This is a genomic window from Photobacterium marinum, from assembly GCF_000331515.1.
In the GTDB taxonomy this organism is placed as follows: domain Bacteria; phylum Pseudomonadota; class Gammaproteobacteria; order Enterobacterales; family Vibrionaceae; genus Photobacterium; species Photobacterium marinum.
Genome location: NZ_AMZO01000037.1, coordinates 1 through 46744, shown reverse-complemented (window position 1 = coordinate 46744; position 46744 = coordinate 1). Strand labels below are relative to the sequence as shown.

The following is a 46744-nucleotide window of genomic DNA, read 5'->3' as shown; positions in this document are numbered from 1 at the left end:
GAAAGTCGCGCCCGTTCTTTTTCTATATCCCCAAAATACATCAATCCGGCATATGATGCGGCGGAACATAAAACTGCATTGGCCTAAATCCTTTCATCACCACATGCCCCTGATAAGAGTCATGACCATCAGCGGAAAACTCAAACAGGTACACAGTGTGCCACTGCCATCGACCTTCACGGTCTTTGAGCTTGTGTTCGCCTCTGGCAATCGCCAGTAATTGCAGGTTCAGGGTGTCACAGCGTTGTTCTATGAACTTCTGGGCAAACTCAGTTTGACGGCGTTGTTGCCAGAACAAGTAGCCCAGTAACGCAAGGGCTAGAATGCCCAGTAAGTTATCCATCTCTTACCTCTTTTCAGCAGGAGTTAAGCCTGCCCACGGGCGTGTTGCTGCAGTTTGGCAATGGCGGTAACCAGTGCTGGATTGGCTTCACTGTGCAGGATTTGCAGCATGATGCCACGCAGAACTGGTAGCATCACCAGGTCGGCAAACAGTTGATTGAACAGGCTCTGATCTTCTGTTTCTGCCAGGCGTAGCAGGAATAGGCTGGCGTTCTCAATGTCGGTCAGGCCATTCCAGCAGCGCCCGGCGATCGCAACCAGAATTTCAGGGTGGCACAGTGCCGGTTCTGACAGCAGTTTTTTCAGTTGTCGGTTCAGTAGCTGATTGTCGCTGCCTGAAAGGGCACGGATCAGTGCGGAAATCAAAAACAGATCCGGTTCTGCTTTTTGGCATTCTTGCTCAAGGATTTCGGCGATGCGTTCACCAAGCGTTTCAGGCAGTTCACAATGTTCCAGGCAGCCCAGCAGGGCGTAGAGCGGAGTCATCGGCAGATTGCTCAACGACTTACGCAGCAGGGTTGTGTTATTTTCCTGCTTCATTCGGGCACAAACATCAGCCAGGCCTTGCAGGCCAATGCTTTGCCATTTGTCCCAGCCGAGAGCACCGGTCAGGTAATGCTGTGCATGTTCATAGTATTGGCTGGCAGGGAGGGATAATTGCTGGCGAAGCTGGGCGTGGAAAATCGCCATTTTGTCGTCGTTTGGCTTGAAGGTATAAGGGTTAGCGGCAAGCTTCTCCTGCTCTTCTTCGGTCGGGGCACTATTGAGGGTGGCACCCATCGCTTCTATGACATACTTGATAAAGTCACCGACAGCGGCCTGTTTCAGCAGCCCCCGCTCGTCCAGTGGTAAGCGCAGGAACCAGATCCATGGTGCATTACCTTGTTGCCAGAAGGAAATCGACAAGTGGGCGTGCTGCTGTAGCGGCCATGGATAGGGTTGACGGTTATCTTCAACCGCTTTGAATTGGTTGATGTCGATTTCGCACACGCGGCGGCCAAGATCAAAAATTTTATACTGGCAACCAGCGTTATCCAGCAGTTCGGTCAGGGTATGAAATTTATCCATGGACATGATGCTTACTCTTAAATGATTCCCCTGATTATATGGACTCCGTGCTTAAGATGGTATCCTTGCGCGCTTTATTGCTGGTATTGATAAACCTTGTAGGGAGAAAAACGATGGACAAATACCATCAGACCCAACAACTGCTGGAGCAGCTAGAAGCAACCATGCGTGAAGCCGGTTTGTGGGAAAACACCTCTCCGGAGCCAGCTGCGTTGGCCAGTACCGAGCCGTTTGCGGTCGATACCCTGACGTGTGCCCAGTGGTTGCAGTGGATCTTTATCCCACGTATGACTCAGTTGGTGCTGATGCAGGCTCCGCTACCAGTGCAGTTTGCGATTTCTCCTTATGTTGAAGAAGCGATGAAAGAGCTACCGGGCAGGGCGTCAGTGCTGGCCGTTACCCTTAAGTTAGATGATCTGTTTAGAGCCGAATAAGCCATGGAATTAGAAATCCTTTATCAAGACCAGTACCTGGTTGCTGTTAATAAGCCGGCGGGTATGTTGGTGCACCGTTCATGGCTGGATCGCCACGAAACTCAGTTTGTAATGCAGACGCTGCGTGATCAGATCGGCCAGCATGTTTTTCCGCTTCACCGTCTGGATCGCCCGACATCCGGTGTTTTGCTGTTTGCGCTGTCGAGCGAAGTGGCTTCACAAATGATGCCGAAATTTGCCGGTCGTGACGTGAAGAAAACCTACCACGCCGTGGTACGTGGCTGGATTAAAGAAGCTGCAGTGCTTGATTATCCGCTGAAAGAAGAGCTGGATAAGATCGCAGATAAACATGCCGATCAGGATAAAGAAGCCCAGCCGGCAGTGACGGCGTATGCACCTTTGGCGAAAGTAGAGACTGATATTGCCGTTGGCCGCTACGCAACCAGCCGTTACACCCTGGTGGAAATGAAGCCGGAAACGGGTCGCAAGCACCAGTTGCGTCGTCATATGCACCATCTCAGCCACCATATTATCGGTGACGTGAACCATGGCGACGGTCGTCATAACCGCAGCTTCAGGGATAATTATGATTGTCGCCGTCTGATGTTGCATGCTTCCCGCTTAGAGCTGGAGCATCCTATCACTGGTGAACAGCTGGATATCCGGGCTGGTACGGATGAGGCATGGAATCGGGTTATGACTGCTTTTGATTGGCCTCTGTCTATGATGGCTCCGCAAGACTAGTTCTGTTCGTCGGTCTGGTTCTTCCTATGGCTACAGCATAATAGCGATCTCGCTAGGCGTTTGTTTTATTTGCATCTTGCCAGGTATGCGACCACAGTAAGAAGAAACGGTTATCAGTAATTGCGAGGCAGGAAGCTATGGCAGCAGGGAAAAAGATAGGTGTTTTTGTCGGTACTGTGTACGGCGGCGCAGAGGAAGTGGCTGAAGCCGCAGTAGAGAAGTTGGTGGCGAGCGGGCATGATGCCCAACTTTACCCTGAACCGCAGTTTGATGATTTTATCCGGTATTGGGAAGATGTGGTGCTGGTGGTGACATCAACCACCGGAGAAGGGGAGATCCCGGATAATCTTATGCCGCTTTATCTGGCCCTGAATGAGCAGTTTCCTCTGATGCCCGAACTCAATTATGGTGTGATTGCATTGGGCGATTTGAGTTACGGCGAAGAACGCTTTTGCGGTGGGGGGCGTCAGGTCGATGAACTGTTGCAACAGCTTCAGGCCAAGCCATTGATTCCTATTTTGCGGGTTGATGCCTGTGTGAATTTTGATGCGCTGGAAGTCGCTATGCCTTGGCTGGACGAATTTGTCAGCCGACTGGGATAACTTGCTTGCTCCCTCGACTATCTCGCACTCCTGGTCCACTGTGGTGGTTTTCAGGAGTGCGATTTATATTTAGTAACGTCAGTTCTCTGTCAGTTGTTTTCTTCTAACACCCGCTATTTCAGTTTTTCCAAATCAGCTTCGATTTCGGCAATCTTATGGGTGACGACCTGTTCCAGATGGCGCAGATCATTGAGGATTTTTTTCTTCACATCGACTTCGGTGTGTTTTCTTTGAGTTAACTGATCAAGTTCGTCGATGATAAAGGTAAGGTTGCGGTTGATCTCTGTGATCTCTTTGTATTCCCGGTTGCCGCTGTTAACAACCACGGATTTGTGGTGGCGAGGGAATTTGAATTTGACGCTTTTGGCAAAGAGTTCGCCTTTCTGGCGGGCAAAGTAGATCTTGAGGATGTCATTAGCTGCTTCTTGACGCAGGCTGTAACGATCAATGGTTTCCGGGTGTTCGATACCGATACCGGTGAGGTGTGGGTACATAGGGACCTCATTATGCTGGCTGCTTTTGCTATTAATGTAGCAACTCAAAATGGTAACGTCCCTCTGTGGCACTTGAATTGTGGGCAAGATCGAGCTTCTCCCCCGAGCTGTTTTTATTGCTTAGGGAGAGAAGTTTCACCTTCTATCTAGGCTGATTATCTGGCCGCATCCAGTCGTTCTATTAAGGCAGTTTTAAGTTGTTGTTGCTGCTCATCGGTCAGCTGGCTGCCTTCTTCGTTAACCAGGATGAAGAAGTCTTCAGCCCGCTCGCCAATAGTGGTAATTTTGGCCGCTTGCAAGCTGATGTTCTGGCGGGCAAAGACCGAGCCGACTCTCGCCAGCAGTCCCGGCATATCTAGTGCAACCAGTTCCATCATGGTTTTCTTGCCAGTTTTGGTCGGTAGGAAATCAACCCGGGTTTTGACATTGAAATGCAGCAGTTTGCGCGGTGGCCGCTTTTTCTTACGCTCAGACTTCATTTGGGTCAGGGCTTTAATTAGTGCGCGGCGGACACTGTTATGTCGGCCTTCGTTCAGGGCTTTGCCGCTAGGGTCGAGCACCATGAAGGTATCCAGCGCATAGCCGTCTTTACTGGTCATGATTTGGGCATCATGGACACTGAGGTTTTTCTTGTCGAGCTCGGATACCACAATCGCAAACAGTTTGGTTTTATCCTGGCAGTAGACGAAGACTTCGGTACCACCGCGGGTTGGCTTTTTGCTCAGGAGGATCAGCGGCATTTCCGGATCGTCATTAGTCAGGATCGCTTCGGCATGCCAGGCGATTTGTTTGTGGGTATGACGCAGAAAGTAGTCGGCCTTGAAGCGCTGCCACAGTACATCAATTTCCCGTTGGGTAAAATTGTGACTGCGAAGGATCGCCGAGGCCATTTGCTGATTGTGGCGGATCCGCTCGCGAACATCAGGCGGATTTTCCAGGCCGCGGCGCAGGGCTTTTTGAGTCGAGTAGTATAGTTCGGCTAGCAGGGTTCGCTTCCAGCTGTTCCAAAGCTCCTGGTTGGTGGCGCAGATATCAGCCACGGTCAGGCAAATCAGGTGATCCAGTCGCTCTTCATCTCTTACTTCTTTGGCAAATTCAGCTACGACTTCAGGATCATAAATATCCCGGCGCTGCGCTGTTACCGACATCAGCAGGTGCTGGTTGACCAGCCATTTAACTAGATTGGCTTCAGGGCGGGATAGTCCGTGCTGAATGCAGAAATCGTAAGCCTCGGTAGCACCGAGTTCGGAATGGTCGCCGCCGCGGCCCTTGGCAATGTCATGGAAAATAGCAGCCAGGATCAACAGTTCTTTTTTTGCGAGCCGTGGATAGATCTCGCAGCAAATCGGATGGCGCTGGCGGTTTTCGGGATCACTGAATTTCTTGAGGTTTTTCAACAGACGAATGCTGTGCTCATCCACGGTATAGACGTGGAACAGGTCAAACTGCATCTGGCCGACAATTTGACTCCATTGCGGCAGATAGGCCGAGAGGACGCCGTGGCGATGCATCAGGCGGAAGGCTTTGCTCAGTACATTAGGTTCGCGAACCAGTTCCATGAACTTCTCGCGGGCAGCAGGAATATCGACCAGAAAGCGGTTCAGGCGGCGTCGGGCCGTGCGCAATTGGCGCAGGGTCGGTGCGGCAATACCCTCGATTTCCGCATTGCGCGCTACATGCAAGAACATATCAAGGATGGTTTCCGGCCGGGCCTGAAATAGCGCAGGCTTGGTGGCTTCGATCAGATGACCGCGGATCTGGAAGTCATCGTCAAGCGGTGTGGCTTCTGTTTCCAGTCCGTTGTTAAGAATGGCCTGGTCGAACAGTTGCAGCAGCATTTTGTTGAGCTCTGAAACCCGGCGCAGGGTGCGGTAGAACTCTTTCATCATCATTTCTACCGGGCGGTTACCTTCACCAGTGTAGCCAAGCTGATGGGCTACCGATGCCTGATGTTCGAAAGTGAGGCGATTGTCGTAGCGGCGTAGTTCGCTGTGCAGAGCAAAACGGATCCGCCACAGCGAGTCCTGGCATTCGGCCAGCTCTCGGTATTCGGCATCGGTTAGGAAGCCAAATCGGCTCATTTCGAGCAGGTTGGTGGCGCCGAAATGGCGACGGGCCACCCAGCTCAGGGTATGGATATCACGCAGGCCGCCGGGGCTGGATTTAATGTCTGGCTCAAGGTTATAGGTTGTATCGTGGTAGCGGGCATGGCGGGCTCGCTGCTCTTCAACTTTGGCACGATAGAATTGCTCGCTGGGCCAGAACTTACCGGAATTAACCGTTTCATCAAGGTGCTGATAAGTCTCGCTGCTGCCGCAAAGCAAGCGGGATTCTTGCAGGTTGGTAGCAACAGTCAGATCTTCCAATCCAATCTTAATACAGTCCTCAAGTGTGCGGACGCTATGGCCGACTTCGAGCTTCAGATCCCACAGCAGGGTCAGGAATTCGCTGACTGTTTTGCCGGTAGCATCATCCAGTTCATTCTGGCTGAGTAAAAGGATATCGACATCAGATAGCGGATGAAGCTCGCCTCGTCCGTAGCCGCCGACAGCAATCAGTGACAGTTCGCTGACTTTATTCAGCCCGAATTGCAGCCATAGCCGTTGCAACAGCTCATCAATAAAGGCTGAGCGGGCCTGCACCAGTTCAGTTACCGGAATGTGGGCGCTGAACTGCTTTTTTTGTAATTCGGCAAACTGGTTGAGCTCAGTGCGTAGTTGCTCTTGAACGATAGATGATGGTTGTGCTGAAGATGCGGGAGAGGTGTCTGTCATCGCAGTCCGTGCCATGTTGAGTCGGTGATTAGTTACTACTATAACCGTAATGCGATGAAATTAGGAAGGTTCAAAAAAGCCGGCACTAGGCCGGCTCAGGGATTATGCGTTATGCATCAGGCGTGGAATGCTTTCTTCCTTACGCAGGGTCAGCACTTCACAACCAGTGTCGGTTACCAGCAAAGTATGCTCCCACTGGGCTGATTTCTTGCCGTCAACAGTGTAAACCGTCCAGCCATCATCGTCGTCAACATCACAACCGAACTTACCGGCATTGATCATTGGCTCGATAGTGAAGCACATACCTGCTTTTAGTACGGTGCGGTCGTTGTTTTTGTAGTGAACAACCTGAGGCTCTTCGTGGAACTCATTGCCGATACCGTGGCCACAGAAATCTTTAACGATAGAGAAACGGCTGTTACCGTTTTTGATGAATTTCTGGATAGCAGTACCGATTTCGCCCAGTTTGGCACCTGGCTTCACTTTTTTCATGGCCAGGTATAGGCTTTCCTGAGCCACGCGGCACAGGCGTTTGTCTTCCAGTGAAACTTCACCGATCTCGAACATCTTCGAGGTATCGCCGTGGTAGCCATCTTTGATTACAGTAACGTCGATATTGATGATGTCACCGTCTTTCAGTACCGCAGGTTTGTTGTATTTGCCATTTACCGGCTCATCAAGCTCTGCCGGGATACCGTGACAAACAACGTGGTTAATCGAAGTACAGATTGATTTCGGGAAACCATGGTAGTTAAGCGGAGCCGGAACGGCACCTTGCTCTTTGGTGATGTATTCATGGCAGATGCGATCCAACTCTTCGGTGGTTACACCGGCTTTTACGTGTGGTTCGATCATTTCCAGCACATCTGCGGCCAGTTGGCCGGCAACGCGCATTTTTTCAATTTCATCAGCCGTTTTGATCTTGATGCTCATTCAATCTTCTCTGCATTGACTGTTTCTATTGCATACATGGTAACAGTGAGGGCGTCGGATGGAAACCGGGTTTAGGGCGCTCAACTATAATTAGGCTGGATTTTGCTTGCCAAAATATGGTATAAAGCGCGCCGTAATTTGCTTACTTGTGTTTCGACCAAATAAGTAAGATTACACTTACTATTTTTTATCACTCACACATATCGACACATTCTCCGGGGTGCTCGTCAGCCTTACGCGAGGCTGTTAATTTGCTTTATGGCAGGTTATACGGGTCGGTTGAATGGGATATGTGGACGCCTAACCCCAAGAGGAATATTCAATGGCAACTGTATCAATGCGCGACATGCTTAAGGCTGGTGTTCACTTCGGTCACCAAACTCGTTACTGGAACCCTAAGATGAAGCCATTCATCTTCGGTGCTCGTAACAAGGTGCACATCATCAACCTTGAGAAGACTGTACCAATGTTCAACGACGCTCTGGCTGAAATCAACAAGATTGCAGCTCGCAAGGGTAAAGTACTTTTCGTTGGTACTAAGCGTGCAGCCAGCGAATCAATCAAAGAATCTGCAGTTAACTGTGACCAGTACTACGTAAACAACCGTTGGTTGGGTGGTATGCTGACTAACTGGAAAACTGTTCGTCAGTCAATCAAGCGTCTAAAAGATCTTGAAACTCAGTCTACAGACGGTACTTTCGACAAGCTAACCAAGAAAGAAGCTCTAATGCTGACTCGTGAAATGGAGAAGCTTGAGAAGTCTCTAGGCGGTATCAAGAACATGGGCGGCCTACCAGACGCTCTGTTCGTAATCGATGCTGATCACGAGCACATTGCAATCAAAGAAGCTAACAACCTGGGTATCCCAGTATTTGCAGTAGTAGATACTAACTCTAACCCAGACGGCGTTGACTTCGTTATCCCAGGTAACGATGACGCAATCCGTTCTATCCAGCTTTACACTAACGCTGTAGCAGCAACTGTAACTGAAGGTCGTAACCAAGACATCGTTGCACAAGCTGAGCAAGACGGTTTCGTAGAAGCTGAGTAATAGCCGGCTCTTTGAGCATCTTAAGTTACCTTGTGTAAACTAAGAATGGTTACCAGGGGCCGAATTGGCCCCTGATTTTTATACCAAGAATTCAAACTGAGGATATAACAATGGCAACAGTTACAGCTGCCCTAGTTAAAGAACTGCGCGAACGTACTGGCGCAGGTATGATGGAATGTAAAAAAGCGCTAGTAGAAGCTAACGCTGACATCGAGCTGGCAATTGAAAACATGCGTAAGAGCGGTGCTGCTAAAGCTGCTAAGAAAGCAGGCAACGTAGCTGCTGAAGGCGCAATCATCATCAAAGAAGGTGAAGGTGTAGCTGCACTTCTAGAAGTGAACTGCCAGACTGACTTCGTTGCTAAAGACGGCAACTTCCTAGCTTTCGCTAACGAAGTAGCAGAAACTGCTGCAGCTAGCAAAGCTGACATCGCTGAACTACAGGCTCAGTTCGAAGAGAAGCGTGTAGCTCTTGTTGCTAAGATCGGTGAGAACGTTTCTATCCGTCGCGTATCTTACATCGAAGGTGAGCAAGTAGCTCAGTACCGTCACGGCGACCGTATCGGTGTTGTTGTTGCAGGTAACGGCGATGCAGAAACTCTGAAGCACGTAGCAATGCACGTTGCTGCTTCTCGCCCAGAGTACGTGAACCCAGAAGACGTACCAGCTGACGTAGTTGAAAAAGAGCGTCAGGTTCAGGTTGAAATCGCGATGAACGAAGGCAAGCCAGCTGAAATCGCAGAGAAGATGGTTACTGGCCGTATGAAGAAATTCACAGGCGAAATCTCTCTGACAGGTCAGGCATTCATCATGGAACCTAAGAAATCTGTTGGTGACCACCTGAAAGAAACTGGCGCAACAGTTTCTAACTTCGTACGTCTAGAAGTAGGTGAAGGCATCGAGAAAGCAGAAGGCCTGAGCTTCGCAGAAGAAGTTGCACTGGCGCAGAAAGGTTAATCCTTAGCGAATTGCACTCTGAAGACCGTGGCCTAGGCTGCGGTCTTTTCACAACTCCATATCTCTATTTGTAAGCCTGGAAGGTAAAAATGACCACAAATCCTAAACCGACTTATCAACGAATCTTGCTGAAACTTAGCGGTGAAGCTCTGCAGGGCGACGAAGGTTTTGGTATCGACGCGCAAGTTCTTGACCGTATGGCTCAGGAAATCAAAGAACTTATTGAACTGGGCGTGCAAGTCGGCCTTGTAATTGGTGGTGGTAACCTGTTCCGTGGTGCAGGCCTTGCTGAGGCTGGTATGAACCGAGTTGTGGGCGATCACATGGGTATGCTAGCAACTGTTATGAACGGTCTGGCGATGCGTGATGCGTTGCACCGTGCCTATGTGAACGCTCGAGTTATGTCTGCAATTCCGCTAAACGGTGTGTGTGACAGCTATAACTGGGCTGATGCGATCAGCCAGCTGCGTCAGGGCCGCGTGGTAATTTTCTCTGCCGGTACTGGTAACCCGTTCTTCACTACAGATTCTGCGGCATGCCTGCGTGGTATTGAAATTGAAGCTGATGTGGTACTGAAAGCAACAAAAGTTGACGGTGTATTCACAGATGATCCAGTTAAAAACCCAGAGGCTGTTCTTTGTGATAAGCTAAGCTACAATGATGTTCTTGAAAAAGAACTGAAAGTGATGGACTTAGCTGCATTTACTCTGGCTCGCGACCACGGTATGCCAATTCGTGTTTTCAACATGAATAAGCCAGGTGCACTACGCCGCGTAGTGATGGGTGAGCAAGAAGGCACCCTGATCTCTAACGACTAAGTTTGACCAACTCATTCTGAACGGGAGCATGAATATTGCTTCCGTTGTTACCGAATCAAAAGGGTATAAATAGTGATTGAAGAAATTAAACAAGATGCGCAGGAGCGCATGGGCAAAAGCGTAGAAGCGCTGAAAAACCAGCTGGCTAAGGTTCGTACCGGCCGTGCACACCCAAGCCTGCTAGACACTATCTATGTTGAATACTACGGTGCAAACACGCCACTTAAGCAGCTTGCTAACGTAGTAGCTGAAGATGCTCGTACTCTGGCGATTACTGTTTTTGACAAAGAGCTGGCACCTAAAGTTGAAAAAGCGATTATGATGTCAGATCTGGGTCTGAACCCAATGTCTGCGGGTACTGTAATTCGTGTTCCACTACCACCGCTGACGGAAGAGCGTCGTCGTGATCTGGTTAAGATCGTACGTGCTGAAGCAGAGCAGGGTCGTGTTGCTGTTCGTAACATCCGTCGTGACGCTAATGCAGATGTTAAAGCTCTTCTGAAAGAGAAAGAAATTTCTGAAGATGATGATCGTCGCGCTCAGGACGACATCCAGAAGCTTACAGACGCAGCAGTTAAAGAAATTGATGTGATTCTGGAAGCGAAAGAAAAAGAGCTGATGGAAGTTTAATCTTTCCATTTTGCTTTATGAGGTTTAAGGCGCTGTGCGTGCAGCACGGCGCTTTTTATTTTGAGGGAGATGTATGGCAGAGCATACAATCGATACTGCTCTTTGTGCTGAGAGTCTGCCGAAGCATGTTGCGATCATCATGGATGGCAATGGCCGATGGGCAAAGGCACAGGGTAAGCCTCGAGTGTTTGGCCACAAGGCCGGAGTAGAAGCCGTACGTAAAACAGTCTCGACTGCAAATCGCCTCGGTATCCAGGTGGTGACACTCTTCGCTTTCAGCAGCGAAAACTGGCGTCGTCCGGAAGATGAGGTGTCACTGTTGATGGAACTCTTCATGACGGTATTGGGTCGTGAAGTAAAACGTCTGCACAAAAATAATATTCAGTTACGGATCATTGGCGATACTTCACGCTTTAGCCAACGATTGCAGAAGAAAATCGCTGACGCTGAAGCTCTGACTGCCGATAATACAGGTATGGTGCTGAATGTAGCAGCCAACTATGGTGGGCAGTGGGATATTTTGCAGGCAACCAGGCGCCTGGCACTACAAGTGCTGGAGCAGGGATTGACCGCAGATGAAATCACAGAAGAGATGATGACAGCAGGTCTGACAACGTTTGGTTTGCCTGATGTCGATTTGCTAATCCGTACCAGCGGCGAGTGCCGAATCAGTAATTTCATGTTATGGCAGGCTGCTTATGCTGAGCTGTATTTTACTGAACAACACTGGCCAGATTTTGATGAGAAAAGTCTGGTAGATGCCGTGGCATGGTATGTAAGCCGGGAGCGTCGCTTTGGCTGTACCGGTGAACAGATACAGGCTTTAATGCAAAAGTTACAATGAATTAAATGGCTTATCGCGGTTTTGCGGTAACAGTGATTAGGCATCCTGGATTCATCAAGATGCCTTTTTATTGTTAAGTCAGGATAAAAACGGCCAGAAAGCATGACAGAAATGCCGGGCTGTTACTACAATAAATCGAAAAACGAGAGGACGCAGCTTGCTTAAGCAACGTATTATTACCGCACTTATCCTCGCTCCTTTAGTAATTGCAGGGATTTTCTTTTTACCTTTTCCTGCTTTTGTTTACGCTTTGGCGGCAGTAACCCTGGCTGGTTTCTGGGAGTGGACCCAATTTGTTGATGCCAAATCGCGTTTGGGCGCGATGTTAGTACCCGCTATTGTACTGGGTGCTTCAATTGCAATCATGCCAACAGATGCATCAACACTTGCTGAGATGGCTCCGTCTCATCTGTTTATGTTGTTAATTGGTGGGGCATGGTGGCTGATTGCTTCTGCATTAGCGGTCACTTATCCTTCCAGTACAACGCCGTGGTCAAAGTCAGTACTTTTAAAATACCTTTTCGGCTTGTTGACCCTGCTTCCTTTCTTCTGGAGTGTTTTGATGCTCCGCGCTGTCAACTATGCAGAATCTCCATATCATGGTGCCCAGCTGGTGCTGTTAGTTTGTTTCCTTGTCTGGTCGGCAGACACTGGCGCATACTTTTCAGGTAAGCAATTTGGTAAACATAAAATGGCACCTGCAGTTAGCCCGAAAAAAACCGTTGAAGGCTTAATTGGCGGTGCGGCCCTAGCTGTTTTGGTTACCTGGGGTGGTGCTGCGATGATGGATATTCCTTTTGCCGGTACAGGGAGCTTGCTGGTGATTGCTGTGTTGTCGGTTATTGCTTCTGTATTTGGTGATCTGGTTGAAAGTATGTTTAAACGTGTGGCTGGCATCAAAGATAGCGGTAACATCCTGCCTGGTCATGGTGGTATTCTTGACCGTATTGATAGCCTAACGGCTGCCTTCCCTGTTTTTGCTTTACTCTACCTTTGGCTAGTATGATGTAGTCAATTTTGCTGTATGGGAGCCGTCTTTTCTTCACTCGCATCAGACTGCATGTTGTTTTTTGTGATTGCTCCCGTCACTCTTTGTCAGCAGGCAAAGAAACTTAGCAATTAGTTGTTTGATTGAGCAGCCGTTATTGGCTGCTTTTCATAGCTGAATAAAAGTGATTTTATGCGTAAGTTAACGATTCTTGGTGCTACGGGCTCTATCGGTAGTAGTACGCTCGCTGTCGCGGCACAAAACCCGCATCTGTTTGAAGTTGTTGCGCTGGCTGCCGGGTCTAATTGCCAGAAGATGTTTGAGCTATGCCAGCAGTGGCAACCGAAGTTTGCTGCAATGGCCTCGGAATCTGCGGCTTCTGAGCTGGTCGTATTACTGAAACAGCATAATATCCCGACTCAAGTTCTGGCCGGTGATGCAGGCCTGTGCCAAGTAGCGGCACTGGGTGAAGTCGACACTGTTATGGCGGCGATAGTCGGCGCAGCTGGCTTGCTGCCGACGATGGCTGCTGTTAAGGCCGGCAAACGAATTTTGTTGGCAAATAAAGAAGCCCTGGTGATGTCCGGGCAGATGTTTATTGATGCTTGTCGTGAGTATGGTGCGGAATTGCTGCCGGTTGATAGTGAGCATAATGCGATTTTCCAGAGTCTGCCGGCAGACGTTCAACGGGCGATGGGACACTGTGACTTAGATAAATTCGGTGTTAGTAAGATTTTGCTGACCGGCTCCGGTGGTCCGTTCCGCTATACCGATGTTGCCGAGTTGGAGGCGGTGACGCCTGAGATGGCAATTGCTCACCCGAACTGGTCTATGGGGCCGAAAATTTCAGTCGACTCGGCAACCATGATGAACAAGGGGTTGGAATATATTGAAGCTCGCTGGCTGTTTAATGCTTCCCGTGAGCAGATGGATGTAATTATTCATCCGCAGTCAGTTATTCATTCTATGGTGCAGTATAAAGACGGCTCAGTGTTGGCGCAGATGGGGTTGCCGGATATGCGCACGCCAATTGCTTGTGCCATGTCCTATCCTGAAAGGGTGGATGCTGGTGTGGCACCTTTGGATTTCAGTCAAGTTGGTGAGTTCACCTTCCTTAAGCCTGATTTTAATCGTTACCCTTGCCTGAAATTGGCAATGGAGGCTTGTTATAGCGGTCAGGCAGCCACGACAGCGCTTAATGCCGCTAATGAAGAAGCTGTTGCTGCATTTTTGGCTAACCGAATTCGGTTTACTGAGATTGCAACCATTAACCGCCAAGTTCTAGAGGTCGCGCAAATGACCGAACCCACTGACTTGGAATGCGTTATTGAGCTGGATAGAATGGCCCGTATTTTGGCTCGCGAAGCGATTCGTAAGGTATCCGTATGATGGGAATTTTGTGGAACCTGGGTGCTTTTTTACTTGCGCTGGGAATTTTGATTGCTGTTCATGAATATGGCCACTTTTGGGTGGCACGTCGCTGTGGCGTATTTGTTGAGCGTTTTTCAATAGGTTTCGGTAAGCCACTTTGGCGTAAGGTCGGTAAGGGCGGAACTGAATACACTCTTGCGATGATCCCGTTGGGCGGCTACGTCAAAATGCTCGACGAGCGTATTGAAGCCGTGCCTGCTGAGAAAAGACATCAGGCTTTTAATAATAAAGCGCTCTGGCAGCGTAGTGCCATTGTTGCTGCCGGGCCCCTTGCTAATTTCCTTTTTGCTATTTTTGCTTATTGGGTCGTCTATCTGATAGGTGTGCCAGCTGTTCGTCCGGTAATTGGTGAGGTTGCTCCGCATTCTATTGCTGCCCAAGCAGGTTTAAGTGATGGAATGGAACTAAAGTCCATTTCAGGAATCAAAACCGCAGATTGGGAATCTGTCAATATGGCAATGATTTCCCATATTGGTGATGAGCAAATGGTGTTGACGGCGGTGGCGCCGGGAACTGAATACGAAGTTCGACGCACACTGGATCTTACATTGTGGTCTTTTGACCCGGAAAAAGAGCGGGTACTAACTACTCTTGGTATCACACCTTATTCACCGCCAATTACTTTGGTGATATCACAACTTGTTGATAATGGTGCGGCTATTACTGCTGGTTTACAGTTAAATGATGAAATTATCTCTATTGATGGGACTTCAATAACTGACTGGCAACAGGTTGTAGATGCTGTTCGCTCTCACCCGTTACAAGCTCTGGTGATAGAAGTACTGCGTGACAGCGAGCGTGTTGCATTAACATTGACGCCGAATGCTAAGTCCTTAGGGGATGGCGAAGTAATCGGTTATGCCGGTTTTGCTCCGAAGGTTGAACCTTGGCCGGAATCGTACCGTATTGTGCAGCAGTATGGCCCGTTTGAGGCTGTTGTAAAAGCGGCAGATAAAACCTGGCAACTGGTGACCCTGACCTTCGATATGGTTACTAAACTGGTTACAGGTGATGTCGCAATAAAAAACCTGAGCGGACCGATTTCGATAGCTAAAGGGGCCGGAATGACCGCTGATTACGGCATGGTGTATTTCCTTGGCTTCCTGGCGCTGATTAGTGTCAACTTAGGAATAGTTAATCTGTTACCGCTACCGATATTAGACGGGGGACATTTATTGTTTTTCGCTATTGAAGCGGTAACACGCCGTCCTGTTTCTGAACGAGTTCAGGATATAGGCTACAGAGTGGGATCAGCCATTTTGGTTGTATTAATGGCCATAGCGCTATTCAATGATTTTACCCGCCTTTAATAATAAGTGCGTTTTTAGCAAGGAATAATCAGAACAGTAATGGCGATGAAAAAACTGTTGGTCGCATCACTTTTACTTGGTAGTAGTGTTGCGCAAAGCGCGGAACAATTTGTAGTTAATGATATTCGTTTCGAGGGCCTGCAACGCGTCACCTTAGGTGCGGCATTATTGAAGATGCCCGTCCGGGTGGGGGACAACGTTGATGAGCGTGATATCTCGGAGATGATTCAGGCTCTGTTTGATTCCGGTAATTTTGAAGATATTAAAGTATTCCGTGATGGAAATGCGTTGTTGATTAAGGTTCTTGAGCGTCCGACGATCGCAAGTATTACCTTTTCTGGCAACAAAGCTATCAAGGAAGAGCAGCTGAAAGAGAACCTTGATGCCTCTCGTATCAGTGTCGGTGAAGCACTCGACCGCACAACCTTAAGTAAGATAGAAAAAGGTCTTGAGGACTTTTACTACAGTGTAGGGAAATACAATGCGACAGTAAAAGCGGTTGTAACGCCACTGCCGCGTAACCGTGCTGACCTGAAGTTTGTGTTTACTGAAGGGGTTTCCGCCAAGATCCAACAAATTAACTTTGTTGGCAATGAAGTGTTTGCTGATGACGATCTGCAGGATAAGTTTAACCTGCAGGCCGAAGTGCCGTGGTGGAACTTTCTGGCTAATGAAAAATATCAGAAGCAGGTACTGGCCGGGGACTTGGAAACCTTGCGTTCTCATTACCTCAATAATGGCTACCTGAAGTACAAGCTGGAAGCGACTCAGGTTTCGATTTCACCGGATAAAAAAGGTGTGTATATCACCCTGAAAATCAATGAAGGTGAGCAGTACAGTGTACAGGGTGTCAGCTTCCGCGGTGATTTGGTCGGTAAAGCAGCAGAGCTGAATGCACTGGTGACGATTGAAGCCGGCGAGACCTACAATGGCGCCAAAGTAACGGCACTTGAAGAGGCGGTTAAGCGCAAACTGGGTGAAATGGGGTATGCCTACCCGCAGGTCACAACCATTCCTGACTTCGATGAAGATAACCAGCAGGTATCGCTGGTTGTTAATGTCGATCCGGGCAAGCGTGTTTATGTTCGCAACATTTCTTTCTCAGGTAACACCTCGACTAAAGATGAGGTGCTGCGCCGTGAAATGCGTCAGATGGAAGGCAGCTGGTTGAACTCGAAATCGGTTGAGCGTGGTAAAGAACGTCTGAGCCGTACCGGTTTCTTTGAAACTGTTGATGTCCAGACCGTTCGCGTCCCTGGCTCTGATGATCAGGTGGATATCAAGTACAACGTTAAAGAAGCCAATGCAGGTAGTATCAACTTTGGTGTTGGTTACGGTACTGAATCCGGGATCAGTTTCCAGGCTGGTATCCAGCAGGACAATTTCCTCGGTACTGGTAACCGTTTCGGCATCAATGCAATGATGAACGATTACCAGAAAAATATCAGTCTGGATTATCGTGACCCGTACTTTACCCTCGATGGTATCAGCCTAGGCGGTAAGATTTACTACAATGAGTTCGAAGCATCCGATGCCAACATCTCTGACTATACCAACCAGAGTTACGGTACCAGCCTAACCTGGGGTTTCCCGTTTGATGAGCTGAACTTTTTTGAATTTGGTCTCGGCTACGATCACAACAAGATCTCGAATACTCAGGAATATTTCCAGATTGAGAAGTTTAAGGAGATTCACGGTTTTGATCGGGGCGATAATGTCATTGAGCTTGATGATTTCGATTGGTCGATATCTTGGACCCGGAATAACCTTAACCGGGGTTACTTCCCTACGGCGGGTAACCATCAGCGCGCGTCTTTCCGTATGACGATACCGGGTTCGGATGCTCAGTACTTTAAGATGCAATACGATGTCCGTCAGTACTTCCCGTTGAACGAAGGCCATGACTTCAGCCTGTTGCTGCGAGGCCGGTTGGGATACGGCAACGGTTACGGTACAACTGATAACGGTAGTGATCATTTGCTACCTTTCTATGAGAACTTCTATGCTGGTGGTTTCTCTACCTTGCGTGGCTTCCGCTCCAATACTGTAGGTCCGAAAGCGATTTACGTCAGTGGTTGTCCGTCTGGCGGTATCGGTGGTGGTGGTAACAATAACTGTGCTGTCGGTACAGATGATGCAGCAGGTGGTAACGCCGTGGCACTGGCTAGTATGGAGCTAATTGTTCCTACACCGTTTGCTTCAGATGAAGTTCGTAACCAGATCCGCACCAGTTTATTTGTTGATGCGGGTACAGTATGGGATACAGAGTTTAATCCTGACGAAGTCGGTCGCTATATAAATGATACCTTCTCAGATGATTATTCCGATCCGTCATTGATTCGAGCGTCATATGGTGCCGCGTTACAGTGGATGTCGCCAATGGGGCCGCTAGTATTCTCGATTGCCCGTCCGATCAAGAAATACGATGGTGATGATGAAGAGTTCTTTACCTTCACAATTGGACGAACATTCTAATTATTTAAGGAGATACCCTTTTGAAACAGTGGATTAAGGCGGCAAGTTTAAGCCTGGTGATTCTTTCATCTTCTATGTACGCCCAGGCTGCTGACGCTGCCCAAAAAATCGGCTATGTATCAACTGGTCAGGCTATGGCTCAGCTTGCAAAACGTTATAATGTGGCTGAGAAACTACGTGGTGAGTTCAAAGACCGTATTGACGAGCTGCGTGGAATTGAAGGCAAAATCAAAGCTAAAGTAGACAAAGTTAAGCGTGATGGTGAGCTGATGAGCGCTAGCGAACGCACTCAGATCAAACGTGAGATGGCATCACTTGAATCTAACTACAAGCTGAAAGCGAAAGCCCTTCAGGAAGATCAGCGTCGTCGCGGTGCTGAAGAAGAGCAGAAGCTGGTACAGAAAATCCGTAAAGCGATTCAGGATGTGGCGAAAAAAGAAGGTTACGACATCATTGTTGATGCTAATGCCGTTCTTTTCGCCAGCCCTAAAGATGACTTGTCTACCAAGGTGATCTCTGCAGTAAAATAAACTGCAATAATCAGTGTAGCCGAGTTGGCTGAAGCTTTATCGAAAGTGCGTGATAACGGTAATCCGGGTCCGCACTTTCGTTTTGCTTTATAATCCGGTGTAAACAGCTGAATAAATACAAACGATTAAGGTTAATAATGGCTGGAATTACTCTTGCTGAACTAGCAGACAAACTGGGTGCAGAGCTTCGTGGTGAAGGCTCTGTTGAAGTTCATTCTCTTGCCAATATGAGCAAGGCTGGTGAAGGACAGATTACGTTTCTTTCTGATAGCAAATACCGCAAGTTGCTTGCTGACTGCAAGGCTTCGGCTGTAATGCTACGAGAAGGGGATGTCGAGCATTTCCAGGGTAATGCACTGGTAGTTAAAGATCCGTATCTTTGCTATGCATTAGTGGCTCAGCTGCTGGATATGACTCCGGCGTCAGCAGCGGAAATTGCCTCATCAGCATACGTTGATCCAACGGCTGTGCTGGGTGAGAACGTATCGATTGGCCATAATGCTGTAATCGAAGCGGGTGCCCGCATCGGTGATAATGTTCAGATTGGTGCCGGTTGTTTTATTGGCAAGAATGCTGAAATCGGTGCAGGAACCAAACTGTGGGCCAATGTGACCATTTACCACAGTGTTGTTCTTGGCGAGAAGTGCCTGGTGCAATCAAGCACAGTTATTGGTGCCGATGGTTTTGGTTATGCCAATGACAAAGGCGAGTGGATTAAAATCCCTCAGCTGGGTACGGTTCGTATCGGTAACCGTGTGGAAATTGGTGCATGTACTACGATTGACCGAGGTGCCCTGGATGACACAATTATCGAAGACAATGTGATCATCGATAACCAGATGCAAATCGCCCACAACGTGCAGATCGGATATGGTACTGCGATGGCGGGTGGTACCATTGTTGCTGGCAGCACAAAAATCGGTAAGTACTGTATTATCGGTGGTGCGTCAGTTCTTAATGGCCACATTGAGATTGCAGATGGTGTAACCATTACTGGTATGGGCATGGTGATGCGCAGTATTGAAGAGAAAGGTATGTTCTCTTCCGGTATCCCGCTCCAGCCAAACAGAGAATGGCGCAAGACGGCGGCACGAGTCATGAAGATTGACGAGATGAACAAACGTCTTAAGTCCGTTGAAAAGAAACTGGCGGAAAAAGGCGAATAGTGCCGGACCAGTTTGCATAATGAGTAGGCCTGCACACTGTGTAGGCCGTTTTGCGTTATAGTTGTACCGTATTTTTTAAATTTAATTGATACAGGAATAGAGTTTTGACTAGCGAAACTAAAACGATGAATATCACGGAAATTCAAGAGCTTCTGCCTCATCGTTACCCTTTTTTGATGATTGACCGTGTTACTCATTACGAAGAAGGCAAAACACTGACTGCGATTAAAAATGTGTCAGTCAACGAGCCTCAGTTCACCGGCCACTTCCCGAAACTACCGGTTTTCCCTGGTGTAATGATCCTGGAAGCGATGGCACAGGCGACAGGTCTGCTGGCATTTAAGACCTTCGGTGCACCGGCTGAAAATGAACTGTATTACTTCGCTAGTATCGATAACGCGAAATTCCGTAAGCCGGTAGGCCCGGGTGATCAGATGATCATTGAAGTGGAATTTCTAAAAGAGCGCCGTGGTATTGCTATGTTCAATGGCGTAGCGAAAGTCGACGGCGAAGTGGTTTGCTCTGCTGAGCTAAAATGCGCAAGACGAGAGTTTTAATGATTCACGAAACGGCACAAATCCACCCGTCAGCAGTAGTTGAAGAGGGTGCAATCATTGGCGCGAACGTAAAAGTTGGCCCGTTTACTTATATCGGTGCTGACGTGGAAATCGGTGAAGATACCGAGATCATGTCGCACGTGGTAATTAAAGGCCCGACAACGATTGGCCGTGAGAACCGAATCTTCCAGTTCGCTTCAATCGGTGAAGAGTGTCAGGACCTGAAATTCGCCGGTGAGCCTACTCGCCTGGAAATCGGTGATCGTAATACTATCCGTGAGAGTGTAACCATGCACCGCGGTACGGTTCAGGACAATGGCCTCACTAAAGTTGGTAGTGATAACCTGTTCATGATCAACGCCCACGTGGCACACGACTGTGTGATTGGCGACCGCTGTATCTTTGCGAACAATGCAACTCTGGCTGGCCACGTAACTGTGGGCAACTTCGCGATTGTGGGTGGCATGTCGGCTATTCACCAGTTCTGTACTGTGGGTGACCACAGTATGCTGGGTGGCGGCTCTATTGTGGTTCAGGACGTTCCTCCATATGTGATGGCTCAGGGTAACCACTGTCAGCCATTCGGTATTAATGTTGAAGGCCTGAAGCGTCGTGGTTTTGAAAAAGCAGAGATCAAAGCGATTCGTTCTGTTTATAAGTCACTGTACCGTTCAGGTAAGACACTGGCTGAAGTGAAGCCGGAAATTGAAGAAATGGCGAAAGAGCATAAGTCTCTGGAGCTGTTCGTTGAGTTTTTCGAAAAATCAACGCGCGGAATTATTCGCTAATATGACGAAGCCACTTCGAATAGGAATTGTCGCCGGGGAAATCTCCGGCGATATTTTAGGTGCCGGCTTTATGAAGGCGGTCAGGGAACAGTACCCGGATGCGGAGTTTGTCGGTATTGCCGGCCCGCGAATGCAAGAAGCTGGCTGTCAGACACTTTTCGATATGGAAGAGCTGGCAGTGATGGGGATCGTCGAAGTACTGGGTCGCTTGCCACGCCTGTTCAAGGTAAAAGCCGAGCTGGTTAAGTATTTTTCCGAGAACCCGCCAGATGTATTTGTCGGCATTGATGCGCCGGATTTTAACCTGCGACTTGAGCTGGATCTGAAAAAACGCGGGATCAAAACGGTTCACTATGTCAGTCCGTCTGTATGGGCCTGGCGTCAGAAGCGGATCTTCAAAATCGAAGCCGCGACGAACCTGGTGCTGGCTTTTCTGCCGTTTGAAAAAGCGTTTTACGACAAGTTCAATGTCCCTTGTGAGTTTGTCGGCCATACCATGGCTGATGCGATTCCGCTGGAGACCGATAAGCAGGCGGCCCGAGAGCTGCTCAATCTCGACAATGACAAACGCTGGCTGGCGGTATTGCCGGGCAGTCGCGGCAGCGAGATGGAGATGCTGGCTCCGCCTTTCATCAAAACCTGTAAGCTGTTGAAACAGAAACACCCTGATTTGGGTTTTGTGGTCACGCTGGTTAACCAGAAGCGCCGTCAGCAGTTCGAGCTGGCTTGGCAGGAAACGGCTCCTGAGCTTGATTTTGTACTGGTGGATGACACTGCCCGCAATGCGATGATTGCCTCTGATGCGGTGCTCTTGGCATCCGGTACGGTGGCTCTGGAGTGTATGCTGGTTAAGCGTCCGATGGTCGTCGGATATAAAGTAAAACCGTTGACGGCCTGGTTGGCGAAACGGATGCTGAAAACCAAATATGTTTCGTTGGCTAACATCCTTGCCGATAGTGAGTTAGTTCCTGAGTTGCTTCAGGACGACTGTGTGCCAGAGAAGTTGTGCGCAGAAGTCGATCGCTTCCTGACGGCGGACAACAGCGAACTGATGACAGAATTTTCCCGTTTGCACCAACTGATCAAGTGTGATGCAGACAGACAGGCGGCGGCAGCTGTCCTGAAACTGATAGATAAAAATAATGGCAACAACTGATTTTGAACCGTTTGAGTACCCGCAGGCTGAATTGATTGCCGGTGTGGATGAAGTCGGCCGTGGCCCGTTAGTCGGTGCTGTGGTAACCGCTGCGGTAATTTTGGATCCGAACAACCCGATTGAAGGACTGACAGATTCAAAAAAGCTGAGTGAGAAAAAGCGCAACGTCTTGTTTGATGAAATCAAAGAGAAGGCGCTGGCGTGGTCCTTGGGCCGTTGTGAGCCGGAAGAAATAGATCAGCTCAACATCCTGCAGGCAACAATGGTTGCGATGCAGCGCGCTGTGGCGGGTTTATCCGTGCAGCCAGATTATGTGCTGGTAGATGGAAATAAGGTGCCGGAATTGCCAATGGCTGCTCAGTCGGTAGTGAAAGGCGATTTACGTGTTGCTGAAATCAGTGCGGCTTCGATCCTCGCGAAAGTAACCCGCGACCGTGAAATGGAAGAGTTGGATGTTCAGTATCCGCAGTACGGTTTCGCCAAGCACAAAGGTTACCCGACCAAAGCGCATTTTGAGGCTCTGGAGCAGCACGGCGCGATTGAACAGCACCGTAAAAGCTTCAAGCCGGTAAGGCGTATTCTTGGCCTGGACTAATGGAATTTACAGTCGAGCCGTAATTCGTTGACTTAATCATCAGAGTACTGATGATTAAGTCACTTACCGTGATGATTATCAGCCTTTGGGCTATAATCGTCCCTTCGTATCAAGAACACATCATAACTGGTTAGTCATGGCTGAACCTCGTTTTATTCATCTTCGTGTCCATAGTGATTTCTCTATGGTGGACGGTCTGTCCAAAGTCCCGCCGTTGGTCAAAAAAGTCGCCGGTATGGGAATGCCAGCAATGGCACTGACAGATTTCACCAACCTGTGTGGTCTGGTGAAATTCTATTTCGCTGCCCACGGGGCGGGGATGAAGCCGATCATTGGTGCTGACTTTAAGGTTCAGTCGGAGGAAATGGGCGAAGAGCTGTTTGATCTGACGATCCTGGCAGCTGATAACGATGGTTATAAGAACCTGACGTTGCTGATCTCCGAGGCCTACCAGCGTGGTCATGTTCAGCATATGCCGGTTATTGATAAAGAATGGCTGGTAAACCATAAGCAGGGTTTGATCCTGCTGTCTGGTGGTAAGAGCGGCGATGTTGGTAAGGCATTGCTGAAAGGCAACCAGGGCATGGTTAACAGCTGTGTTGAGTTCTACAAGACTCATTTCCCGGATAGTTACTACCTTGAACTGGTTCGTACCGGTCGTGCCGATGAGGAAGCTTACCTGCATTTTGCCATTGAGCTTGCCGAGCAGGCGGAGTTGCCTGTAGTTGCAACCAATGATGTTTGCTTCCTGACCCCGGATCAGTTTGATGCCCATGAGATCCGGGTGGCTATCCATGATGGTTATACGCTGGCCGATCCGAACCGTCCAAAGCTTTACAGTGATCAGCAGTATCTGCGCAGTGAAGAAGAAATGTGTGAGTTGTTCTCGGACATTCCTGAAGCGCTGGAAAACAGTGTCGAGATTGCCAAGCGTTGTAATGTGACAGTTCGTCTGGGCGAATACTTCCTGCCGAACTTCCCGACCGGAGATCTGAGCACCGAAGACTTCCTGGTGGTTAAGTCTCAGGAAGGGTTGGAGCGTCGTCTGGCATTCCTGTTCCCTGATGAGGAGGAGCGTAAGCAACGCCGCCCTGAGTATGATGAACGTCTGCAGATTGAGCTGGACGTAATCAACCAGATGGGTTTCCCGGGTTACTTCCTGATCGTAATGGAGTTCATCCAGTGGTCGAAAGATAACGGGGTGCCGGTAGGGCCGGGACGAGGTTCCGGTGCTGGTTCCTTGGTGGCCTACGCGCTGGATATCACCGACCTGGACCCGCTGGAATTCGACTTGCTGTTCGAACGATTCCTGAACCCAGAACGTGTATCCATGCCCGATTTCGATGTCGATTTCTGTATGGATAAACGAGATCAGGTTATTGACCACGTCGCGGAAATGTATGGCCGGGATGCGGTATCTCAGATCATCACCTTCGGTACTATGGCTGCTAAGGCGGTTATCCGCGATGTAGGCCGGGTACTGGGGCATCCGTATGGTTTTGTCGATCGTATTTCCAAGCTGGTACCGGCTGAGCCGGGCATGACACTGGCGAAAGCCTTTGATGCTGAGCCGCAGTTACAGCAAACCTATGACTCCGACGAGGAAGTCAAAGACCTGATTGATATGTGTCGGGTACTGGAAGGGGTAACCCGTAATGCCGGTAAGCACGCCGGTGGTGTGGTTATTTCCCCGACCACAATTACTGATTTTTCGCCGTTGTACTGCGATGCCGAAGGTCATCACCCAGTTACCCAGTTCGATAAGAACGACGTGGAAACTGCGGGTCTGGTTAAGTTCGACTTCCTGGGTCTGCGTACCCTGACCATTATTGACTGGGCGCTGGGAATGATTAACCCGCGGCTGGAGAAGGAAGGTAAAGACCCGGTAAACATTGCGGCGATCCCGATGGCTGATACCAAGTCGTTCGCGATGTTGCAGCGTTCAGAATCGACGGCGGTATTCCAGCTCGAATCCCGCGGCATGAAAGATTTGATCAAGCGTCTGCAACCAGACTGCTTCGAAGATATGATCGCACTAGTGGCCCTGTTCCGTCCGGGTCCGTTGCAGTCGGGCATGGTAGATAACTTCATCGACCGTAAGCATGGTCGTGAAGCGGTATCCTATCCGGATGAAAAGTGGCAGCACGAATCGCTGAAAGAAATTCTTGACCCGACCTACGGCATTATCCTGTACCAGGAACAGGTTATGCAGATCGCCCAGGTATTAGCTGGCTATACTTTGGGTGGAGCGGACTTGCTTCGCCGTGCGATGGGTAAGAAAAAGCCAGAAGAAATGGCCAAGCAGCGTGCCATATTCGAAGACGGGGCGATCAAGAACGGCGTTGACGGCGAGCTGGCAATGAGGATCTTTGACCTGGTGGAGAAATTCGCAGGTTACGGCTTCAACAAATCCCACTCCGCTGCTTACGCACTGGTTTCTTATCAGACCCTGTGGCTGAAGGCACACTATCCAGCCGAATTCATGGCAGCGGTAATGACCGCCGATATGGATAACACCGATAAGATCGTCGGTCTGGTGGATGAATGTCACCGGATGAAGCTGAAACTGTTGCCGCCGGATGTAAACAAAGGCCTGTATCGTTTCAATGTCGATGATAAAGGTGCGATTGTTTATGGTATCGGCGCGGTAAAAGGTGTCGGTGAAGGCCCGATTGAAAATATCATCGAAGCCCGCGAGAAAGGTGGTCACTTTAAAGACTTGTTTGACTTCTGTGCCCGTATTGATACCAAGAAGGTGAACAAGCGGGTACTGGAGAAATTGATCAAGTCTGGTGCTTTGGACCGTCTGGGTCCTAACCGTGCTGCGATGATGGCATCGTTAGATGATGCTATCCGAGCGGCGAGCCAGCACCATCAGGCGGAAGCGTTCGGTCAGACCGATATGTTCGGCGTACTTACTGCCGCGCCGGAAGAAGTGGAACATGCATATGCCAATATTCCTGAGTGGCCTGAAAAAGTTTGGTTGGAAGGTGAACGTGACACCTTGGGTCTGTACCTGACCGGTCACCCGATCAATGTTTATGTGTCTGAGCTGAAACACTATACAACCTGGCGCCTGAAAGATGCTCATCCGACGGGGCGAGACAAAGTTGTTACTGTGGCTGGTCTGGTTATTGCCGCTAGGGTAATGACTACCAAGCGGGGAACGCGGATCGGGTTATTGACCCTGGACGATCGCTCAGGTCGAATGGAAGTCATGTTGTACTCGGATGCTCTGGATCGCTATCTGGATCTGATTGAAAAAGATAGAATTCTGGTTGTTTCCGGACAGGTCAGCTTTGATGATTTCAACGGTGGTCTTAAAATGTCCGCCCGTGAAGTGCTTGATATCTCAGATGCACGAGAAAAGCATCTGCGAGGACTTGCCATCTCTCTGACAGAGAGGCAAATTGATGAACAGTTTTTTGAACGCTTCAGCAAGGTGCTGGAGCCGCACCGCGCAGGTACAGTGCCTGTCAATGTGTATTATCAGCGCTCGAATGCGCGCGCCAAGTTGACCCTAGGGACGGAATGGCGTGTTACCCCGGCGGATCAGTTAATCTCTGATCTCAAAATTTTGCTGGGTGAAAAGCAAGTTGAGCTTGAGTTTAATTAAATTAGCCCATAGTTATTAAGCAGAATAATGATTGTGTGCAAAAGGATTGAAGTGGTATGAGCCTGAACTTCCTTGAGTTTGAACAGCCGATTGCGGAACTAGAAGCCAAAATCGAAGCGTTGCGTGATGTTTCGCGCCATGATGAGTCACAGTCGGTTGACCTCGAAAAAGAAATTGAACAGCTGGAAAAGAAGAGCCTTGAGCTGACCAAGAAAATCTTCGGTGATCTTGGTGCTTGGCAGGTTGCTCAGTTAGCCCGTCATCCACAGCGTCCGTACACCCTTGATTATGTTGAGCACATTTTCACAGAGTTTGATGAGCTGGCAGGTGATCGTGCATTTGCTGATGACAAGGCATTGGTTGGCGGTATCGCTCGTCTGGACGGTCGTCCGGTAATGGTGATCGGTCACCAGAAAGGTCGTGAAACCAAAGAGAAAGTATTGCGTAATTTCGGTATGCCAAAGCCGGAAGGTTACCGTAAGGCGCTGCGCCTGATGAAAATGGCTGAGCGTTTCAAGATGCCTATCATCACTTTCATCGACACAGCTGGTGCATACCCGGGTGTTGGTGCGGAAGAGCGCGGCCAGTCAGAAGCGATTGCAACTAACCTGAAAGAAATGGCAGGTCTGACAGTGCCTGTTATCTGTAACGTTGTTGGTGAAGGTGGCTCTGGCGGTGCTCTGGCTATCGGTGTGGGTGACTGTGTTAACATGCTGCAGTACTCAACGTACTCTGTGATTTCACCGGAAGGTTGTGCGTCTATCCTGTGGCGTGATTCAGATAAAGCGCCTCAGGCAGCAGAAGCGATGGGCATGACTGCTCAGCGCCTGAAAGAGCTTGAGTTGATCGACAATATCATCGAAGAGCCTTTGGGCGGTGCGCACCGAAACGTGCTTGCGATTTCTGATTCGCTGAAGAAGCAACTGCTGGCAACGCTTGATGAGCTTGAAGCTCTGGATACTGAAGCGCTGCTTGAGCGTCGTTACCAGCGCCTGCTGAGCTACGGTTACTGCTAATTACAGCAAAGCACAGAAACTGAATTTAACAGAACGGGTCAACTTAGGTTGGCCCGTTTTTTATTGGAGCGTTTGAGCTTGCCAATGTTTATGTGCATGAAGTGATATACTGCCCGCCAGTTAGTCCAATTTGTAATGAGTTTACCTTCGATGCTTTACTCCCGTTTTGCTTCCGGCCTTGAAACATATTGTGATAATCCCCGGCGTTTTGTCCTGGCATTCAGTGGCGGGTTGGACTCCCGGGTATTGCTGCACCTGATGGGGCAGTTTTTACGTCAGCATCCACAGCATCGTTGTCTGGCGGTTCATGTGCATCATGGCCTCAGCAACAATGCTGACTGCTGGAGTCAGCATTGCCTGGACTGGGCACAAGCTGAAGGAATTGATTGTGTTGTAGAGCGGGTTAACCTTGAACTGACTAACCGCCGCAGTGTTGAACAACTGGCGCGCGATGAGCGTTATAAAGCATTAAAAAAACATTTCCATCCGCAGGATATTCTGCTGACTGCCCAGCATGCTGATGATCAGCTGGAAACAGTTCTGTTGGCGCTTAAACGCGGCAGTGGCCCGGCCGGGTTGGCAGCGATGGCGGAATGTACGTCTTTTGCTGGTGGTTACCACCTACGGCCATTGCTTGGTGTTACTCGGCTGCAAATTGAAGAATATGGTCGCGCATGTCAGCTCGACTGGGTCGAAGATGAAAGCAATCAGGATACCCGTTACGACCGTAACTTCCTCCGTCACGAAGTTGCACCGCAGCTGATCGCGCGCTGGCCGGGGATTCGAAAGGCGGTCGCCCGCAGTGCGTCATTATGTGGTGAGCAGGATGCCCTGTTAGAGGAATTGCTGAGTGAGAAGCTGGATCAGGCAATGCATCACGATAAGAGTCTGATCATTTCGCAGCTGGGCTCGGAGCGGATCGGTAAGCAGTTAATTCGTCACTGGCTGGGGCGCTGTGGTGTGTTGATGCCTTCTCAGGCTCAGCTGGAACAGATCTGGCATTCAGTGGTTAATGCTAAGCCGGATGCCAATCCTCAGCTGTGCTGGAATCAGGTGCAGGTTCGCCGTTACCAGCAACGCTTATACCTGATAAAGCAGTGGCCGGATATTCGTCACTGGCAACAGGAGTGTCAGCTGGATCAGCCGTGTTGTTTACCACAGGATCTCGGTGTGCTGACATTGAAGCAAATCGGCCAGGGGCAGTTGCGAAAGCCGAAGCCGGGAGAGGTTGTGACTGTGCGTTTTGAACCAGAAGGCCTGGAAGTGAAACCATTCGGTCGCAGCGGTAAGCGTAAGATCAAGAAGCTGTTTCAGGAATATGGGGTGCCGAGCTGGAATCGTCGCCGTACCCCCTTGATTTATTATGGAGAAGAATTGGCTGCGGTTGCCGGGCTGTTTGTTGTCGAGGCGTTTCACGGCCGGGATTGTGACCTGGAGTGGCACAATGATACATCTGATGTGCAATGATAAGTCAAAGCATGCACAATTCTTATGTCTCTGATATTTGCTCAGGTTTTGCTCGCATCTGAGTCTGGCAGAGATATGGAATAAATCAGAATTATAAGAGGACACAATGAAGAAAGTTCTTGCACTCGCAGTGTTAGCTACAGTGATGTCAGCGCCTTCAATGGCTGCCGGTGATGCCGCAGCAGGCAAAGCGAAAGCCGCAGTTTGTTCTGCTTGTCATGGTGCAGATGGTATTGCCGTGATCCCGGGATACCCGAATCTGAAAGGCCAGAATGAACAGTATTTGGTAAATTCTTTGAAGGCATATAAAAATAAAGAGCGTACTGGGGCTATGGCGATGATGATGCAGCCTCAGGCTGCAATGCTCAATGATAATGATATCGCCAATGTTTCTGCCTATTTTTCACAAATGAAATAATTCGTTTTATCTGACGTTATTTCAGATCAGATAAAAGCTGAGTAAGCCGCCGATGGTAAATGCCGTCGGCGGCTTTTTTGTCTGTCCAGAAATTTGTGCTAGTGATAGTTCTTATGCAGAAATTTCGTTTGGTTGATTATATTTCGTCCAGTTGGTGATTCTGAGGTTGATTAAAAAAACGGTAGGTATTATTGTACTAGCACGCTGATACATTAACGTTGTCTAGGAGTCATTATGAGTAAACCATCCACACTTGGGGGGGCGTGTATTATCGCCAGTGTTTGTGTTGGGGCAGGCATGCTTGGGTTGCCAAGTGCAGGTGCGGGTGCGTGGACGTTATGGAGTGTGATCGCCATTTCTTTCACTATGATCATGATGACGCTTTCAGGCTGGTTACTGTTAGAAGCACTTAAGCATTATGAGCTTAAAGCTTCGTTCAATACTGTCGCCAAAGACGTATTAAGCAACAAGGTTAATTTTATCAATAACTTGTCGCTGTATTTTGTGGGCGGCATTCTGCTTTATGCGTATATTTCAACATCAGGCATGATTTTCAGTGAAATGCTGGGTGTTACACGTGAGTTGGCTTCAGTTCTGTTTGTTGCATTCTGCTCGGCCTTTGTTTTGCACTCTACCCGGGCTGTGGATCGTATTTCCATTGTGTTGATCCTCTTTATGATCATCAGTTTTGTGTTGGGCATTTCAGGACTGGCTTCGAATATCAGTGTGCCGGTCTTGTTTGCACAAGCTGAAGGTGAAACTTCTTATTCAGCCTATGCGTTAGCCCTGTTGCCGGTCGCGTTAACATCATTTGGTTACCACCATTCGGTGAGTACCATGCGTGATTACTATCAGGATGAGCACCGTGCCAAAAAAGCAATTCTTTGCGGTACTCTGATTGCTCTTACATTTTATCTGGGCTGGGTGATCTGTATTTTTGGCAATTTGCCGCGTGAGGAGTTTGGTCCTGTTGTGACTGCTGGTGGTGGTGTGGATGCTTTGATGTCGGCACTGACCTCAGCTATTGATTCAAACAGTATTAAACAAGCCCTGCATGTCTTTTCTATTGCTGCGATTGTGTCATCCTTCATCGGTGTTGGATTGGGTGTGTTCGATTACTTGGCTGACTTATTTGGTTTTGCTGATACCAAGCAAGGGCGACTAAAAACCTGGGGTGTGACGTTTATTCCGCCATTGGTGTTCTCGTTAGTGGCACCGTTTGGTTTTGTTGCTGCGATTGGTTTAGCTGGTGCTGCAGCTACTATTTGGACTTGTATTATTCCTGCTACGTTGGCAAAAACATTACGTCAACGAGTACCGGAACAAGATGGGTTTGTGGTTCCTGGGGGAAATGCGACGATTTATATGGTGATTGCATTCGGGGTACTGACAGCCGCTTTCCATCTACTGGCAATGTTGAATTTACTGCCTGTTTTTAAAGGCTAGTTTGATGGTGAAATAAACGCTGAATCACGTATCAGAGAATAAAAAACGGAAGCTTGAGCTTCCGTTTTTTGTTTGGTGCAGCTATCAGGGGGAAAAGATAGCTGCGTCATAAAAGTGAACTTTAGCGGAATTGCTTTGCTTCCGGCAGATAATCAAAACCGGCTTCAGCCAGACGGGCAACCAGCTTTTCCTTATCGATATCAAAGTACTTGACCAGACCGTCCAGGTCGCCGAAGTCATCACGGATCTTCATATTGACAATGCTCATCAGCATTACCGGATCCATGGTTTCAAAGCTTTTCAAATCCATTATCAATCCTCGTGATCACTCATTAGCAGGTTGGCTGCGGCAAAAGCGGCATTCTCACGGACGTCCTGAGGCAGTGCGTCATTAGCCGCAATATCGTTCAGAGTTTTAACGACACAGTGGATAGCATTGGGAATATAACCTTGCTCGCCACCGCCAATCTGGGCATAAGTCATGCGGATTAGTTCACAACATTCGTAGACTTTCATCGGTCTTCCTTTTAATTCGTTAACTCCCTATAGACACAGTGTATGTGCACATAGGGAGTGAACGAAAATAACTACTATACCAGAGGTTCGGCAGATGAATATATTTCAGCAAGGGGATTAGGTAAGAATGGTTATTTTTTACGCTTGTGGCGGTAGAGCATGCGATCGGCACGGTCGATAAGCACGGTCGGGGTATCGCCCTTATGGTATTGGGAAACACCACATGAGGAGCCTATTTGCAGAGTTCGCAGAGTCTGATCTTCGCTCATCAGCAGTTGAACACGCTTTGCAACATGAATGGCTGACTCATCAGTGGCCGGCTGAAGCAGAATCGCAAATTCGTCGCCACCGATGCGGTAACAACGGTCTGATGTACGGACTGATTGCTTGAGGATGGACGAAAAACGGCGGATCACCTTGTCACCGTCGAGGTGACCGAAGCGGTCATTTACCTGCTTGAAATTATCTAGGTCGAACATCAGCAGAGCCAAGCCGACATTACGACGTTCACTGAGGGCAACTGCCTGCTGCAAATCTTGTTCGAAACTATTGCGGTTGCCAAGACCCGACAGGTAATCGCGCAGGGCCATGTTTTTCACCCGACGGTACTCGATGGCATTCATCAAAGGGCCAGCAAACAGGCGGTGATAGGTATGGAGCAGGTTGATTTCGTCTTTATCCAGCGGATAAGGCGTCGAGTACTGGAGTTTGCCAAGGTCGTTTTCACCCAGGCGAAGAATAAAGGCCTGACGATAATCAGTGGCCTTGCCGCGACGAATCAGAGTAGAGGTTTCTTCCAGATCCCAAACCAGGCGGATGATATCGATTTGTTTCTCCACTTCACGGGCGAAGATTTCAAATAATAATCCGAGGTCGAGTTTTCCCTGGAACTTTTGCAGGAATAACAAGCGCTGATCAGCCCCAAGAGGTTTAGCCCTTGGTTTGTTATTTTCTGCGAAAATATTATTCCAGAGAGATTGATCCATATCGATGACAAAAAATTACAAGGGCATTAACTATAGGCAATTATTTAGCCATTTCAACACTTAGTGCATTTTTTTGTAAATAATTTACTGATTTTATTTTAGAAAGTTGCGAAGGATCGCTTCTTTTTCCAGCGCATCTTGATAACCCAACTCAATTAGAGCATGAATATATGCTGGCTCAAACAGGATATAGCTGGTTATAGCAGCATCATCTCTCGGGCTGATGCCGATTAGCCGCATGAGTGTCCGAGTCATAGGTGGCATATGGCAATAGTATTTGCGTGCCAGTGGTTCGAAGGATTGGCTGGGGGATAGGTGAACATGCTCAACGATTTTCATCCCCAGTTTTTTTTGTTGTTTGGTTGGCAGGGCATGAAGAAGGGCATTGGTGCGCGACAGGTGTTCGAGATCGGCGGTCAGGGTATCACTGAAAATGGTATCCATCAGGTGACCACCTAAGGTAGCAAGACCAGGGGCTTTGGTATAGTCCTTTTCATCGAGTTTCTGGTTGATAAGATCGATGATTAAAATTTTATCGGCCCCCATTTTCAGTGATGGGCGCAGTGGTGCCAGCTGGTGGATTGAACCGTCGCCGTAGTACGACTGTCCTATCCGGGTGGCCGGGAATACTAACGGGATAGCGGCTGATGCCAGCAGGTGTTCGGTGGTGATCAGGGAGCGGCGGCCTTTGGATTTTGCCCGGTCCCAGTCGGTTAGTGCTTGCTGGCCTTGGAAGAAGCTGACGGACTGGCCACTTTTATAGCTGGAAACCGTAACGGAAATACCGTGAAGGTTACCAGCCAAGATCTGTTTTTCCAGTCGCTCGTAGTTGTTGACCTGATTGAGTAACTGGCGCAGCGGGCGGTTATCCAGCAGTCCGAAAGGTGGCCTGTCATGGTGTTCAGCCTGAAGGCGGGCGAACCACTGATTCATCAGGTGCCCGGTCATACCTAGAGTACTGGCTCTGAATATCCGACGGCTGTGTAGGCGAGCCCAGATCCACTCTAACTTTTTGACGCCAAGACGAAAACAGGAAGCGTAGCTGGCAATGGCTGTCACGTTAATTGCACCGGCCGAGGTGCCGCAGTAAATCGTAAACGGACTGTGGTGGACGCGTGGATACCACTCGGAAATCGCTTTCAGCACTCCGACCTGGTAGGCCGCCCGAGCACCGCCTCCCGATAATAATAAGCTGATTTTCGGCTTATCCTTTGCCATTCAACTGTTTCTCTGCCTGTTATTCTTTCTTCTAACTATACAAGGTAATACCAAACCGAATCGAGAACTCAGGTCACAGGACAGGCGGTGCTTGTAATCATCGGAGCAGTTGGAAGGGGCTGCGCTGCAGCTGGGGTTGAATGGTTGAGAAGTTTTTTGGTTCCGGGAAAATAAAAAAGCCTCCGTGAGGGAGGCTTTTGTCAGCATCTGCTCAGACTTATTTAGCCAGCTTCTGCTTAATGAATTCAACGATATCTGTAACAGCTACGCCTTCTTTAGTGCCGGCACGACGGTCTTTGTATTCCATCTCGCCATTTTCAAGGCTGCGGTTACCGATAACGATAGTGTGCGGGATACCGATCAGTTCGTGATCCGCAAACATTACGCCCGGACGCTCTTTACGGTCGTCGAACAGTACGTCGATGCCAGCTGCAGTCAGATCAGCGTACAGCTTCTCAGCTGCTTCTTTAACTTCTTCAGACTTCGCCATGTTCATCGGTACGATAGATACCTGGAACGGTGCAATCGCATCTGGCCAGATGATGCCGTTTTCGTCGTTGTTCTGCTCGATTGCAGCAGCAACTACACGGGTACAGCCAATGCCGTAACAGCCCATTTCCATGATAACGTTCTTGCCGTCTGGGCCAAGAACAGAAGCGTTCATTGACTCTGAGTAGTTGTTACCCAGCTGGAAGATGTGGCCAACTTCGATACCGCGTTTCAGCATCAGGGTACCTTTACCGCATGGGCTTGGGTCACCTTCAACTACGTTACGCAGATCTTCAACCTGACCCAACTCAACGTCGCGGCTCCAGTTGATACCGAAGTAGTGTTTGTCATCGATGTTTGCACCGGCACCGAAGTCGCTCATTACAGCAACAGCGCGGTCAACGATAAATGGTACAGGCAGGTTAACAGGACCCAGAGAGCCAGGACCCGCGTTAACTAGTGCGCGAATTTCATCTTCAGTTGCGAATTCCAGCGGAGAAGCAACGCAAGACAGGTTCTCTGCCTTGATTTCGTTCAGCTCGTGGTCACCACGGATGATCAGTGCAATCAGATCAGCTTCAACTTCGTCAGACGCTTTAACAAACAGAGTCTTAACTGTTTTCTCAATCGCGATACCGTGCTGTTCAACCAGCTCGGCGATAGTCTTCGCGTTTGGCGTATCAACCAGCGTCATTTCCATCGTTGGTTCAGCACGCTCAGTTGCAGGTGCAAGCGCTTCAGCTTTCTCGATGTTGGCTGCGTAGTCAGACTCAGTCGAGAAGGCAATCAGGTCTTCACCGCTTTCTGCCAGCACGTGGAACTCGTGAGAACCAGAACCACCGATAGAACCGGTATCAGCTAGTACAGGACGGAAATCCAGACCCATACGGTTGAAGATGTTGCAGTATGCCTGATGCATAGTTTCGTACGTTTCAACCAGGCTCTCTTTGTCCAGGTGGAAAGAGTACGCATCTTTCATGATAAATTCGCGTGAACGCATCACACCGAAACGTGGGCGAACTTCGTCACGGAACTTAGTCTGGATCTGATACAGGTTCAGTGGAAGTTGTTTGTACGACTTCACTTCGTTGCGAACCATGTCTGTGATCACTTCTTCGTGCGTAGGACCCAGAACGAACGGTCGGTCGTGGCGATCAGCGATACGTAGCAGCTCGGGACCGAATTTGTCCCAGCGACCGGTTTCAACCCAAAGCTCAGAGGGCTGAACTACGGGCATTAGCGTTTCTACTGCACCTGCTTTGTTCATTTCTTCACGAACAATGTTTTCGACCTTACGCAGAACACGCAGACCTGTAGGTAGCCAGGTATAAAGACCTGAAGCCAGCTTACGGATCATACCTGCACGTAGCATCAGCTGGTGGCTGATGATTTCTGCGTCGTTTGGAGTCTCCTTCAGCGTTGAAAGAAGATATTTACTGGTACGCATTGATGGTATCCGTTGGTTGATAAGAAGTAGTTGTTGGTAGGCGGGATTTTCCCGCACCGCTTGAGAAGCGATAACCGCATATACTACCAGCCAAATGACTATTCGCCAAAGAGAACAAGCCGGAGATTGTTATTCTTCGGTGACTTCAAGGGCGGTAACGGTCACCTGCTCGTTATTTACTGTAAATCTGACATTGTAATTAAACAAGTGAACCGCGTACTCCTTGTCGTCCGGTTTGCCTTTTTTATAGGCCGGGCGGGGATCTTGCGCTAACACTTCAGAAATCACAGCTTTCTGGTGCTCTCCCCGGCGTCCGGTCAGTTGTCTTGCGGCTTCCTTCAGGAAAATGACGTCAAGAGTGTCTGGCTCTTCGGTGGCAAAACCGCCGTGGGCGTGTGGCAGGCTGTCCGAGTAGGGAATGTAAGGTTTGATATCGACAATCGGTGTTCCGTCCACTAGATCAACGCCACCCAGTTCGATGATGACATCACTGCCTTCCTGGCGAACACCTTTGAGTTCGACCGCTGACATACCGATACCGTTAGGGCGGAACGTTGCCCGGCTGGCAAACACACCGATTCGTTCGTTACCGCCCAGACGCGGTGGGCGAACGGTCGGACGCCAGCCCGCTTCAAGGTTTTGATCAAACAGGAACAGTAGCCATAGGTGGCTGAATTGCTCTAGCCCACGTACCGCTTCAAGGGCATTGGCTTCACCCTGAAGCACGATTTCCGAGCGGGCACTGGGTACTAACCCCGGCTGGCGTGGTACTGCAAACTTCTCTTTATAAGGGGAGCGGATAATCCCAACCGGTTCAATTTGATAGCTCATCTGGATAGCGTCCTGATTCATTTGACGCAGAAAATAGCATAAAAAATCAAATTAAAGCTTGATGAGAATTATTATCAAATGATATGTTATAACATATCTCGAGCGAAAGCCTTATTCTTTGAGAATAAGCAAAGTTATTTGAGGATCAGAAAATGAAACCAGGTATTCACCCCGAGTATCGAACCGTTGTGTTCCACGACACCAGTGTTGATAAATACTTTCTTATTGGTTCAACCCTGAAAACCGACAAGACCATCACCTGGGAAGATGGTAAGGAATACCCGTATTTTACCCTGGATGTGTCGTCGGAATCACATCCGTTCTACACCGGCAAGCAACGAGTGATCAGCACAGAAGGCCGAATGGCTAACTTCACCCGCCGTTTTGGTCAGTTTGGTAAAAAGAAAGGAAACTAAGATGCAAGTTCTGAGCTCGCTGAAAAGTGCTAAAAGCCGTCATCGTGATTGCCAGGTTGTTAAGCGTCGTGGTCGCCTGTACGTTATCTGTAAGTCGAACCCTCGCTTTAAAGCCGTGCAGGGCCGGGTGAAAAAGAAAAAATAACGGCAGAAGAAAGACAGATAAAAACAATAAGCCCCTCAACTGAGGGGCTTATTGTTATAAGTTGATTGTTTTAGCTATCAGGCAAGTAGTGATTACCAGCCTTTAACGACGCCACCTTGGAAGATATCTTTCGCTGCTTCATAGACAGTTTCAGACTGGTAAGCCTTAACAAAGGTTTTAACGTTTTCAGCTTCAACGTTGTCCTGGCGGGCAACAATCAGGTTCACGTAAGGAGACTCTTTGTCTTCAACGAATACACCGTCACGATCAGGTGTCAGGTTGATGCTGCTGGCATAGGTGGTGTTGATGATCGCAAGCTGAACATCGTCAAGAGAGCGAGGCAGCTGTGCTGCTTCCAGTTCAACGATTTTCAGGTTCTTCGGATTTTCGACGATATCCAGAACTGTTGCAGTCAGGCCTGCACCGTCTTTCAGTTTCAATAAGCCTTGCTGTTGAAGTAGCAGCAGAGAGCGGCCAAGGTTAGTCGGATCGTTAGGAAGTGCAATCTGATCACCTTCTTTCAGCTCGTCAATTGCTTTGATTTTGCTGGAGTAGGCGGCAATCGGATAAACAAAGGTATTACCGGCAATCGCAAACTTATAGCCGCGGTCAGTTACTTGCTGATCCAGGTACGGTTTGTGCTGGAATGCGTTGATATCGATTGAACCTTCTTCCAGCGCCGCATTTGGTGAGACGTAGTCGGTGAAGGTGATAAGTTCGACATCCAGGCCGTATTTGTCTTTAGCTTCCTTGGCTGCCACTTCTGCAACCTGGGCTTCCGCGCCCGCCATTACCCCAATTTTAATTTTGCTGTTATCAACCACCGCTTCTTTCTCGCCACAACCGGCCAGAATGAGTGCTGATGCCAGTCCTGCGACCGCAAAAAGATTCTTAAGATTAAATGCCATGATACTTCTCCTTAGAACTGGGGATTTTCCGTAAATCTAAAATGTTAAGTGTTATTGATGGTTGTTATTTGTGCCAATTAAAACACGGGATTATCTGTGGTCGACTCGTTTGACAAGGTGGTCGCCGAGTGACTGGATTAGCTGAACCAGTACAACCAGCATGATGACGGTAATAAGCATGACGGTTCCGTCGAAACGCTGGTAGCCGTAACGGATACCGACATCACCTAAGCCACCGCCGCCGACAGTTCCGGCCATGGCTGAGTAGCTCACCAGGGTAACCAGGGTGATGGTGACTGCGTTGATGATGCCCGGCAGGGCTTCAGGCAGCAGTACCTTGCTGATGATCTGGCGCGGGGTTGCGCCCATTGCCTGTGCGGCTTCAACCAGTCCGCCCGGTACTTCCAGCAGAGCCCCTTCGACCAGACGGGCAATAAACGGAATGGCGCCGACTGTCAGCGGAACGATAGCAGCCGCGGTACCGATTGAGCTGCCGACAACAAACCGGGTAAACGGAATAATGGCGACCAGCAGAATAATGAACGGGATCGAACGGCCGATATTGGTAATGGTTCCCAGTATCTGGTTGAGTGCCTTGTTTTCCAGTAAGCCGTTTTTCTTGGTCAGGTGCAGGGCGACACCGGCCGGGATACCAATTGCAAAACCGATCAGGCCGGAGACAAACACCATTACCAGGGTTTCACCCAGAGCGCTGATCAACAACTCAATCAGGCGTTCGTTGGTTAGCCACCAGTTAGTTATAGATTCAAGCAACATAACCCAGCACCTCTACATTAACTTTGTGATCTCGAAGGAAAGCAATGGCCTGATCGGCAGCCTGCTCGGTACCGAAAAATTCGGCCAGCATGAGGCCGAATTTGACCCCTCCGGCGTAGTCCATGTCGGAGCTTAGAATGCTGATGTCGATGTTAAATTCGCGGGCAACCTGGCTGATCAGCGGAGCATCGACGGAGTTGCCGGTAAACTCCAGCCGCACCAGTGGGTAGCTGTTGCTAATTCGGGCTTCAACCAGGCGAGCCTGGTAATCTTCAGGAATAGACAGATCCAGTGTCGAGCGAATAAAACTGCGCGCCAGATCGGTTTTCGGATGGGCAAAAATTTCACCTACCGGACCTTTCTCAACCAGCTCACCGCCGCCGATGATCGCTACCTCTGAACAGATGCTTTTCACCACATCCATTTCATGGGTGATCAGCAAGATTGTCAGGTTAAGCTTGCGGTTGATCTCTTTCAGTAATTCCAGAATTGACTGAGTGGTCGCCGGATCCAGGGCGCTGGTGGCTTCATCACACAGCAGCACTTTTGGATCAGAAGCCAGAGCGCGGGCAATGGCCACTCGTTGTTTTTGACCGCCACTGAGGTTGGATGGGTAAGACTGACTTTTGTCTGCCAGCCCGACCAGCTGAAGCAGTTCACTGACCTTGTTTTTGATTTCCGTTTTGCCTTTACCTGCCAACTCAAGCGGCAGGGCAATGTTGTCGAAAACCGTGCGTGAAGACAGTAGGTTGAAATGTTGGAAAATCATGCCGATTTTACGGCGGGCCAACGTCAGTTCCTGATTAGAAAGCTGGGTTAAATCAATACCGTCCACAATAACGTGGCCGCTGGTTGGCTTTTCAAGCAGGTTGACGCAGCGGATCAAGGTACTTTTACCTGCCCCTGATGATCCGATTACGCCGAAAATGGTGCCCTGTTCAATGGCCAGGTTGATATCACGTAGTGCGTTGATCTCCCTGTCACCCTGATAGAACACTTTATTAACTCTGTTTATTTCTATCATCGAACTTCCTGAACCGTATACCTGTTAAAACACAAAGTTTGAAAAGTTAACCCTCTGTCATTCAAGGTATATCGTAATGCTAAATGTTGTGTTTACATTGTCATTGTTATGTGCGAAAAGTGTTTCTGTTCGCAGCCGATTTCTTGATGCTAGGGTGTCTAGACGTCTAAGTCAATAGATATTTTTACGTCCAGACGTCCAAACGTCTTTGTGGGCTTTGTTTGTCTGGTTAATTGTGTTGTGCTTAATCGCGATAAACAGATGAATCCCTGTCTTAGCCATGCCATAATTTGCCTTAATATATATAGACAGAGGGCTAACTTTTGGCCAAACCAGCAGTTTTTATCGACCGTGACGGAGTGATTAATGTCGATCATGGTTACGTTCATACCGTTGATGACTTTGAATACGTTGAAGGCGTTTTTGAAGCGTGCAAGAAGCTCAAAGATATGGGGTACTTGCTTGTTCTTGTAACAAACCAGGCGGGTATTGCCCGTGGTATGTATACGGAAGATGAATTCCTGACTCTGACTGAGTGGATGGACTGGAATTTTGTTGATAACGGCGTTGAGTTTGACGGTATTTATTACTGCCCTCACCATCCAACCGAAGGTAAAGGCGATTATCTGCAAGATTGTAACTGTCGTAAGCCTAAACCAGGTATGTTCATTTCTGCCCGAGATTTCCTGAAAATCGATATGGCGAATTCGGTCATGATTGGTGATAAGACCGACGACATGAAAGCGGCTGAAGCGGCTGAAGTCGGTACTAAGATCCTGGTTCGTACCGGCAAGCCGGTTACCGAAGAAGGCGAAGCGCTGGCGAGCGTTGTTCTTGACAGCGTGGCAGATGTGCCGGCTTGGCTGGCCTCGCGCTAATTGCTTACAGATTCAGTGAAAAGGTCGCTTCGGCGGCCTTTTTTGTACTCTCACTTTTTTATCCCACCATATTTTCACTAATACCAAACTGAACAATAATCTGGCCTATCAGCGAGAATTAAAAGGCACAGATACAAGGCACTTGATTGTAGATGTATTCATATCCATCAAAATCAAGTAACACAGTAGGTGTGCCTTTTAAACTCGCCCTTCGGGAGCACTTAAGCCGCTCGATAACTGCCCCAAATTGCTTTGATGTAGAACGACTATATCTTCATCAATTTGGGTTGTTCTCAAACCGCTGAGAGTGCTCTGATTGGATCAGACTATTATTCAGTTTGGTATAACTTACTGCTATCTTTAAAAAATCGTAAGCGGCAATTTTGACAAGGAGTTCGTCATTAAATGTTGTCTTATATCCTGCGACGGATAGCTTTGGTGGTGCCGACGTTTATCGGTATTACTATCCTGATTTTTGCCATTACCCGCTTGGTGCCCGGTGGGCCGGTTGAACGTATGCTGGCCGAGATGCAGGCGCAAAGCAGCGGGCCTTCATCGTTGTCTTCCTCTGCGGAAAGTAATGCGTTATCCGATGATCAGATTGCTGAACTGAATGCTTTCTATGGCCTGGATAAGCCTGTGTTTGAAGCCTACTTTGAATGGTTGGGTAAGATACTGGTGCTGGATCTGGGGGAATCAACCCGCTATTACGAGCCTGTGCTGGATATGATCATGGAGCGATTGCCTGTCTCTCTGTTTTATGGAGGGATGACGTTTTTCATCAGCTATTTTATCTCCATCCCGCTCGGCTACTATAAAGCTCTAAAGCACGGCAGTGTCTTTGATTCTTCAACCTCGGTGCTGATTTTTATCGGTTATGCGTTGCCGGGCTATGTCGTCGGTGTCTTGCTGATCACCTTGTTCAGCTATCACCTTGAATGGTTTCCGATGGGTGGTTTTGTCGGGGATGATTTTGAGGATCTCGAAACCTTTTTTGAGAAGCTCAGGGATTTAATGTGGCATGCCGCACTGCCGTTGGTGTGCTATCTCATCGGTGATTTTGCCACCCTGACGATGACGATGAAAAATAATCTGATGGAAAACCTGTCATCAGATTATATCCGCACGGCAATAGCCAAAGGTCTGCCATTCAAAACAGCGGTACGAAAACACGCTTTGCGTAACAGCCTGATTCCGGTCGCCAGCCATTTCGGTAATTCCCTGTTGTTTTTCATGACAGGTTCTTTTCTGATTGAAGTGATTTTTAACATCGATGGAGTCGGACTACTCGGTTACGAGTCAATCATGGAGCGTGATTATCCGGTGGTCATGGGGATCGTTGCGATCAATGCGGTATTACTGATGCTGGGAAATATCCTTTCGGATATTTGTGTTGCGCTGGTGGATCCGCGCGTTAAGTTCGGAGCCTGATATGTTGAAGCTGAATCCCTTAACGATCAAAAAGATCCGGCGTTTCAAATCCATTCGTAGGGGATATTGGTCTTTTGTGTTGCTGATAAGCCTGCTGATATTGTCGCTGTGTGCTGAAGTCCTGCTCAACAGCAAGGCGCTAGTGGTGAAATATAACGGCCAGTACAGCTTTCCTGTCTTTCGCGGCGTGATCGCAGGCAGCGAATACGGATTAGGATACCAGCAAGAAACTCGCTACCGCGAGCTGCAGTCTCTGTTTGAGCAAGAGGGCGGGGACGATTTTGTCATCATGCCATTGGTTCCCTGGAATCCGCTGGAGCAGGATTTCAGCGGTGACTACCCGCCTAATCCGCCGAGCTGGGAAGATAAACACTATCTGGGAACCGATACGATTGGCCGGGATATTCTTGCCCGACTGATTTACGGGTTCAGGATTGCGATGGGCTTTGCACTGCTGACAATGATTGCTTCTTATACCATTGGTATCGCTGTGGGTTGTGCGATGGGATTCTTCGGCGGCAAGTTTGATTTGCTGGTTCAGCGCTTCATTGAAGTCTGGTCTATGGTGCCGTTTCTTTATGTCATCATGATTTTGGTTTCTGTCACTCAACCGACATTCACCTTGTTTGTTGCTATTAACGTGCTGTTTGGCTGGATGGGAATGACCTGGTACATGCGAACCATGACCTATAAAGAATCCGCCCGTGAATATGTTATGGCTGCCAAGGCGATTGGTGCATCAACAGCAAGGATCGTTTTTACCCATATATTGCCTAATACCATGGTGATGGTGGTGACACTGGCTCCCTTTACGATTGCTGCCAATATTACAGCCCTGACCGCGTTGGATTACCTGGGGCTCGGGTTAATGCCGCCGACCCCAAGCTGGGGTGAATTGCTACAACAAGGGAAATCTAATCTGGATTCTCCATGGATTGTGATTTCTGTGGTCAGCGCGATTGTCGCTGTGCTGGTAATGGTGACCTTTATTGGTGAAGCCATTCGGGCGGCTTTTGATCCCAAGAAATTTACCCGCTATGTCTGAGTTATCTCCTATAACGTTGTGATAGAGCTGATAATTACAGTCAGCCTGTTTCCGGATAAATAACGGCAACAGGGTTTCGAGTGAGAGATGACGGATTTAGGCTAAATTTATCATTAGCGGTAAGTTTTTATGGCAGGACAAGGATGTAATTATGCTGAAGATGTTGAAGTTCGGACTGATTGTGATCTTGCTGGGTACGGGGTGGTCACCACATGCAGTGGCACAGTCAGAGGTGATGCTGCCGGAAGGACTACAATGGGAGTCTAACTCTGAAGAACCGTTGTTTGCTTCACCGAATGCCATTTTTGGCGGCACTTTCCGAACTTATATCGAGAGCTTTCCTCAAACTTTCCGGATTGTCGGCCCGGATTCCAATGGGCGCTTCCGTTCTTGGTTATTAGACAGCCGACCGGCTTCGGTAACTCGCCATCCAATTACCAACAAATGGATACCGGATATCGCAACGCACTGGGCTTATGGGGATGATGATAAAACCGTCTACTTTCGAATCAATCCGAAAGCCCGTTGGTCGGATGGAAAACCTATTACGGCCGATGATTATGTTTTTGTGCTGACTTTGATGCGCTCCAAAGACATTGTCGCTCCCTGGTACAACAAGCACTATACCGAACAGGTCGAAGATATTATTAAGTTTGGTGAGCATACGTTTGCCGTGGTATCGGCCGTTAGGCGAAACAAAGATGAGCTTATGTTATATGCCAACCTGCAACCTCGTCCGGCACATTTCTATAAGCCGAAAAACGATAAGAACAGGGATGGTGTCGATGACAATTTTGTCCGTCGTTATAACTTCAAGGCTGAGCCGGCAGCCGGACCTTACTATGTTGATGACATAAAGAAAGGAAAATCAATCACCTTTAAGCATGTTGGGAAAAGTTGGTGGGGTTACAGCAATCGCTACTATAAGCACCGTTATAACGTTGAGAAAATACGGCTTAAGGTGATTCGGGATAAAGATATCGCTCGTCAGCATTTTGAAAAAGGTAATCTGGATAGCTTCTGGCTCGACACACCAGAGCTTTGGCATGAGAAAACCAATACCGAAGCTTATCGTAAAGGCTATATTCATAAATTCTGGGGTTATAACCAGGTACCAATTGGTGCCGGTGGTTTATGGCTCAATACCGCCAGACCTTACTTGAATAATTTAGATATTCGCAAAGGCGTGTTTCATGCCATCGATTTTGACGGCTTGATTCAGAAGGTGCTCAGAGGGGATTTGCAGCGTAAGCCTAACGGGGTCGGAGTCGGGCAGGGGGACTACACCAATACAGGTATTCAGGCTCCGCAGTTTGATCCTGATTTAGCGGCTGAATATTTTGTAAAAGGCGGTTTCGATAAGATTGGATCAGATGGTATTCGTATCAATAGTAAAGGTGAGCGCCTGACTTTTGCAGTTACCTATTCCCGACCTACTTACAGTCCTCGGGTTGCTTTTCTTAAGGAGCAGGCAAAGCAGGCTGGATTAGAATTGACGCTGAACCTGATTGATGGCTCTTCGGCATTTAAGTATGTCCTCGAGAAAAAACACGAGTTGTCTTTCCATGATATGAGCTCCGGGGAGATCCCGGCGTATTGGCAATATTTCCACTCCGACAATGCCAATAAACCCCAAACCAATAATTTCACGAATTACAGTTCCGATGAGCTCGATGCTCTTATCATGGCTTATCGGTCCGAGTTTGATTTAGAAAAGAAGAAAGCTATTTCGCGTCAAATCCAGCAGAGAGTTGCGGATGCTGCTGTGGTGCTCCCGGGGGCGATGAGAACCTATGCCCGCGAAGCTCATTGGCGATGGGTAAAATATCCGACGCCAGCCATGACAAAGTTGACGGAATACCTGTTTTCCTCTGGCGCGGCTTTAGACTTTGGAACCTACTGGATTGATCCTGAAATTAAAAAAGAAACTAAGTCGGCAATGAAAAAAGGAAAGACATTTGAGCCCATCACTGTGGTGGATAACACGTATAAGTTGTGAGTCGACTGATGGAGAGGCGAGATATGCCAACAGATGAAGTAATTCTGCAAGTAAAGGATCTGGAGGCTGAATTTATCACCGATGACGGCGTTGTCAGGATTCTCCATGGTGTTGATCTTGATATTAAAAAAGGACGCACTCTGGGTTTAGTCGGGGAGTCTGGTTGCGGCAAAAGCGTGACTGCGATGTCAATTATGGGGCTGCTGCCCAAACCTTATGGACGGGTGACACAGGGGCAGATTCTCTATAAAGGAAAAGATTTACTTCGCCTTCCCTCAGACCAAATGTATACCATGCGAGGTAATCATATTTCTATCGTGTTTCAGGATCCGATGACGGCACTTAATCCTGTTCAGACAGTAGAAAATCAAATAAATGAAGTGTTGGCGTTACACCGATCGGATCTCAATAAAAAGCAACGTTCAGCTTACGCTTTGGAAATGCTCACGAAAGTTAAAATTCCCATGCCGGAAAAACGACTTAAGGAGTATCCGCATAACTTATCAGGCGGAATGCGTCAGCGAGTCATGATTGCGATGGCACTGGCATGTAAGCCAGACATCCTGATTTGTGATGAGCCGACGACGGCGCTGGATGTAACAGTTCAGGCATCGATTTTGGATTTGATGATTGAGTTGCAGGAAGAAACCGGTATGGCAATGTTGTTTATTACCCATGATCTCGGTGTTGTGGCTGAAGTCTGCGATGACGTGGCAGTGATGTATGGCGGCAAGATTGTTGAAACTGCCGATGTTTTCGAGCTTTTTGATAATCCGCAGCATCCCTATACCGAGCGGTTGTTGGGTTTGATGCCTGGGTTGCGTCATGAGCCAAAGCAATTGATTGAGATTAAGCCGATAGATACGGCTTGTTTTCCTGAATTCAAAAGTCAGATTTGATTGTATTCGAGCCGAAGAACGCCTGAGGAATAGCGAGGGATGAATGGAAGAAATCCTCAGAATTGAAAATTTGAAGCAACATTTCGTCTCTGGGCGGGGAATCTTTAAAAGAGGTTATATCGTCAAAGCCGTCGATGGTGTGTCCTTTTCTGTTGCTCAAGGGGAAACTCTCGGGCTGGTGGGAGAGTCTGGCTGTGGTAAGAGCACGCTGGGACGTACAATTCTGAAATTGTATGAACCGACAGAAGGACGAATCTTTTTTGATGGGCGAGATATTACTGAACTGTCAGTAAAACAGATGCGTCCGATCCGTAAAGACATGCAGATTGTCTTTCAGGACCCGCTTGAGTCACTCAACCAGCGCCATACCGTCGGCATGATTCTGGAAGAGCCTTTTATCGTGCACAAGATGGGAACATATACTGAGCGTAAAGCTTGGGTTAAGGCGCTATTGATTAAAGTCGGTTTAGAAGAATCAGCGGCGGATCGTTATCCTCATGAGTTTTCAGGAGGGCAGAGGCAACGTATCGGTATAGCCCGGGCGATTGCATTAAAACCGAAGCTGTTAATTTGTGATGAATCCGTATCGGCTCTTGATGTATCAGTACAGGCTCAGATTTTAAATCTGTTGCTGCGTCTGCAAAGCGAGATGGACTTGGCGATCATTTTTATCTCGCATGATTTATCGGTAGTTAGGCATGTTGCCGATCGGGTTGCCGTGATGTTTAAGGGGCGGCTCGTTGAACTAGATGCGGTGAATGCTATCTTTGATTCACCACAGGCTGACTATACTAAGACCTTATTGTCGGCAATACCTGTTACCCATCCAAGGGACAGAAAGCGAAAAAAGCCTAAGCTGGCGTCAGGACATATTGCTTAGAATGAAGCGTCGGGAAGTTTTAATAGTAAAGTTGTTACTCAATTGCACAAAAATACCTCCTTTGCTCTAACTTTGTGCGCTTGAGGTGTTTTTTAGAAAAAAACGCAAAAAAACTATTGCGCACTTTTAAAATCGCCCTATAATTCGCTCCCGTTGTCACGACAAATGTTCATAGCGAACAAAGTGATAACCAAGTTCTTTAACAA

Annotated in this window: 45 protein-coding genes; 31 read left to right on the top strand and 14 right to left on the bottom strand. The window is 48.5% G+C overall.

Annotation, left to right across the window (positions count from 1 at the left end; translation table 11 throughout):
- Nucleotides 1–40: 40 nt before the first annotated feature.
- Nucleotides 41–343: a DUF3301 domain-containing protein gene (locus C942_RS21585; protein ID WP_007470317.1), complete on the bottom strand. Its 303-nt coding sequence runs from the start codon at nt 341–343 to the stop codon at nt 41–43.
- Nucleotides 344–366: 23 nt separating this feature from the next.
- On the bottom strand, nt 367–1410 hold the full coding sequence (locus tag C942_RS21580; protein ID WP_036801425.1) for a DUF3549 family protein: 1044 nt from the start codon (nt 1408–1410) through the stop codon (nt 367–369).
- A gap of 113 nt (nt 1411–1523) precedes the next feature.
- On the opposite strand from C942_RS21580, the gene C942_RS21575 reads away from it, so the two are divergent.
- The 3 genes from C942_RS21575 (at nt 1524) to C942_RS21565 (ending at nt 3190) form a co-directional block, all read left to right on the top strand.
- Entirely contained in the window at nt 1524–1844 is a 321-nt protein-coding gene (locus C942_RS21575; protein ID WP_007470312.1) for a YqcC family protein, read from the top strand.
- A 3-nt stretch (nt 1845–1847) separates the two neighbouring features.
- The gene (truC, locus tag C942_RS21570; protein WP_007470310.1) at nt 1848–2588 is read left to right on the top strand and encodes a tRNA pseudouridine(65) synthase TruC; all 741 of its coding nucleotides are present in this window, start codon (nt 1848–1850) and stop codon (nt 2586–2588) included.
- 137 nt (nt 2589–2725) lie between these two features.
- On the top strand, nt 2726–3190 hold the full coding sequence (locus C942_RS21565) for a flavodoxin (protein ID WP_007470308.1): 465 nt from the start codon (nt 2726–2728) through the stop codon (nt 3188–3190).
- 113 nt (nt 3191–3303) lie between these two features.
- Here the strand turns inward: C942_RS21565 and C942_RS21560 are convergent, their stop codons facing one another.
- The 3 genes from C942_RS21560 to map form a co-directional block, all read right to left on the bottom strand.
- Nucleotides 3304–3684: a DUF3461 family protein gene (locus C942_RS21560; RefSeq protein ID WP_007470305.1), complete on the bottom strand. Its 381-nt coding sequence runs from the start codon at nt 3682–3684 to the stop codon at nt 3304–3306.
- Between the two features lie 155 nt (nt 3685–3839).
- Nucleotides 3840–6458, bottom strand: coding sequence for a bifunctional uridylyltransferase/uridylyl-removing protein GlnD (glnD, locus tag C942_RS21555; RefSeq protein WP_007470304.1), 2619 nt, complete (start codon nt 6456–6458; stop codon nt 3840–3842).
- A gap of 102 nt (nt 6459–6560) precedes the next feature.
- A complete protein-coding gene (gene map / locus C942_RS21550) occupies nt 6561–7391 on the bottom strand; it encodes a type I methionyl aminopeptidase (protein WP_007470302.1) in 831 nt (276 codons plus the stop codon).
- 322 nt (nt 7392–7713) lie between these two features.
- Between map and rpsB the strand changes: the two genes are divergently transcribed.
- From rpsB to C942_RS21450, 20 genes are all read left to right on the top strand, one after another.
- Nucleotides 7714–8442 (top strand): 30S ribosomal protein S2, encoded by a 729-nt coding sequence (rpsB, locus tag C942_RS21545; RefSeq protein ID WP_007470300.1) that lies wholly within the window; start codon nt 7714–7716, stop codon nt 8440–8442.
- A 110-nt stretch (nt 8443–8552) separates the two neighbouring features.
- Entirely contained in the window at nt 8553–9398 is an 846-nt protein-coding gene (gene tsf / locus C942_RS21540; protein ID WP_007470298.1) for a translation elongation factor Ts, read from the top strand.
- 89 nt (nt 9399–9487) lie between these two features.
- Nucleotides 9488–10216: a UMP kinase gene (pyrH, locus tag C942_RS21535; protein WP_007470296.1), complete on the top strand. Its 729-nt coding sequence runs from the start codon at nt 9488–9490 to the stop codon at nt 10214–10216.
- Between the two features lie 72 nt (nt 10217–10288).
- Nucleotides 10289–10846 (top strand): ribosome recycling factor, encoded by a 558-nt coding sequence (gene frr / locus C942_RS21530; protein WP_007470294.1) that lies wholly within the window; start codon nt 10289–10291, stop codon nt 10844–10846.
- A gap of 73 nt (nt 10847–10919) precedes the next feature.
- Entirely contained in the window at nt 10920–11690 is a 771-nt protein-coding gene (locus C942_RS21525) for an isoprenyl transferase (RefSeq protein ID WP_007470292.1), read from the top strand.
- Between the two features lie 157 nt (nt 11691–11847).
- The gene (locus tag C942_RS21520; RefSeq protein WP_007470290.1) at nt 11848–12696 is read left to right on the top strand and encodes a phosphatidate cytidylyltransferase; all 849 of its coding nucleotides are present in this window, start codon (nt 11848–11850) and stop codon (nt 12694–12696) included.
- 174 nt (nt 12697–12870) lie between these two features.
- On the top strand, nt 12871–14067 hold the full coding sequence (gene ispC, locus C942_RS21515; RefSeq protein ID WP_007470288.1) for a 1-deoxy-D-xylulose-5-phosphate reductoisomerase: 1197 nt from the start codon (nt 12871–12873) through the stop codon (nt 14065–14067).
- The gene (gene rseP, locus C942_RS21510) at nt 14064–15419 is read left to right on the top strand and encodes a sigma E protease regulator RseP (protein WP_007470285.1); all 1356 of its coding nucleotides are present in this window, start codon (nt 14064–14066) and stop codon (nt 15417–15419) included. Before ispC ends, rseP begins: the two co-directional genes overlap by 4 nt.
- 39 nt (nt 15420–15458) lie before the next feature.
- Nucleotides 15459–17894, top strand: a complete 2436-nt coding sequence (gene bamA / locus C942_RS21505; protein WP_007470284.1) for an outer membrane protein assembly factor BamA — start codon at nt 15459–15461, stop codon at nt 17892–17894.
- A 20-nt stretch (nt 17895–17914) separates the two neighbouring features.
- A complete protein-coding gene (locus C942_RS21500; RefSeq protein WP_007470282.1) occupies nt 17915–18424 on the top strand; it encodes an OmpH family outer membrane protein in 510 nt (169 codons plus the stop codon).
- Between the two features lie 137 nt (nt 18425–18561).
- Nucleotides 18562–19590: a UDP-3-O-(3-hydroxymyristoyl)glucosamine N-acyltransferase gene (lpxD, locus tag C942_RS21495; protein WP_007470279.1), complete on the top strand. Its 1029-nt coding sequence runs from the start codon at nt 18562–18564 to the stop codon at nt 19588–19590.
- Nucleotides 19591–19694: 104 nt separating this feature from the next.
- Nucleotides 19695–20147, top strand: coding sequence for a 3-hydroxyacyl-ACP dehydratase FabZ (fabZ, locus tag C942_RS21490; RefSeq protein ID WP_036801424.1), 453 nt, complete (start codon nt 19695–19697; stop codon nt 20145–20147).
- Complete coding sequence (gene lpxA / locus C942_RS21485; protein ID WP_007470275.1) at nt 20147–20935, top strand: acyl-ACP--UDP-N-acetylglucosamine O-acyltransferase; 789 nt, start codon at nt 20147–20149, stop codon at nt 20933–20935. The genes fabZ and lpxA overlap by 1 nt, the downstream gene beginning before the upstream one ends.
- Nucleotide 20936: 1 nt before the next feature.
- Complete coding sequence (gene lpxB / locus C942_RS21480; protein WP_007470273.1) at nt 20937–22091, top strand: lipid-A-disaccharide synthase; 1155 nt, start codon at nt 20937–20939, stop codon at nt 22089–22091.
- Nucleotides 22078–22686, top strand: coding sequence for a ribonuclease HII (rnhB, locus tag C942_RS21475; protein WP_007470271.1), 609 nt, complete (start codon nt 22078–22080; stop codon nt 22684–22686). Before lpxB ends, rnhB begins: the two co-directional genes overlap by 14 nt.
- A gap of 136 nt (nt 22687–22822) precedes the next feature.
- A complete protein-coding gene (gene dnaE / locus C942_RS21470) occupies nt 22823–26302 on the top strand; it encodes a DNA polymerase III subunit alpha (protein ID WP_007470269.1) in 3480 nt (1159 codons plus the stop codon).
- 56 nt (nt 26303–26358) lie between these two features.
- Nucleotides 26359–27318: an acetyl-CoA carboxylase carboxyl transferase subunit alpha gene (accA, locus tag C942_RS21465; RefSeq protein ID WP_007470266.1), complete on the top strand. Its 960-nt coding sequence runs from the start codon at nt 26359–26361 to the stop codon at nt 27316–27318.
- A 150-nt stretch (nt 27319–27468) separates the two neighbouring features.
- The gene (tilS, locus tag C942_RS21460; RefSeq protein ID WP_007470264.1) at nt 27469–28785 is read left to right on the top strand and encodes a tRNA lysidine(34) synthetase TilS; all 1317 of its coding nucleotides are present in this window, start codon (nt 27469–27471) and stop codon (nt 28783–28785) included.
- A 106-nt stretch (nt 28786–28891) separates the two neighbouring features.
- Nucleotides 28892–29203, top strand: coding sequence for a c-type cytochrome (locus C942_RS21455; protein ID WP_007470261.1), 312 nt, complete (start codon nt 28892–28894; stop codon nt 29201–29203).
- A gap of 234 nt (nt 29204–29437) precedes the next feature.
- Nucleotides 29438–30649 carry an aromatic amino acid transporter gene (locus C942_RS21450; RefSeq protein WP_007470259.1) on the top strand — a complete coding sequence of 404 codons (1212 nt, stop codon included), beginning with the start codon at nt 29438–29440 and terminating at the stop codon, nt 30647–30649.
- A gap of 121 nt (nt 30650–30770) precedes the next feature.
- On the opposite strand, the gene C942_RS21445 is transcribed toward C942_RS21450, so the two are convergent.
- From C942_RS21445 to tsaA, 6 genes are all read right to left on the bottom strand, one after another.
- Nucleotides 30771–30959 (bottom strand): DUF4250 domain-containing protein, encoded by a 189-nt coding sequence (locus C942_RS21445; protein ID WP_007470256.1) that lies wholly within the window; start codon nt 30957–30959, stop codon nt 30771–30773.
- A gap of 2 nt (nt 30960–30961) precedes the next feature.
- On the bottom strand, nt 30962–31165 hold the full coding sequence (locus C942_RS21440; protein WP_007470253.1) for a YaeP family protein: 204 nt from the start codon (nt 31163–31165) through the stop codon (nt 30962–30964).
- A gap of 131 nt (nt 31166–31296) precedes the next feature.
- Nucleotides 31297–32151 carry a GGDEF domain-containing protein gene (locus tag C942_RS21435; protein ID WP_007470250.1) on the bottom strand — a complete coding sequence of 285 codons (855 nt, stop codon included), beginning with the start codon at nt 32149–32151 and terminating at the stop codon, nt 31297–31299.
- Nucleotides 32152–32244: 93 nt separating this feature from the next.
- Entirely contained in the window at nt 32245–33369 is a 1125-nt protein-coding gene (locus C942_RS21430) for a patatin-like phospholipase family protein (RefSeq protein WP_007470248.1), read from the bottom strand.
- A gap of 217 nt (nt 33370–33586) precedes the next feature.
- A complete protein-coding gene (locus C942_RS21425; protein WP_007470246.1) occupies nt 33587–35305 on the bottom strand; it encodes a proline--tRNA ligase in 1719 nt (572 codons plus the stop codon).
- Nucleotides 35306–35434: 129 nt separating this feature from the next.
- Nucleotides 35435–36136 (bottom strand): tRNA (N6-threonylcarbamoyladenosine(37)-N6)-methyltransferase TrmO, encoded by a 702-nt coding sequence (gene tsaA / locus C942_RS21420; RefSeq protein ID WP_007470244.1) that lies wholly within the window; start codon nt 36134–36136, stop codon nt 35435–35437.
- Between the two features lie 152 nt (nt 36137–36288).
- Between tsaA and C942_RS21415 the strand changes: the two genes are divergently transcribed.
- Entirely contained in the window at nt 36289–36552 is a 264-nt protein-coding gene (locus C942_RS21415) for a type B 50S ribosomal protein L31 (RefSeq protein ID WP_007470241.1), read from the top strand.
- Between the two features lies 1 nt (nt 36553).
- Nucleotides 36554–36697, top strand: coding sequence for a type B 50S ribosomal protein L36 (gene ykgO / locus C942_RS21410; protein ID WP_007470239.1), 144 nt, complete (start codon nt 36554–36556; stop codon nt 36695–36697).
- Nucleotides 36698–36789: 92 nt separating this feature from the next.
- Here ykgO and C942_RS21405 read toward each other — a convergent pair whose 3' ends face one another.
- From C942_RS21405 to metN, 3 genes are all read right to left on the bottom strand, one after another.
- The gene (locus C942_RS21405; protein WP_007470237.1) at nt 36790–37605 is read right to left on the bottom strand and encodes a MetQ/NlpA family lipoprotein; all 816 of its coding nucleotides are present in this window, start codon (nt 37603–37605) and stop codon (nt 36790–36792) included.
- 90 nt (nt 37606–37695) lie between these two features.
- Nucleotides 37696–38382 (bottom strand): methionine ABC transporter permease, encoded by a 687-nt coding sequence (locus C942_RS21400; RefSeq protein WP_007470235.1) that lies wholly within the window; start codon nt 38380–38382, stop codon nt 37696–37698.
- On the bottom strand, nt 38372–39406 hold the full coding sequence (gene metN / locus C942_RS21395) for a methionine ABC transporter ATP-binding protein MetN (protein WP_007470233.1): 1035 nt from the start codon (nt 39404–39406) through the stop codon (nt 38372–38374). Before metN ends, C942_RS21400 begins: the two co-directional genes overlap by 11 nt.
- 323 nt (nt 39407–39729) lie before the next feature.
- On the opposite strand from metN, the gene gmhB reads away from it, so the two are divergent.
- The 6 genes from gmhB to C942_RS21365 all read left to right on the top strand — a co-directional run bounded on the left by gmhB (nt 39730) and on the right by C942_RS21365 (nt 46538).
- Nucleotides 39730–40284, top strand: coding sequence for a D-glycero-beta-D-manno-heptose 1,7-bisphosphate 7-phosphatase (gene gmhB, locus C942_RS21390; RefSeq protein WP_007470229.1), 555 nt, complete (start codon nt 39730–39732; stop codon nt 40282–40284).
- A gap of 405 nt (nt 40285–40689) precedes the next feature.
- Nucleotides 40690–41715, top strand: coding sequence for an ABC transporter permease subunit (locus C942_RS21385; protein ID WP_007470227.1), 1026 nt, complete (start codon nt 40690–40692; stop codon nt 41713–41715).
- A 1-nt stretch (nt 41716) separates the two neighbouring features.
- Entirely contained in the window at nt 41717–42760 is a 1044-nt protein-coding gene (locus C942_RS21380; protein ID WP_036801420.1) for an ABC transporter permease, read from the top strand.
- Between the two features lie 151 nt (nt 42761–42911).
- On the top strand, nt 42912–44759 hold the full coding sequence (locus C942_RS21375) for an extracellular solute-binding protein (RefSeq protein ID WP_007470223.1): 1848 nt from the start codon (nt 42912–42914) through the stop codon (nt 44757–44759).
- A 23-nt stretch (nt 44760–44782) separates the two neighbouring features.
- On the top strand, nt 44783–45658 hold the full coding sequence (locus C942_RS21370; protein ID WP_007470222.1) for an ABC transporter ATP-binding protein: 876 nt from the start codon (nt 44783–44785) through the stop codon (nt 45656–45658).
- A gap of 43 nt (nt 45659–45701) precedes the next feature.
- On the top strand, nt 45702–46538 hold the full coding sequence (locus tag C942_RS21365) for an ABC transporter ATP-binding protein (protein WP_007470220.1): 837 nt from the start codon (nt 45702–45704) through the stop codon (nt 46536–46538).
- Nucleotides 46539–46744 lie beyond the last annotated feature (206 nt).

Excerpts from the sequence above, each read along its gene's own strand:
- C942_RS21585 (WP_007470317.1), bottom strand. The coding sequence starts at position 343 with ATGGATAACTTACTGGGCATTCTAGCCCTTGCGTTACTGGGCTACTTG.
- C942_RS21580 (WP_036801425.1), bottom strand. The coding sequence starts at position 1,410 with ATGGATAAATTTCATACCCTGACCGAACTGCTGGATAACGCTGGTTGC.
- C942_RS21575 (WP_007470312.1), top strand. The coding sequence starts at position 1,524 with ATGGACAAATACCATCAGACCCAACAACTGCTGGAGCAGCTAGAAGCA.
- truC (WP_007470310.1), top strand. The coding sequence starts at position 1,848 with ATGGAATTAGAAATCCTTTATCAAGACCAGTACCTGGTTGCTGTTAAT.
- C942_RS21565 (WP_007470308.1), top strand. The coding sequence starts at position 2,726 with ATGGCAGCAGGGAAAAAGATAGGTGTTTTTGTCGGTACTGTGTACGGC.
- C942_RS21560 (WP_007470305.1), bottom strand. The coding sequence starts at position 3,684 with ATGTACCCACACCTCACCGGTATCGGTATCGAACACCCGGAAACCATT.
- glnD (WP_007470304.1), bottom strand. The coding sequence starts at position 6,458 with ATGACAGACACCTCTCCCGCATCTTCAGCACAACCATCATCTATCGTT.
- map (WP_007470302.1), bottom strand. The coding sequence starts at position 7,391 with ATGAGCATCAAGATCAAAACGGCTGATGAAATTGAAAAAATGCGCGTT.
- rpsB (WP_007470300.1), top strand. The coding sequence starts at position 7,714 with ATGGCAACTGTATCAATGCGCGACATGCTTAAGGCTGGTGTTCACTTC.
- tsf (WP_007470298.1), top strand. The coding sequence starts at position 8,553 with ATGGCAACAGTTACAGCTGCCCTAGTTAAAGAACTGCGCGAACGTACT.
- pyrH (WP_007470296.1), top strand. The coding sequence starts at position 9,488 with ATGACCACAAATCCTAAACCGACTTATCAACGAATCTTGCTGAAACTT.
- C942_RS21525 (WP_007470292.1), top strand. The coding sequence starts at position 10,920 with ATGGCAGAGCATACAATCGATACTGCTCTTTGTGCTGAGAGTCTGCCG.
- ispC (WP_007470288.1), top strand. The coding sequence starts at position 12,871 with ATGCGTAAGTTAACGATTCTTGGTGCTACGGGCTCTATCGGTAGTAGT.
- rseP (WP_007470285.1), top strand. The coding sequence starts at position 14,064 with ATGATGGGAATTTTGTGGAACCTGGGTGCTTTTTTACTTGCGCTGGGA.
- bamA (WP_007470284.1), top strand. The coding sequence starts at position 15,459 with ATGGCGATGAAAAAACTGTTGGTCGCATCACTTTTACTTGGTAGTAGT.
- lpxD (WP_007470279.1), top strand. The coding sequence starts at position 18,562 with ATGGCTGGAATTACTCTTGCTGAACTAGCAGACAAACTGGGTGCAGAG.
- lpxA (WP_007470275.1), top strand. The coding sequence starts at position 20,147 with ATGATTCACGAAACGGCACAAATCCACCCGTCAGCAGTAGTTGAAGAG.
- lpxB (WP_007470273.1), top strand. The coding sequence starts at position 20,937 with ATGACGAAGCCACTTCGAATAGGAATTGTCGCCGGGGAAATCTCCGGC.
- rnhB (WP_007470271.1), top strand. The coding sequence starts at position 22,078 with ATGGCAACAACTGATTTTGAACCGTTTGAGTACCCGCAGGCTGAATTG.
- dnaE (WP_007470269.1), top strand. The coding sequence starts at position 22,823 with ATGGCTGAACCTCGTTTTATTCATCTTCGTGTCCATAGTGATTTCTCT.
- accA (WP_007470266.1), top strand. The coding sequence starts at position 26,359 with ATGAGCCTGAACTTCCTTGAGTTTGAACAGCCGATTGCGGAACTAGAA.
- tilS (WP_007470264.1), top strand. The coding sequence starts at position 27,469 with ATGCTTTACTCCCGTTTTGCTTCCGGCCTTGAAACATATTGTGATAAT.
- C942_RS21455 (WP_007470261.1), top strand. The coding sequence starts at position 28,892 with ATGAAGAAAGTTCTTGCACTCGCAGTGTTAGCTACAGTGATGTCAGCG.
- C942_RS21450 (WP_007470259.1), top strand. The coding sequence starts at position 29,438 with ATGAGTAAACCATCCACACTTGGGGGGGCGTGTATTATCGCCAGTGTT.
- C942_RS21445 (WP_007470256.1), bottom strand. The coding sequence starts at position 30,959 with ATGGATTTGAAAAGCTTTGAAACCATGGATCCGGTAATGCTGATGAGC.
- C942_RS21440 (WP_007470253.1), bottom strand. The coding sequence starts at position 31,165 with ATGAAAGTCTACGAATGTTGTGAACTAATCCGCATGACTTATGCCCAG.
- C942_RS21435 (WP_007470250.1), bottom strand. The coding sequence starts at position 32,151 with ATGGATCAATCTCTCTGGAATAATATTTTCGCAGAAAATAACAAACCA.
- C942_RS21430 (WP_007470248.1), bottom strand. The coding sequence starts at position 33,369 with ATGGCAAAGGATAAGCCGAAAATCAGCTTATTATTATCGGGAGGCGGT.
- C942_RS21425 (WP_007470246.1), bottom strand. The coding sequence starts at position 35,305 with ATGCGTACCAGTAAATATCTTCTTTCAACGCTGAAGGAGACTCCAAAC.
- tsaA (WP_007470244.1), bottom strand. The coding sequence starts at position 36,136 with ATGAGCTATCAAATTGAACCGGTTGGGATTATCCGCTCCCCTTATAAA.
- C942_RS21415 (WP_007470241.1), top strand. The coding sequence starts at position 36,289 with ATGAAACCAGGTATTCACCCCGAGTATCGAACCGTTGTGTTCCACGAC.
- ykgO (WP_007470239.1), top strand. The coding sequence starts at position 36,554 with ATGCAAGTTCTGAGCTCGCTGAAAAGTGCTAAAAGCCGTCATCGTGAT.
- C942_RS21405 (WP_007470237.1), bottom strand. The coding sequence starts at position 37,605 with ATGGCATTTAATCTTAAGAATCTTTTTGCGGTCGCAGGACTGGCATCA.
- C942_RS21400 (WP_007470235.1), bottom strand. The coding sequence starts at position 38,382 with ATGTTGCTTGAATCTATAACTAACTGGTGGCTAACCAACGAACGCCTG.
- metN (WP_007470233.1), bottom strand. The coding sequence starts at position 39,406 with ATGATAGAAATAAACAGAGTTAATAAAGTGTTCTATCAGGGTGACAGG.
- C942_RS21385 (WP_007470227.1), top strand. The coding sequence starts at position 40,690 with ATGTTGTCTTATATCCTGCGACGGATAGCTTTGGTGGTGCCGACGTTT.
- C942_RS21380 (WP_036801420.1), top strand. The coding sequence starts at position 41,717 with ATGTTGAAGCTGAATCCCTTAACGATCAAAAAGATCCGGCGTTTCAAA.
- C942_RS21375 (WP_007470223.1), top strand. The coding sequence starts at position 42,912 with ATGCTGAAGATGTTGAAGTTCGGACTGATTGTGATCTTGCTGGGTACG.
- C942_RS21370 (WP_007470222.1), top strand. The coding sequence starts at position 44,783 with ATGCCAACAGATGAAGTAATTCTGCAAGTAAAGGATCTGGAGGCTGAA.
- C942_RS21365 (WP_007470220.1), top strand. The coding sequence starts at position 45,702 with ATGGAAGAAATCCTCAGAATTGAAAATTTGAAGCAACATTTCGTCTCT.